The 56621-nt window shown below is 64.5% G+C and carries 54 protein-coding genes, 1 tRNA gene and 1 pseudogene (1 of these 56 running past the window's edge); 12 read left to right on the top strand and 44 right to left on the bottom strand.

Annotated elements, in window-relative coordinates:
• The 3 genes from RBB42_RS11650 to RBB42_RS11640 all read right to left on the bottom strand — a co-directional run.
• Window positions 1–1316: the 5' portion of a polysaccharide biosynthesis/export family protein gene (locus RBB42_RS11650; protein WP_305967625.1), read on the bottom strand. It extends 43 nt beyond the left edge of the window; the window shows 1316 of its 1359 coding nt (coding positions 1–1316); its start codon is at window positions 1314–1316; its stop codon lies beyond the left edge, outside the window.
• A gap of 327 nt (window positions 1317–1643) precedes the next feature.
• Complete coding sequence (locus RBB42_RS11645; RefSeq protein ID WP_306043688.1) at window positions 1644–2366, bottom strand: sugar transferase; 723 nt, start codon at window positions 2364–2366, stop codon at window positions 1644–1646.
• 342 nt (window positions 2367–2708) lie between these two features.
• Entirely contained in the window at window positions 2709–3467 is a 759-nt protein-coding gene (locus RBB42_RS11640; protein WP_305967624.1) for a metallophosphoesterase, read from the bottom strand.
• Between the two features lie 268 nt (window positions 3468–3735).
• Between RBB42_RS11640 and RBB42_RS11635 the strand changes: the two genes are divergently transcribed.
• The 3 genes from RBB42_RS11635 (at window position 3736) to RBB42_RS11625 (ending at window position 10014) form a co-directional block, all read left to right on the top strand.
• Window positions 3736–4764, top strand: coding sequence for a calcium-binding protein (locus RBB42_RS11635; protein WP_305967623.1), 1029 nt, complete (start codon window positions 3736–3738; stop codon window positions 4762–4764).
• 180 nt (window positions 4765–4944) lie between these two features.
• Entirely contained in the window at window positions 4945–8259 is a 3315-nt protein-coding gene (locus RBB42_RS11630; RefSeq protein ID WP_305967622.1) for a DUF4214 domain-containing protein, read from the top strand.
• A gap of 117 nt (window positions 8260–8376) precedes the next feature.
• Window positions 8377–10014 (top strand): ABC transporter permease, encoded by a 1638-nt coding sequence (locus RBB42_RS11625; RefSeq protein ID WP_305967621.1) that lies wholly within the window; start codon window positions 8377–8379, stop codon window positions 10012–10014.
• A gap of 211 nt (window positions 10015–10225) precedes the next feature.
• Here the strand turns inward: RBB42_RS11625 and RBB42_RS11620 are convergent, their stop codons facing one another.
• The 3 genes from RBB42_RS11620 to RBB42_RS11610 all read right to left on the bottom strand — a co-directional run bounded on the left by RBB42_RS11620 (window position 10226) and on the right by RBB42_RS11610 (window position 17006).
• On the bottom strand, window positions 10226–11251 hold the full coding sequence (locus RBB42_RS11620; protein WP_305967620.1) for a Fe(3+) ABC transporter substrate-binding protein: 1026 nt from the start codon (window positions 11249–11251) through the stop codon (window positions 10226–10228).
• A 207-nt stretch (window positions 11252–11458) separates the two neighbouring features.
• Window positions 11459–13495, bottom strand: a complete 2037-nt coding sequence (locus tag RBB42_RS11615) for an FAD-dependent oxidoreductase (RefSeq protein WP_305967619.1) — start codon at window positions 13493–13495, stop codon at window positions 11459–11461.
• Window positions 13496–13574: 79 nt separating this feature from the next.
• On the bottom strand, window positions 13575–17006 hold the full coding sequence (locus RBB42_RS11610; protein ID WP_305967618.1) for an indolepyruvate ferredoxin oxidoreductase family protein: 3432 nt from the start codon (window positions 17004–17006) through the stop codon (window positions 13575–13577).
• Window positions 17007–17130: 124 nt separating this feature from the next.
• Here RBB42_RS11610 and RBB42_RS11605 point away from each other — a divergent pair, with 124 nt between their 5' ends.
• Entirely contained in the window at window positions 17131–17598 is a 468-nt protein-coding gene (locus RBB42_RS11605) for an Lrp/AsnC family transcriptional regulator (protein WP_305967617.1), read from the top strand.
• Between the two features lie 107 nt (window positions 17599–17705).
• Here RBB42_RS11605 and ppsA read toward each other — a convergent pair whose 3' ends face one another.
• On the bottom strand, window positions 17706–20102 hold the full coding sequence (gene ppsA / locus RBB42_RS11600; protein WP_305967616.1) for a phosphoenolpyruvate synthase: 2397 nt from the start codon (window positions 20100–20102) through the stop codon (window positions 17706–17708).
• Window positions 20103–20167: 65 nt separating this feature from the next.
• On the bottom strand, window positions 20168–22771 hold the full coding sequence (locus RBB42_RS11595; RefSeq protein ID WP_306043687.1) for a cation-translocating P-type ATPase: 2604 nt from the start codon (window positions 22769–22771) through the stop codon (window positions 20168–20170).
• A gap of 214 nt (window positions 22772–22985) precedes the next feature.
• On the opposite strand from RBB42_RS11595, the gene RBB42_RS11590 reads away from it, so the two are divergent.
• Window positions 22986–24695 carry a PHA/PHB synthase family protein gene (locus tag RBB42_RS11590; protein WP_305967614.1) on the top strand — a complete coding sequence of 570 codons (1710 nt, stop codon included), beginning with the start codon at window positions 22986–22988 and terminating at the stop codon, window positions 24693–24695.
• Between the two features lie 176 nt (window positions 24696–24871).
• Here RBB42_RS11590 and RBB42_RS11585 read toward each other — a convergent pair whose 3' ends face one another.
• Together RBB42_RS11585 and RBB42_RS11580 are read right to left on the bottom strand one after the other, a co-directional pair.
• Window positions 24872–26407: a bifunctional aminoglycoside phosphotransferase/ATP-binding protein gene (locus tag RBB42_RS11585; RefSeq protein ID WP_305967613.1), complete on the bottom strand. Its 1536-nt coding sequence runs from the start codon at window positions 26405–26407 to the stop codon at window positions 24872–24874.
• A 243-nt stretch (window positions 26408–26650) separates the two neighbouring features.
• A tRNA-Lys gene (locus RBB42_RS11580) sits at window positions 26651–26726 on the bottom strand.
• A 128-nt stretch (window positions 26727–26854) separates the two neighbouring features.
• Between RBB42_RS11580 and dapF the strand changes: the two genes are divergently transcribed.
• The 3 genes from dapF to RBB42_RS11565 are packed head-to-tail and all read left to right on the top strand — an operon-like array spanning window position 26855 to window position 29562.
• Window positions 26855–27685 (top strand): diaminopimelate epimerase, encoded by an 831-nt coding sequence (dapF, locus tag RBB42_RS11575; protein ID WP_305967612.1) that lies wholly within the window; start codon window positions 26855–26857, stop codon window positions 27683–27685.
• A complete protein-coding gene (gene mtaB, locus RBB42_RS11570; RefSeq protein ID WP_305967611.1) occupies window positions 27682–28935 on the top strand; it encodes a tRNA (N(6)-L-threonylcarbamoyladenosine(37)-C(2))-methylthiotransferase MtaB in 1254 nt (417 codons plus the stop codon). Before dapF ends, mtaB begins: the two co-directional genes overlap by 4 nt.
• 3 nt (window positions 28936–28938) lie before the next feature.
• Entirely contained in the window at window positions 28939–29562 is a 624-nt protein-coding gene (locus RBB42_RS11565) for an FMN-binding negative transcriptional regulator (RefSeq protein ID WP_305967610.1), read from the top strand.
• A gap of 202 nt (window positions 29563–29764) precedes the next feature.
• On the opposite strand, the gene rplQ is transcribed toward RBB42_RS11565, so the two are convergent.
• The 8 genes from rplQ to rplO form a co-directional block, all read right to left on the bottom strand.
• The gene (gene rplQ / locus RBB42_RS11560; RefSeq protein WP_069210859.1) at window positions 29765–30184 is read right to left on the bottom strand and encodes a 50S ribosomal protein L17; all 420 of its coding nucleotides are present in this window, start codon (window positions 30182–30184) and stop codon (window positions 29765–29767) included.
• A 126-nt stretch (window positions 30185–30310) separates the two neighbouring features.
• The gene (locus RBB42_RS11555; protein WP_305967609.1) at window positions 30311–31327 is read right to left on the bottom strand and encodes a DNA-directed RNA polymerase subunit alpha; all 1017 of its coding nucleotides are present in this window, start codon (window positions 31325–31327) and stop codon (window positions 30311–30313) included.
• Window positions 31328–31445: 118 nt separating this feature from the next.
• The gene (gene rpsK / locus RBB42_RS11550) at window positions 31446–31841 is read right to left on the bottom strand and encodes a 30S ribosomal protein S11 (RefSeq protein ID WP_043137338.1); all 396 of its coding nucleotides are present in this window, start codon (window positions 31839–31841) and stop codon (window positions 31446–31448) included.
• Window positions 31842–31856: 15 nt separating this feature from the next.
• Complete coding sequence (rpsM, locus tag RBB42_RS11545) at window positions 31857–32225, bottom strand: 30S ribosomal protein S13 (protein WP_305967608.1); 369 nt, start codon at window positions 32223–32225, stop codon at window positions 31857–31859.
• Window positions 32226–32422: 197 nt separating this feature from the next.
• Entirely contained in the window at window positions 32423–32794 is a 372-nt protein-coding gene (locus RBB42_RS11540; RefSeq protein ID WP_305967607.1) for a hypothetical protein, read from the bottom strand.
• A complete protein-coding gene (locus RBB42_RS11535) occupies window positions 32791–33435 on the bottom strand; it encodes an adenylate kinase (RefSeq protein WP_305967606.1) in 645 nt (214 codons plus the stop codon). Before RBB42_RS11535 ends, RBB42_RS11540 begins: the two co-directional genes overlap by 4 nt.
• The gene (secY, locus tag RBB42_RS11530) at window positions 33432–34799 is read right to left on the bottom strand and encodes a preprotein translocase subunit SecY (RefSeq protein ID WP_088714214.1); all 1368 of its coding nucleotides are present in this window, start codon (window positions 34797–34799) and stop codon (window positions 33432–33434) included. Before secY ends, RBB42_RS11535 begins: the two co-directional genes overlap by 4 nt.
• Window positions 34800–34907: 108 nt before the next feature.
• On the bottom strand, window positions 34908–35378 hold the full coding sequence (gene rplO, locus RBB42_RS11525; RefSeq protein WP_043137351.1) for a 50S ribosomal protein L15: 471 nt from the start codon (window positions 35376–35378) through the stop codon (window positions 34908–34910).
• 280 nt (window positions 35379–35658) lie between these two features.
• Between rplO and RBB42_RS11520 the strand changes: the two genes are divergently transcribed.
• Together RBB42_RS11520 and RBB42_RS11515 are read left to right on the top strand one after the other, a co-directional pair.
• Window positions 35659–36318: a hypothetical protein gene (locus RBB42_RS11520; RefSeq protein ID WP_305967605.1), complete on the top strand. Its 660-nt coding sequence runs from the start codon at window positions 35659–35661 to the stop codon at window positions 36316–36318.
• Window positions 36319–36579: 261 nt separating this feature from the next.
• Window positions 36580–37827 carry a DEAD/DEAH box helicase gene (locus RBB42_RS11515; protein WP_305967604.1) on the top strand — a complete coding sequence of 416 codons (1248 nt, stop codon included), beginning with the start codon at window positions 36580–36582 and terminating at the stop codon, window positions 37825–37827.
• 14 nt (window positions 37828–37841) lie between these two features.
• Here RBB42_RS11515 and RBB42_RS11510 read toward each other — a convergent pair whose 3' ends face one another.
• The 14 genes and pseudogenes from RBB42_RS11510 to rpmC form a co-directional block, all read right to left on the bottom strand.
• Window positions 37842–39002 (bottom strand): cytochrome P450, encoded by a 1161-nt coding sequence (locus tag RBB42_RS11510; protein ID WP_305967603.1) that lies wholly within the window; start codon window positions 39000–39002, stop codon window positions 37842–37844.
• Window positions 38999–39955: a cytochrome P450 gene (locus RBB42_RS11505; RefSeq protein ID WP_371932219.1), complete on the bottom strand. Its 957-nt coding sequence runs from the start codon at window positions 39953–39955 to the stop codon at window positions 38999–39001. The genes RBB42_RS11510 and RBB42_RS11505 overlap by 4 nt, the downstream gene beginning before the upstream one ends.
• The gene (locus RBB42_RS28120; protein ID WP_371932218.1) at window positions 39846–41039 is read right to left on the bottom strand and encodes an MBL fold metallo-hydrolase; all 1194 of its coding nucleotides are present in this window, start codon (window positions 41037–41039) and stop codon (window positions 39846–39848) included. The genes RBB42_RS11505 and RBB42_RS28120 overlap by 110 nt, the downstream gene beginning before the upstream one ends.
• A 146-nt stretch (window positions 41040–41185) precedes the next feature.
• The gene (gene rpmD, locus RBB42_RS11495; protein ID WP_043137362.1) at window positions 41186–41374 is read right to left on the bottom strand and encodes a 50S ribosomal protein L30; all 189 of its coding nucleotides are present in this window, start codon (window positions 41372–41374) and stop codon (window positions 41186–41188) included.
• Between the two features lie 2 nt (window positions 41375–41376).
• Complete coding sequence (rpsE, locus tag RBB42_RS11490; RefSeq protein WP_043137365.1) at window positions 41377–41958, bottom strand: 30S ribosomal protein S5; 582 nt, start codon at window positions 41956–41958, stop codon at window positions 41377–41379.
• A 157-nt stretch (window positions 41959–42115) separates the two neighbouring features.
• Window positions 42116–42475, bottom strand: coding sequence for a 50S ribosomal protein L18 (gene rplR / locus RBB42_RS11485; RefSeq protein ID WP_305967600.1), 360 nt, complete (start codon window positions 42473–42475; stop codon window positions 42116–42118).
• 12 nt (window positions 42476–42487) lie between these two features.
• Window positions 42488–43021 carry a 50S ribosomal protein L6 gene (gene rplF / locus RBB42_RS11480; RefSeq protein ID WP_305967599.1) on the bottom strand — a complete coding sequence of 178 codons (534 nt, stop codon included), beginning with the start codon at window positions 43019–43021 and terminating at the stop codon, window positions 42488–42490.
• A gap of 14 nt (window positions 43022–43035) precedes the next feature.
• Window positions 43036–43428 carry a 30S ribosomal protein S8 gene (gene rpsH / locus RBB42_RS11475; RefSeq protein ID WP_305967598.1) on the bottom strand — a complete coding sequence of 131 codons (393 nt, stop codon included), beginning with the start codon at window positions 43426–43428 and terminating at the stop codon, window positions 43036–43038.
• 12 nt (window positions 43429–43440) lie between these two features.
• On the bottom strand, window positions 43441–43746 hold the full coding sequence (gene rpsN / locus RBB42_RS11470) for a 30S ribosomal protein S14 (protein WP_305967597.1): 306 nt from the start codon (window positions 43744–43746) through the stop codon (window positions 43441–43443).
• Between the two features lie 13 nt (window positions 43747–43759).
• Window positions 43760–44341 (bottom strand): 50S ribosomal protein L5, encoded by a 582-nt coding sequence (rplE, locus tag RBB42_RS11465; protein ID WP_305967596.1) that lies wholly within the window; start codon window positions 44339–44341, stop codon window positions 43760–43762.
• Window positions 44334–44645 carry a 50S ribosomal protein L24 gene (gene rplX, locus RBB42_RS11460; RefSeq protein WP_305967595.1) on the bottom strand — a complete coding sequence of 104 codons (312 nt, stop codon included), beginning with the start codon at window positions 44643–44645 and terminating at the stop codon, window positions 44334–44336. The genes rplE and rplX overlap by 8 nt, the downstream gene beginning before the upstream one ends.
• 1 nt (window position 44646) lies before the next feature.
• Window positions 44647–45015: a 50S ribosomal protein L14 gene (gene rplN / locus RBB42_RS11455; RefSeq protein WP_023851005.1), complete on the bottom strand. Its 369-nt coding sequence runs from the start codon at window positions 45013–45015 to the stop codon at window positions 44647–44649.
• A gap of 205 nt (window positions 45016–45220) precedes the next feature.
• Window positions 45221–45442 (bottom strand): annotated as a pseudogene (gene rpsQ, locus RBB42_RS11450) (30S ribosomal protein S17); the annotation flags it as partial.
• 3 nt (window positions 45443–45445) lie between these two features.
• Complete coding sequence (gene rpmC, locus RBB42_RS11445; protein ID WP_043137381.1) at window positions 45446–45658, bottom strand: 50S ribosomal protein L29; 213 nt, start codon at window positions 45656–45658, stop codon at window positions 45446–45448.
• Window positions 45659–46246: 588 nt separating this feature from the next.
• Here rpmC and RBB42_RS11440 point away from each other — a divergent pair.
• Window positions 46247–47839 (top strand): PAS domain-containing hybrid sensor histidine kinase/response regulator family protein, encoded by a 1593-nt coding sequence (locus RBB42_RS11440; RefSeq protein ID WP_305967593.1) that lies wholly within the window; start codon window positions 46247–46249, stop codon window positions 47837–47839.
• A gap of 66 nt (window positions 47840–47905) precedes the next feature.
• Here RBB42_RS11440 and RBB42_RS11435 read toward each other — a convergent pair whose 3' ends face one another.
• Window positions 47906–48523, bottom strand: a complete 618-nt coding sequence (locus tag RBB42_RS11435; protein WP_305967592.1) for a 2OG-Fe(II) oxygenase family protein — start codon at window positions 48521–48523, stop codon at window positions 47906–47908.
• A 361-nt stretch (window positions 48524–48884) separates the two neighbouring features.
• Here RBB42_RS11435 and RBB42_RS11430 point away from each other — a divergent pair, with 361 nt between their 5' ends.
• Window positions 48885–49346, top strand: a complete 462-nt coding sequence (locus RBB42_RS11430; protein WP_305967591.1) for a lysozyme family protein — start codon at window positions 48885–48887, stop codon at window positions 49344–49346.
• Window positions 49347–49361: 15 nt separating this feature from the next.
• Here the strand turns inward: RBB42_RS11430 and RBB42_RS11425 are convergent, their stop codons facing one another.
• From RBB42_RS11425 to rpsJ, 11 genes are all read right to left on the bottom strand, one after another.
• Entirely contained in the window at window positions 49362–50120 is a 759-nt protein-coding gene (locus RBB42_RS11425) for a hypothetical protein (protein WP_306043367.1), read from the bottom strand.
• A 171-nt stretch (window positions 50121–50291) separates the two neighbouring features.
• Window positions 50292–50705 (bottom strand): 50S ribosomal protein L16, encoded by a 414-nt coding sequence (gene rplP / locus RBB42_RS11420; protein WP_043137391.1) that lies wholly within the window; start codon window positions 50703–50705, stop codon window positions 50292–50294.
• Between the two features lie 2 nt (window positions 50706–50707).
• Entirely contained in the window at window positions 50708–51442 is a 735-nt protein-coding gene (rpsC, locus tag RBB42_RS11415) for a 30S ribosomal protein S3 (protein ID WP_219517659.1), read from the bottom strand.
• A complete protein-coding gene (gene rplV, locus RBB42_RS11410) occupies window positions 51442–51822 on the bottom strand; it encodes a 50S ribosomal protein L22 (protein ID WP_043137394.1) in 381 nt (126 codons plus the stop codon). Before rplV ends, rpsC begins: the two co-directional genes overlap by 1 nt.
• 3 nt (window positions 51823–51825) lie before the next feature.
• Window positions 51826–52104 carry a 30S ribosomal protein S19 gene (rpsS, locus tag RBB42_RS11405; RefSeq protein WP_043137396.1) on the bottom strand — a complete coding sequence of 93 codons (279 nt, stop codon included), beginning with the start codon at window positions 52102–52104 and terminating at the stop codon, window positions 51826–51828.
• Window positions 52105–52107: 3 nt separating this feature from the next.
• A complete protein-coding gene (gene rplB, locus RBB42_RS11400) occupies window positions 52108–52950 on the bottom strand; it encodes a 50S ribosomal protein L2 (RefSeq protein WP_305967589.1) in 843 nt (280 codons plus the stop codon).
• Between the two features lie 264 nt (window positions 52951–53214).
• Window positions 53215–54243, bottom strand: a complete 1029-nt coding sequence (locus RBB42_RS11395) for a glycosyltransferase family 4 protein (RefSeq protein WP_305967588.1) — start codon at window positions 54241–54243, stop codon at window positions 53215–53217.
• A 225-nt stretch (window positions 54244–54468) separates the two neighbouring features.
• Complete coding sequence (locus RBB42_RS11390) at window positions 54469–54765, bottom strand: 50S ribosomal protein L23 (RefSeq protein ID WP_305967587.1); 297 nt, start codon at window positions 54763–54765, stop codon at window positions 54469–54471.
• The gene (gene rplD, locus RBB42_RS11385) at window positions 54762–55379 is read right to left on the bottom strand and encodes a 50S ribosomal protein L4 (RefSeq protein ID WP_305967586.1); all 618 of its coding nucleotides are present in this window, start codon (window positions 55377–55379) and stop codon (window positions 54762–54764) included. The genes RBB42_RS11390 and rplD overlap by 4 nt, the downstream gene beginning before the upstream one ends.
• Entirely contained in the window at window positions 55376–56215 is an 840-nt protein-coding gene (rplC, locus tag RBB42_RS11380) for a 50S ribosomal protein L3 (protein ID WP_305967827.1), read from the bottom strand. The genes rplD and rplC overlap by 4 nt, the downstream gene beginning before the upstream one ends.
• A gap of 15 nt (window positions 56216–56230) precedes the next feature.
• The gene (gene rpsJ / locus RBB42_RS11375; protein ID WP_023849092.1) at window positions 56231–56536 is read right to left on the bottom strand and encodes a 30S ribosomal protein S10; all 306 of its coding nucleotides are present in this window, start codon (window positions 56534–56536) and stop codon (window positions 56231–56233) included.
• Window positions 56537–56621 lie beyond the last annotated feature (85 nt).

Here is a 56621-nt window from a genome sequence, read left to right as displayed (position 1 = left end):
GCCTGTTGCAGGGCGCGGCCCCACTTGGTGATCGGCTGCTCCTCGATGAAGATGACATCGTTGGGGCGCATCTGGAACTTGGTGGCCATGATCATGTTGGCCGCATTGCCCGCATCCAGGTGATAGGCCACGATCTCGCCGACCTTCGCGGGGTCGCTGCTGCCGCGAAGGACATAGATCTCGGTCGGGTCGCCGGTGGTGTTGTCGAACCCGCCTTCATTGTACAGCACGTCGGCCAGCGTCGCCTGGCGGCCATAGGGTAGCGCAAAGCGGTTCTGCTTGGTGACTTCGCCGCTGAGGTAGACGTAGTCGCGCCCTTCGGCGTCCAGCGCGGTGCGGGATTCGAAGATGCGGCGGCGTTCGTCCAGCGCACCGCGGCGGATCGCGATCTCGGCGCTCAGCGCCTGCAGCGCCTGGCTGCGTGCCGAGGACCGAAGGGTCACAGCGTCGATCTTGGTCTTGTAGAATTCGAAGGCCCGGTCGAGGTCATAGGTCGTATCGACAAAGACCGCGTCACCCGCCTGCAGGAGCTTGTCCTTGATCGCGGGCTGCGCGCGGAAGGTTTCGACCGGGATCTGGTACAATGTGCCGTCGCGGTAGATCCGGATCGAGGCGAATTCCTCGTCGCGCACGGAAAGACCACCCGCGGTGATCAGCGCCTGCCCCAGGGTCAGGTTGTTCGGTGTGATCGGCACCAGCTTGGCGGTGCGGACGGCGCCGCCTACGGCCACCTGCTGCGAGTTGAACTCGGCCACTTCGAGGCTGAAGGACGGGTCGATCTGGTTCGACACCAGCGCCTGGAACAGCTGGTCCTCGGCCTGCTGCAGGGTCAGGCCCGCCAGTTGCACGGCGCCGATGTCCGGAATGGCGATGGTGCCGTCATCGCGCACCGTATAGCCCTGTCTCTGGCTCTGCGCGGCCAGGAGGCCCGAGAGTTGTTCGACCGTCGAGGCGGCGCCACGGGTCGCCAGCAAGAGCACATCCCCCACGCCGATGCGGTAGGGCTGCGGATTGATGTCGGGCAGCGGGCGATATTCGAGGCGCTGACGCGATGCATCAGGCAGATATGGGGCAGCGGGCAGCGCCCCGGCCCCGGTCGCACCACCATAGGATCCTGCATAGGCGTAGAACACATCCGGCAGCGCACGCGGCGTGTAGTCCGAGGCATTGGCGTAGGCAATGGCCCGGGGCGTCATTTCCACGACAGAAACGGGCAGCTCGCCCTGTCGTTCGATCACCTTCGGACTGTGATAGGTGACACCGCACCCGGACAGGACGGCCAAGCCGCCCATCGCCAGCACGGCCAAACGGGCCAAGCCAGCGACTCTATTGTACTCTTTCAAACCTGCAGCCAAGTTCGCCCCCTTTGTGCGTCGTCCCGGCACCATGTCGTTCTCAACACGCGGCATCTGTGGCAGAAAGCAGATACCCAAACCGGAAAAATCCCCATGTGATGTACCCCGGCGCTGCCCTGAATGCGACCTGACCCATTCGCTGACATGTGCTATCGAAACCGAAAGCGGCAAATCTGCAACAAGTTCGAAAAAACACGAGAGCCTGTGGAAAAGTTTGACAGGGCGCAGGCTTACCCGGTGAAAAGTCAAACCTTTTCAAGAATTCAGCCCAACTGATCGGAACGCCTGTCAGGCGCCGCCGCGCCGCGCGACGACGCTGAGCGTGCGCCAGAATATCCACATCTCCAGCGCAAAACTCATGTGAGAGATATAGTAGAGATCGGCCTTCACCTTGCGGCGCGTGGCGTCCATGCCCTCGACATACCCCAGTTCCGTCTGCGCCAGGCCGCTTATGCCGGGGCGCACCGCATGACGTTCACGATACCCCGGGATCTTTTCCAGGTATTCGACGGCATGATCGAAATAATCCGGGCGCGGTCCGATCAGGCTCATCTGGCCAAGCAGGACATTGAGGATCTGAGGCAGTTCATCGATGCGCGACTTGCGCAGGAAACGGCCCAGCGTTGTGATGCGGTCGGTTTCAAGTGGGCTGTCCGCACCGCGGGTCACTTGGGTCTCCGCGCGCATGGTACGGAACTTGATCGCATTGAACGGCTTGCAGTCACGGCCCATGCGTGGCTGCACAAAGAACAGCCCGCCGCGGTTGTAGAACGGGTTAAGGCCGAGAATGACCAGAGCAACCACTGCCAGCGCCGGCAAAAGAAGGATGCTCATGCAAATGTCGAAGACCCGTTTGGCGCCCCTGAAAGCCATCGCATGGGCCAAGTTGCTCTCGTGAAAGGGGGTTCCGGCGGTAATTGCCGTCTCATCCAGTGCTCGAACGTCAAACATGTCGCCCCCAAGAGCAAAAAAACAAATGCTGCACCTGCAAACACGCAGCTCTTTGGGCATCATTTAGGTTAGCGCCATGTGCCATGTCAATTAACAAAACTATAACACTCCCGGCATGAGGCTGAAATGGCATAGCCTTGCCCGGAAAAGTTGCAAAACGCGGAACCTGTCATTGTTTCAAAGGCTTGAGGCGCTGTTCGGTTGTCGCGTTTCCGATCAGGCGATCCGGGAACATGTGATGGCCGCATTCAATCTATGGACGCAAATTTCGCACCAAGAGCGATTTCGCGGTTGCAGAAAACCGCCCGGTCCGGAACTCGGGCACAGTCGCAAGTTGACCTGCACGCTGCCCCAAGGCCAGACGCCACCCCGCGTCGGAAAACAGGCCTGCGGCCCAGTTTCTCAAGCGCTAACATAGGTTACGCCCTCCTCCTCGACCAGCGCGGCGGACAGCACGCCGGTGGCGTAGGCCCCGGTGTCGGTCGGGATTCGCCCCTGGTCGACCTTCGGCGTCTCCGTGATCGTATGGCCATGCACAACCCAAAGCCCGTCGGCCCGGGGAGTGCGGCGGAAATCGGGATGCCCCCACAAGAAGTTTCCACGCTCTTGGTCGGCAATCGGCAACGCCGGGTCCGCACCAGCATGGACGACGACCACATTGCCCGTCTGCCAGGTCAGCGGCAGGCCGCGAAGCCAGTCGATTGTGGCATCGCCCAGCGCCTCGGCCAGCCGGTCGCGCATCTCGAGCCACTCGGCCTCTGGACGCTGGCCAAGAACCGGGGGCACACGATAGCTGGCCAAGGTCTGCAGCCCGCCGTGGCGCAGCCAGCGCGGCCCATTGGCAACCGGATCATCCAGCGTGTCCAGCAGCATCTTCTCGTGATTGCCCATGATGCAATGCATAAGGTCACCCGCCCCCTCGCTCAGCACCCTGATGCGGCGAAGGACGCGGGACGTTTCCTCTCCGCGGTCGACGTAGTCGCCGACCATGACCAGCAGCGCCTCGGGGTGGCGCATCTTGTCCAGCCGGTTCAGCAGGCGATCCAGCAGGCGGTCGCAACCGTGCACGTCGCCGACGGCGAAAAACGGGGTTTCGGGACGAAGCGGCTCTTGGGAAAGGTCCCGTTCACGGGACTGCTGTTTGCGGTTGCGGAGAATCATAGATCAAGTTGTAGGTGTTTCCCTCCAAACGGCAAACTGGGAAGCGCACCAAGGTAAACGCCGTCGGCGGCCATTTGGAGGCGCTTGGCCGGCGTTGCCCGGGATCGCTCCCGGAATGCGGGCTTCCCGGCAGGGCTGTTCGCCGTATGGTCGTTGCAACGGCCGCTTCCAAAGCTGGTGTTAACTGCCCGGAACAAGAACATTTGCCTTGCACGCACCGGATCGCGACACTCCGTCCGCAAACCGACAAGAGCAACGAGGCAGAGCCATGATCTTTCTGACCGGCCTACTGGGCATGATGGCCATCGGATCGCTGGCCTTTCTCGGCAACGGATCGGGCGATGAGACCGACGATGAAGACGATTTCGCCAAGCCCTCCGAAGAAGACGCAGGCGGGAATGGCCCGGTCGACACATTGAACGACATGGGCCTGCCAGACACGTCGCCGCCCGCAACGGGCCTCGCGACCGAAGGGCCTGCATCAGCCGGCACTGATGCCGTGGACCCGGCACCGGATGGCTCCGGCGACTGGCACGCGTTCGAGGGAGCCGATGACTTCGACCTGCGCCTGGGCACCGAGGACGACGATTTCTTGCGCGGCGACGACGACAGCGAAAGGCTGGATGGCGGCGCAGGCGACGACAACCTGCAAGCCAATGGCGGGCCTGATGACCTGTACGGCGGCGACGGTGAGGATCTGCTGTCCGGCGGCAATGGCGAAGACACGCTGAATGGCGGCGAGGGCGCCGACGATCTGCGAGGCGGCGCGCACGACGACGCGTTGCACGGCCGCGACGGGGACGACAGGCTGACGGGGGACGCCGGGCAGGACACGCTATTCGGCGGCGCGGGGAATGACCTGCTGTCCGGCATCCATCTGAACAAGACCGGCGAGGACGACGACGAGGGCGATTTCCTCAACGGCGGCAGCGGTGATGACACGGTCGTCGCGGGCGAAGGGGACGTGGTCTCGCTGGGTGCTGGGGCGGATGTGCTGGTGCTTGGCGAATGGATGACCGAAGACGGCGCCGACATCCTCGACTACGATGACGAGGAAGACCAGTTGATGGTTGTCTACAACGACAGCCTGCACGGCGATGAACCGGACCTGGACATACGCACCCAGACCGAGAACCCGTCGCTGACCGAAATCCTGCTGGGCGACGAGGTTCTGGCCACCCTGCCCACCGAGGATGCGCCCGACCTTGCCCAGATCGTCCTGATCGCGGAAAGCGCCCTGACCGATCTCGCGCTGGACATGGGACCCGACATTGCCCAGTTGCGACAGGCTGGCTGACGGCCCGCCCACTTGTGCCGATCCAGGTCCGCGCAGCCCGTGCGGACCTCTTTCGTCCGACCGCGCAATCCAAGCAATAAAACAATCTAAAATATAACCCTAAGTCCCATTTTTCGCCACATACCGGCCCCGGACAGGACCCGCCCCAGATCGAGTCTGCCCCGCAAAGAGGGGTGAGTCATGGCGGCATTCAGCATGTCCCTGGCATCGGCGACAGCCACTGGGACATTTGTTCAGGACTATCATTTCGGCACAAACGCACTGCACGAAATCAACATCGCCACCGATGGGGACATGCGGCCCCACGACGGGTTCGCCGCAGCCGTCGACGCGCTGGACCTGACGCAGCTGCGCTACCCGGGCGGCCATGCCGAGAACACGATCGACATTACGCGCCTCGAGGACGGCCAGCTGCGGGCCGAGGTGCGCGCTTTCATGGACTGGGTGGTCGCCAACAGCACGCCCGGCCACATGATCCAGGTCACCGTCGTGCTGCCGACCAAGGTGGACATCCCGGCAGCCCGGATCGAGGCCTTTGTCTACCTTTTGCTTCAGGAATACGGGGACCATGTCGCCGGGCTGGAGATCGGCAACGAATATTCCATCGGAAAGCGCGTTGACGGTTTTGACCGCAGCACCCACCCCGAAGACAACCCCGACAGCGACTTCGTCTCTTCCATGAACGAAACGGAATACGGGATCGCGGCGAACCGGGTCATCAATGCCGCGCAGGATGCCATCGACCGGCTGCAACGGGATCATCCGGACCCGGGTCACGACCCGGCGATCCTGATCCAGCTTGGCGACATCAGCGGCGCGGGCAGCGCCTACAAGGGCAACGGCAACTGGGACGAGGCGAACGAGGCGATCCTGTCCTGGCTGGACCAGCGCGCGCTGGATTCAATCGACGGCGCCGTCGCGCATTACTACTACAACATCCAGCACAGCGACTCCGTGGTCTTTGAGGACAGCAATCAGACGGGCCGCAGCATCGACCTGCGCATAGACAGCTTCAACATGCACCTCGGCCGCGAGGTGCCCGTCTACATCACCGAGTGGAACGTCCTGAATTCCAACGCGAACCAGCAGGGCATGGCCGCCGCCTCGACCCTGGTCGAGATGTTCGAGTTCATCGTTCAGGCCGAAACCGCGGATGCCTTCATCTGGCCGCTTCAGCACCGCACATCGAACACCATCGCCGGCAACCGCAACGCCGACGACATGGACCTGTCCGCCGGCGGCGGCGCCTTCCGGATGATGGCCGACAGACTGCGCCCGGAAACCAGCGCGGAAACGGGCCATGTCGAACGCTTCGAAAGCTTTGAGACCGAGTGGACCGGCAGCAACGGCGAGGTCGAGATCAACTACTACGCCAGCCCTTACCACGACGTGATCCATGTCTCTCTGCGCGATCTCGACCCGGGGACGATCACACTGGACCTTGCGCCCTTCCTCGACGAGGCCACGGGCGTAACGGTAACGCGGCTGACAATGGATCCCGCAAGTTCGGACGGGCTGAGCGACCTGGCCGACGAGAACGGGCTGAACCGGATCGGGCGGCGCGACATCGACGCCGAGGAACTGGCGGCCCTGTCGCAACTGGCCTTCTTCGACGAGACCAACAAGAACCACCTTCAGGACCTCGGCGGCGGCCAGTACCGCACCTACCTGCCGACCGCGACCGGCATCGTGGCACTGGTCGCCAATCCGCAGGACATCTCGGATTATTACTTTGCCACCGAGGTCGACGTGGAGCCGATGCTGGTGGAGGTTGCCGGCGATCACCTGAACAGCGGCAGTGTCGGGCTATCCATGTTGCCCTACGACGTGGCCGAAATCGTGATTGAAAAGAAGTGGGTGCAGAAAGGCAGCGCCTCGGACGAACGGCTGACCGGCGGCATTGGCCAGGATGTCATCCTGGGACGCCAGGGCAACGACACGATCGCGACCGGCGAGGGGGACGACACGCTCAAGGGTGGCTTCGGGGACGATCATCTCGATGCCGGATCGGGGGAGGACTACATCGTCGCGGGCAGCGGCAATGACACCGTGCTCGCCGGCGCGGGGGACGACCTGATCGTCGCCGGGACCGGCGACAAGACCATCCAGGGCGGCACGGGCAGGGACACGGTGCGGCTTGACGGGGCCAGCGACAGCTATCAGGCCAGTTTCAGCAACGGGGTCCTGCGGCTGGCCAGCGCCGATTCCGATATCCGTCTCCAAGCGGTCGAAGTGCTGGATTTCGACAACCGCACAGTTTCCGTCACCGACTACCTCGACGAGATCGGCACCGCCCCGACCGGGGTCTACGGCACGGCGAACGACGACCTCCTGACTGGCACATCCGACAGTGAGATCATCCGCGGTGGCGATGGCCGCGACATTCTGCAGGGCCACAGCGGACAGGACACGCTGATTGGCGGGGCGGGCGATGATCTGCTGATCGCCGAGGGGCGGGGGCTATACGGGACCGACATATCGGAACAGGTCTATCGCATCTACAACGCGGTCTTCGGCCGTGAACCGGACGTGAACGGACACCAGTACTGGGTGCAACAGCTTGCCTCTTCGGCCATGAGCCACGCCGAGGTGTCGGCGCATTTCATGTCCTCACCCGAATTCCAGCGGACCTATGGCACCACCACGGACGCCGAGTTCGTCACGCTGCTGTACCAGAACGTATTGTCCCGCGCGCCGGATGCCGCCGGGATGGCTGCATGGCTGGACCATCTCGACGGCGGCATGTCGCGCCAGATGGTGGTCCGGCATTTCGCCGAAAGCCCCGAGAACCGGACCGGCACCCAGGATGCCCAGGCCGCGTTCGATGGGCGATGGGACGCGGCCAACTGGTCGGATGACCTGTTCCGGCTCTTCCATGCCATGCTGGGCGCGGCCCCCGAGCCCGCCACTTTCCGGGACTGGATGCAGGCGCTGACCGAGGGCGCGACGATGCAGGACGCGGCGACCGCCCTCATGGCCCTGCCCGCCTACCAGTCAGGCCTTGGGCCTTTGGACGATGCCCAATTCGTCACCCGACTGTACCGCAACCTGCTGGATCGCAGTCCCAATAGCGCCGAACTGGCCAGTTGGACGGCCGCGCTGGACGGCGGGCTCGCCCGGTCGGCGGTGATCCTCGACCTTGTCGGCAGCCCCGCGGCCATCGCGGCCAACGGCGCGGCAGTGACCGCCTACATGCATGGCCTCGGCCTTGATGATGTTCTGGAGGCCGGAACCGGCGACGATATCCTGTCTGGCGGGCTTTACTGCGATACCTTCGTCTTCGACCGTGGCGACAGCGGCACCCATCTTGTCACCGACCTGGAACCCTGGGACCGGGTGGACCTGTCGGATTTCGGCTATGCCGATGCGGATGCCGCCCTTGCGCGGATGCAACAGCAGGGCGATGACGTCATCTTTCAGGACCAGGGCGTGACCGTGATCTTCAACGATCAGCAGCTTGCCCAGATCACCAGTGACATGATCCTTTACGCCTGATCGACCACCGGCCCCTGCCTCGCCCCGTGTCGGGACGCTTGACTCTCCGTCCGATCCTCGCCAATCCCGATCAAAACGCTCGGCCGGGTGAAAAATCCGCGCCCAGAGGAGGCAGCCATGCAGAAACGGCACCGCACAGTGACCGAGCGGCTTCTTTATGCCGTCGCCCTCCTGATTGCGGCGTTCTGCGCCCTGCCCCATCTTGGTGTCCTGCTGGCCGCCCTTTCTGCCGAAAGCGATACGCTGTCCCATCTCGCCGAAACGGTGCTGGGCCGCTACACCGCCACCACGCTGATCCTGCTGACGCTGGTGTCCGTCGGGACGTTGCTGATCGGCACCGGTGCGGCCTGGCTGGTGGTCATGACCGAGTTCACGGGGCGCCGCATCCTCGAGGTGGCGCTGGTGCTGCCGCTCGCCTTTCCGGCCTATGTCATCGCCTATGCCTACACGCATCTGCTGGACCATCCCGGCATCGTGCAGGCCACCCTGCGCGACATCACCGGCTGGGGCCCGCGCGACTACTGGTTCCCGGAAATCCGGTCGACCGGCGGCGCGGCGGCCATGCTGATGCTGGTGCTCTATCCCTATGTCTACCTTCTGGCCCGTGCCGCCTTCATCAGCCAGAGCGCAACCACGGTCTTTGCCGCCCGTTCGCTGGGCCGGACACCGCTGGGGGCCTTCTTTTCGGTGACCTTGCCGATGGCGCGCCCCGCCATCGCAGCGGGCGTCCTGCTGGCCGCGATGGAAACCATCGCGGATTACGGCACCGTGTCCTATTTCGGGGTCCAGACCTTTGCCACCGGGATCTACACCAGCTGGTTTTCCCTGGCCGACCGGGCCGGCGCGGCACAGCTGGCGCTGGGGCTGCTGGGCTTTGCCCTGCTGCTGGCAGTGCTGGAACGCAAGAGCCGGGGACAGGCGCGCTATCACTCGGGCCGACGCCGAGAGCCCGTGCCCCGTACGCCTCTCAAAGGCGGGTTAAACGCCGCCGCGCTGGTGGCTTGCAGCCTGCCGGTGCTGCTGGGTGCCTTGATCCCGGCACTGGCGCTGTTGACCATGGCTGCCGGGTCGGAACAGGACATCCTCAGCCGCCGCTACATCCGTTTCATCGAGAATTCGCTGACCCTGGCCACCGTGGCCGCGATCGTCACCGTCGGGGCCGCCGTGATCCTGGGCAGCATCAGCCGCATCCTGCCCGGCCGGCTGACCGGAACGGCGCTATACGTCGGGCGGCTGGGCTATGCCGTGCCCGGCGGGGTGATCGCCGTTGGCCTTCTGGTGCCTTTCGCCGCCTTCGACAACGCGCTGGACAGCTGGATGCGGGACACCTTCGATATCTCCACCGGGCTTCTGTTCACCGGTTCGATCTGGGTTCTGGTGGGCGCCTACATGATCCGTTTCCTGGCCGCTGCCATCGGCGCCTATGAGGGTGGGATATCCACCGTCAGCCCCAACATGGATGCCGCCGCCCGCGTGCTGGGCCAGAACGCCGTCGGCACGGTGCGCCGCATCCACATGCCGCTGCTGCGGCCCAGCCTGCTGACCGCCGGGCTGATCGTCTTTGTCGACGTGATGAAGGAACTGCCCGCGACGCTGATCATGCGCCCGTTCAACTATGACACGCTGGCGGTACAGGCGCATCGGCTGGCCGCGGACGAACGGCTGGAAGGTGCCGCCGTGCCCAGCCTCGTGATCGCCGTGCTGGGCCTGTTGCCGGTGATCCTGCTGATCCACCGGATGCGCAAAGAGGACTGAGCCTCGGGCATCACCGCCTGTTGCAGGACCTCCAGCAAGCGATCCGCAATACCGCGTTCGCCCCTAGGCACACGCGCCATGACGGCGGGTGCCTCCTTGGTCCTGTCCAGCCAGATCGGCCAGATCTTCACCGCCCTCGGGCGACAGCTGAGCGGACCAACAAAAAAGGCGGGGTCGCCCCCGCCTTTTCCACTTGGAACACTGGCCGGAATTACTTCCAGCCGACCTCGTTAAAGAGTTTCTGGGCGGTGGGGATCTGCTTGGCCACGGCCGAGAGATCCACGTCATCGGGCTTGAAGAAGCCCAGCTCGGCCACGGAGGGGCTCAGGCCCACGCCCGGCACGGCCGGGTATTCGTCGTTGCCCGCCGAGAAGTACTTCTGCGCTTGATCGCTGGCCAGGTACTCGAGGAACTTGATCGCGTTTTCCTTGTTGGGCGCATGTGCGGCCACGCCGCCACCCGACAGGTTCATGTGCGCGCCGGTGCCATCCTGGTTCGGGAAGACCCAGCCGATCATGTCGCGGCTGTCGCTGAGGCCGTCGACCTCGGTCCGGATCGAACGTGCAAAATAGTAGGTGTTCGACAGGACCACGTCGCATTCACCCGAGACGATGCCGCGCAGCTGGTCGGTGTCGCCACCCTGCGGATCACGCGCGAAATTCGCCACGACACCGGCAGCCCAGTCACGCGCGGCCTCTTCGCCCATGTGCTCGACCAGCGCGGCCAGCAGCGTCTGCATGTAGGCGTTGGTGCCCGAACGGATGCAGACCTGGCCCTTGTACTTGGGGTCGGCCAGGTCCTGGTAGGTGGCCGGCGGCTCGGTCACGTCGTTCTTGTCGTAGAAGATGATGCGCGAACGCTGCGAAAAGCCGAACCATTCGTTTTCCGCATCTTGCAGGTAACCCGGCACGCGCGCCTCCAGCACGGCGCTCTCGATCGGCTGCAGGACGCCGGCGTCCTTGGCGCGTTCCAGCCGCGAGGTGTCGACGGTCAGCAGGATGTCGGCGGGCGAGTTGCGCCCCTCGGCCTGCATCCGCGCGATCAGCTCGTCGGCATTGCCCTCGATGCGGTTGATCGTGATGCCGGTTGCATCCTCGAAGTCCGAATACAGGCGCTCGTCGGTGTCGTAGTGGCGCGACGAATAGAGGTTCACCTCACCCTGCGCGCTGGCCAGGCCCGGAACCAGTCCGGTCACGGCGATCAGGGCGGCGGCGCCAAGTCCAGTCTTGAGAGTCATGCATCTCTCCCTTTGCATGTAATTCCTTACTGTTTTGGTCAATTACAGGAATCAGCCTTTGATGCAAGCACCGAGGCGAGAAAATCTTGCCTCGGGCCGTGCTGTCGTGCGGGCTCGGCTCCGGCGCACTCGGGCAACAGGATGCCGAACCGGCGGCCGAAGCCGCCGGGCAATCCATTGAAATAAAGTGTTTTTGTCAGACTGGCGTCAGGCGCCCGTGACCCGCTGGCTCATCACCCAGCTGCCCGGGCTTTCCTCGGCCAGCCGCCGCATGGTGTCGCCGACCTCGTTCCAGCCGCGCTCTTCCGCCGCCCGCATCGGCCCCCCGCGCCAGCGCGGAAAGGCGTAGCCATGGATCTGCACCATATCGACGGCGGCATCGCTTTCGGCGATGCCCTCTTCGACGATTCGCGCACCTTCGTTGGCCAGAACCGCCAGAATTCGCGCCACGATCTCTTCGCGGGCAAAACTGCGGCGGGTGATCCCCTGCGCCCTTGCATAGTCCAGGATCACCTGTTCGACCTCGGCCGAGGGGCGCGGTTTACGGTCACCCGCGACGTAGTCGTACCAGCCCTTTCCGCTGCGCTGACCCAGCCGGTCCATCTCGCACAGCTGGTCGGATATGGCGACATAGCGCTGCGCCGGATCGCGCGTCGCAGCCTGCCGCTTGCGGTTGGCCCAGGCGATCTGCAGGCCCGTCAGATCCTGCAGTTCGAAGGGCCCCATCGGAAAGCCGATCTCTCGCGCGGCGGCATCCACCTCTTGCGGCAGGGCGCCATCGGCCAGCATGTATTCCGCTGCGCGCCGGTATTCCGCCAGCATCCGGTTGCCGATGAACCCGTCGCAGATCCCCGCCAGCACCGAAACCTTGCGCAGCCGCTTGCCAAAGGCAAAGCCCGTCGCCAGCACTTCGGCAGAGGTTTCAGGCAGGGCCACGATCTCCAGCAGTTTCATCACATGCGCGGGCGAAAAGAAGTGCAGCCCGATACAGCGTGCCGGGTTCGAGATGCCGTCAAAGATCTCGCGCGGGTCGATGTATGAGGTGTTGGTGCCCAGGATCGCCTCCGGCGAGACCACCTCGGCCAGTTGCCGGAATACCGCGCGCTTGACCTCCAGATCCTCGAATACCGCCTCGACCGCCAGGTCGACACCCGCCGCATCGGCGTAGTCCGCCGTCGCGGTGAACCGGGCCTTCTGATCAGCCGCCTTTGCCTCGCTCAGCTTGCCGCGTTTTACGGCCCCGTCGATCAGCCCGGCAACACGCGCCTCGGCGCCGGCCGCCGCCTCGGCGTCACGCTCGATCAGCACGACCTCCAGCCCGCCGCCAAGGCTTGCCGTGGCGATGCCCGCGCCCATCAATCCGCCGCCGACCACGGCAATGCGCTGCAGCTCGCGCGGCTTGGCGCCCTCTGCCGCCTTGGGGCGCGCCACCGCGCGTTCGGCAAAAAAGGCATGGCGCAGGGCGCGGCTCTCGGGGCTCTGGCGCAGCTCCAGGTGCAGGGCGCGTTCCTTGGGCTGGCCTTCGGAGAAGGGCAGATAGGCCCATTGCAGCGCGTCGATGTTCAACAGCGGCGACATCTGCCCGCGTGCGCGTTTCATTACCGCCTCGCGCTTGACCTCCAGCGCGTCGGCCGCCAGCGGCTCTGCCACCCGCTCCGACACTTTCGAGGGCCGCTCCGGCAGGTCCGCCACGAAGTCGCGCGCCGCCGCCCGCATGTCCCCCTCGAACACCAGGTCCAGCCCACCCAGCGCCTTGAGCGTCGCTGCATCCAGCATCTGCCCCGAGGCCGCCATGTCGATAGAGGCTTCCATCCCGATCAGACGCGGCGCGCGTTGCGAACCACCCGCGCCAGGCACAAGCCCCACGTTGACCTCGGGCAGGCCGAACCGTGTGCCCGCTTGCGCAAGCCGCCAGGCACAAGCCATCGCGATCTCGAACCCGCCGCCCAGCACCGTGCCATGCATGACCGCGACGAATGGCGTCTCGCTGTCCTCGATCATCTGCACCATGTCGGGTAGGTGCGGCTCGACCGGGGGGGCGTCGAATTCCGACATGTCCCCGCCGGCGACAAAGGTCCGCCCGGCGCCGGTCAGGATCGCGACGCGCGCGCCCTGCACCTGCCGGACCGCCTCTGCCATCCCCGCGCGTACCGCCGTGCTGGTGGCATTGACGGGCGGATTGTCGATGGTCACCCAGGCCAGGTCGCCTTCGCGGGTGACGGTAACGGGGCTGTCGGTTGTCATGGTCAAGGCTCCTCTCCTCGCCCCTGCCGCGGGCGTCCTGCAAGGGGGATAACCCAAACGCGCGGTCGGTTAAAGGATTTTAGGCAGCATACTGCTTAACTGCCTCGGCGATCGCCTTGCGGGTCTTGTCGGCGGCCTCTTCCTTGACCGGGCCAAAGCCGCGGATTTCCATGACCATCGCTGCGATCCGCGCCGCCTCGTCACGGTTGTCCGCCGTCAGCCCGTCGACCAGCCGTCCCAACAGCTCCCGGTACTCTTCGATCAGCGCCCGCTCCATCCGCCGTTCTTCGGTGCGGCCAAAGGGATCGAACGGCGTACCGCGCAGCCGCTTCATCCGCGCCAACTGGCGAAAGGCCACCTGCACCCAGGGGCCAAAGCTGCGTTTCAGCGGCCGCCCGCGCGCATCCTTGCCAGAGGACAGGATCGGCGGCGCAAGGTGGTGGCGCACCGTGAATTCGCCCTCGAAACGGTCCTTGAGACCATCAATGAACCCGGTCTTTGCGTGCAGCCGCGCGACCTCGTATTCGTCCTTGTAGGACATCAGCTTGAACAGACCCCTCGCCGCTGCCTCAGACAGGGCGCCCGGCGCGCCCGCGACACGGGTTTCGGCCTCGATTACCTTTTGCAGATCGTCGCGATAGCGCCGCGCCCAGCGCGCGCTTTGGTAATCGGCCAGGAAATCCGCCCGGCGGTCGATGATCTGCTCCAGCGTCTGCACGGGACGCGCCTCGATCCCGGCGATCCGCTCGACCCCCTCGGGATCGGTCACTGCGACCCGCCCCCAGGCAAAGGCCTGCTTGTTCAGCTCCGGCTTGACCCCGTTCAGCTCGATCGCCCGCATCAGCGCCGCCTCAGACAGGGGCACCAGACCCGCCTGCCAGGCCGCGCCCAGCATCAGGACATTGGCAAAGACCGTATCGCCCAGCAGAGCCTCGGACAGCGCGTTGGCATCCAGCGATTGCAACGCCTTGCCATCCACCGCCCCGGAAATCCGCGCCAGCCGGTCTCCGGCCTTCAGGTCCGCGTCGCGGTTGCGGGTGAAATCCCCGGTCGGCATCAAGGCCGTGTTCACCACCGCCTTCGTATGCCCCGCCCGGTAGGTCATCGAAGCCTTGGGCGAGGAACTCACCACCAGGTCACAGCCGATCAGCGCATCCGCCGAGGAGGGCTCGATCCGCGCCTGGTTGACCTCTTCGGGGCGCGCCGACATCCGCAGATAGCTGAGCACCGGCCCGAATTTCTGCGCAAAGCCCATGAAGTCCAGCACGCTGGCGCCCCGCCCCTCGAGGTTCGCCGCCATCGCGATCAGCTGGCCCACGGTCACGACGCCCGTGCCGCCGACGCCAGTCACCAGGATATCCCAGGGCGCATCCAGCGACGGCAGAACGGGCGCCGGCAACCCTGCCACCATCTCGTCCAATTGCGCCTCGGACACGCCTCGCCCCTTTTTCAAGGTCGCGCCCTCGACGGTCACGAAACTGGGGCAGAACCCGTTCAGGCAGGTGAAATCCTTGTTGCAGGAGTTCAGGTTGATCTGCCGCTTGCGGCCGAACTCCGTTTCCAGCGGCTCGACGCTGAGACAGTTCGATTCCACCCCGCAATCGCCGCAGCCCTCGCAGACCAGCGGGTTGATGACGGCGAACCGCTTGGGGTCCTCCATCTTGCCGCGTTTCCGCAGGCGGCGTTTCTCGGTCGCGCAGGTCTGCTGGTAGATCAGCACCGTCGTCCCGGGGATCTCGCGCAACTCGCGCTGCACCCGATCCATCTCGCGCCGGTGCTCGATCTCGACCCCAGCCGGGAAATCGCCCTTGCGGAACTGCTCGGGATGATCGGACACGACGACCACCCGTTTCGCTCCCTCGGCCAGAACCGTCTGCGCAATCGCCTGCACGGAAATCGGCCCATCCACCACCTGCCCGCCGGTCATGGCCACCGCGTCGTTGAACAGGATCTTGAAGGTGATGTTCGTCCCGGCCGCAATCGCCTGCCGCACCGCCAGCGACCCCGAGTGGTAATAGGTCCCCTCGCCCAGGTTCTGAAAGACATGGGCATTGCCGTTGAACTTCGACCGCGCGACCCAGTTGACGCCCTCGCCCCCCATCTGGATCAGCGAGGTCGTGTTGCGGTCCATCCAGCTGGCCATGAAATGACATCCGATCCCGGCCAGAGCCTGACTGCCCTCGGGCACCTTCGTGGACGTATTATGCGGGCAGCCAGAGCAGAAATAGGGCGTGCGGGCCGCCCCCGACACCTCGATCAGGTTCGGGGGCGGCACCAGCGCCTCGGCACGTTCCGTGAGTGATGTGCCAAGATTCAGGTCCAGTCGTTTCGCGATGATCCGCGCCAGCATCACGGCGCCCAGTTCATGCGTCCAGGGGATCAGCCGCTCGCCGTGCTCATCGCGCTTGCCGACCATGCGTTCGGGCTTTTGCCCGGGGAAATCGTAGAAATACTCTTTCAGCTGGCTCTCGATGATGCCGCGCTTTTCCTCGATGACCAGCAGCTCCTGCTTTTCATGGGCAAAGCCCAGCGCGCCGCGGTCCTCCAACGGCCAGACCATGCCCACCTTGTACAGGTCGATGCCCAACTCGCGCGCCGCGCCCTCGTCGATACCCAGGAGGCGCAGCGCCTCCAGCGTGTCCAGATGCGCCTTGCCGGTGGTCACGATGCCGAACCGCGCCGGGTGCCCCCATTCCGCCCGGTCGATGGGATTGGCGCGGGCAAAGGCCAGCACGGCGGCCTTCTTGGCCTCCATCCGCTCTTCGATCTGCATCCCCGGCAGGTCGGGCCACCGGTAATGCAGCCCGGTTTCGGGTGGCGTGAAATCCGGCGCGACAAAGGCCCGGTCGGCGGGCAACTCCACCGACATGCCCGATTCCACCGTCTCGGAAATCGCCTTGAACCCGACCCACATGCCGGAAAACCGCGACAGCGCGTAGCCCCATTCGCCAAAGGGCAGGAACTCGGCCACGTTGGCCGGGTTCAGCGTCGGCATGAAGAAATTCATGAAGGCCACGTCCGACTGGTGCGGCATGGACGAGGACACGCAGCCATGATCGTCCCCGGCCACCACCAGAACGCCCCCGTGCGGCGACGACCCATAGGCATTGCCGTGTTTCAGCGCATCCGCCGCCCGGTCCACGCCCGGACCCTTGCCGTACCACAGGCCAAAGACCCCCTCGCAGGTCCGGTCCGGGTCGGTTTCCACCTGTTGCGTGCCGATCATCTGGGTCGCGCCCAGTTCCTCGTTGATCGCGGGCAGAAAGGTGATCCCCGCCTCCTCGACCAGCTTTGCATGACCCGAAACCTCCAGGTCGACCCCGCCCACGGGCGAGCCGCGATACCCCGAGATATAGCCGCGTGTATCCAGCCCCCGCGCCCGGTCCCGCCGCGCCTGGTCCAGCGCGATCCGCAGGATCGCCTGTGTCCCGGTCAGGAACACGCGGCCCTCGGTGCGGGTATAGCGGTCTTCCAATGCGTAATCGGTCAGAATCGGCGTCTGGTCCGTCATGACATCCTCCCTGTCGCGGATCGGAGGATTTTCACCTCTTTTGCTGAAAAATGCCTTCCAATCTCTCAAGTTTGGGTCACAACTTGCAATGAAACGTTCATCGAAAGGCCAACAAACGAACCATATGCCTCAACTCTCGGATCTCGACCGCCGCATCCTTGCCGTCCTGCAAAAGGACGCCTCGGGCAGCATGCAGGAACTCGCACAGGCGGTGAACAGCTCACCCGCCACCTGCTGGCGCCGCCTGCGCGCGCTCGAGGATCGCGGCGTGATCGGCCCGCCGGTGCGCCACGTCGATCCCGTCGCCGTGGGCCGTGGCATGGATGCCTTCGTGCAGGTGCGCATGAAATCGCAGGACTCCGCCGCCCGCGCCGAGTTTCAGCGCGCGATGGAGGCAGAAGCGGCCATCACCGAGGTCTACTCGATCTCCGGCGAATGGGATTACCTGCTGCACCTCGTGGTACGCGACATCGCCGACCTGGAATCGATCCTGATGCGCCGCGTGCTGGAACATGAAAACGTCGCCGGCACCGCCACGATGTTCGTCCTGCGCCGTATCAAGCAGGGCACGGAGGTTCCCCTCTCTCCCTGACACCCGGCTCCCCCGGTTAGGCAAACCGCGCCGCAAGGCGCGATCTGCGGGACGGTGGGCGGGGCGACGTCGCGGCGCAGCCGCGGCAAGCGCCGTTTACCGGCCCCTCAGCCCGCCTCCGCCTCTGCCACGTTCCGCTTCACCGCCAAAAAACTGTCCGGCGTCACCGAGATCGAGTCGATTCCCGCCTGCACCAGCAACCGCGCGAACCCCGGATCGTTCGAAGGCGCCTGCCCGCACAGCCCGATCTTGCGCCCCGCCGCGCGCGCCTTGGCAATGACCGTCTCGATCATCCACAAGACCGCCGGGTCGCGTTCGGAGAACAGCTCGGCCAGCGCCTCGGAATCCCGGTCGATCCCCAGCGTCAGCTGCGTCAGGTCGTTCGATCCGATGGAAAACCCGTCGAACCGCTCGGCAAAGCGTTCGGCCTCGATCACGTTCGAGGGGACTTCGCACATGACATAGACCTCCAGCCCGGCCTTGCCGCGCTCCAGCCCCTGCGCCGCCATGACCTCCAGCACCCGGTCGGCCTCATCCACCGTCCGGCAGAACGGGATCATGACCACAACGTTGCCGAACCCCATTCCCTCGCGCAGGTGCCGGATCGCCCGGCATTCCAGCTCGAACCCGTCGCGATAGCCGTCCGAGTAATAGCGCGAGGCGCCCCGGAAGCCGATCATCGGGTTTTCCTCCTCCGGCTCAAAGGCCCGCCCGCCCAGCAGGTCGGCATATTCGTTGGTCTTGAAATCGCTCATCCGCACGATGACCGGGCGCGGATGCCAGACAGCCGCGATCCGCGCCAGCCCCCGCGCCAGGGTCTCGACGAAATAGGCGGTGCGGTCCTCGTAGCCCCGCGTCAGCGCGTCGATCGCCGCCCGCTCGTCCTCGGACACCACCTGCTCGTACCGGGTCAGCGCCAGCGGATGCACCCGGACCTCGTTCGAAACGACGAACTCCATCCGCGCCAGTCCGACACCATCCGCCGGAAGCCGCCACCAACGCGCCGCGGTCGCGGGGTTGGCAAGGTTCAGCATCACCTGCGTGCGGGTCTCGGGGACATGGGCCAGGTCCAGTTCCGTCACCGTCACCTCGGCCCGTCCGGCATAGATCGCCCCCTCCTCGCCCTCGGCGCAGGAGACCGTCACCTGCTGCTGGTCGTGCAGGACGTGGGTCGCGTTCCCGGTGCCGACGACCGCCGGAACCCCCAGTTCCCGGCTGACGATGGCCGCATGAGAGGTACGCCCGCCATGATCGGTGACGATGGCAGCGGCGCGTTTCATCACCGGCACCCAGTCCGGGTCCGTGGTCGAGGTCACCAGCACCGCGCCGTCCACGAACCGGTCGATGTCCGCCGCGCTCTCGATGATGATGACCTCGCCGCTGGCCACCGCCCCACCGACGCTGAGCCCGGTCAACAGCTTCTCGCCATGCGTGCCCAGCGTGTAGGTCTTCATCGCGCCCGCACCGCGCCGCGATTGCACCGTCTCGGGCCGCGCCTGCACGATATACAACTGTCCGTCGATCCCGTCGCGGGCCCATTCCATGTCCATCGGACAGCCATAATGCGCCTCGATCTCGGCCGCCGCCCGGGCCAGTTCCAGGATCTCGCCATCCGACAGCACGAAACTCTCGCGCTCTGCCTTCGAGGTCGGCACGTTGCGCGTCGCCGCGCCCTCGCCCGTGCCGTAAATCATCTTGATCTCCTTCGCCCCCAGCGCCTTGTGCGTGATCGGCACAAGGTCCGGCCGGTCGAGGAAAGGCTTGTAGACCTGGTATTCGTCCGGGCTGACCGCGCCTTGCACGACGTTCTCGCCCAGCCCCCAGGCGGCGTTGATCAGCACCGTCTTGTCGAACCCGCTTTCGGTGTCGATGGAAAACATCACCCCCGACCCGGCGATGTCCGACCGCACCATTAACTGCACGCCGATGGACAGTGCCACCTCCAGGTGGTCGAAGCCGTTGATCTCTCGGTAGGTGATCGCCCGGTCGGTGAACAAAGAGGCATAGCAGCGGCGACAGGCCATCAGTAGCGCGCGCTCGCCCTCGACGTTCAGAAAGGTCTCTTGCTGGCCCGCGAAACTGGCGTCCGGCAGGTCCTCGGCCGTGGCCGAGGACCGCACGGCGACAGAGGGATTTTCCCGCCCCGTGCGGCGGCCAAGCTCGCGGTAGGCCTTTAGGATGTCGGCCTCGACCTGCGGCGGAAAGGCCCCGGTGGCCAGGGTCTCTCGGATCGCCCGGCCTGCCTGTGCCAAGGTCTTGCGCCCCGCGCCCAACGCCGCCAGTTCGTCCCGCAGCACATCCCCGAACCCGTTGGCCGCGATGAAGGCGCGATAGCTGGCCGAGGTGGTGGCAAAGCCGGGTGGCACGCGGATGCGGCTGGCATCCAGCGATTGCACCATCTCGCCCAGCGAGGCGTTCTTGCCTCCCACCAGCGCCACGTCCCCGCGCCCCAGTTGCTCGAACCAGATCAGGGTGCGTGTGTCCTCCGCGTCCGTGTCAGCCATCGGGCCCTCCTCCCCTCGGATTGTCCGAAGGGTAGAGGATGCGCGCCCGGCTTCGTTGATTCAGGTCAACGCGCTTCCGCCGGCAGGTCCCGCGCCCGCGACCGGCGGGCAAATTTCACCAGTTCCGGCACCACCAGCAGCGGCAGCGCCAAAGCCCCCAGCAGGCCCAGCTGCTCCCAGGTCAGCGGCACGGTGTGCAGCAGGTGTTGCAGCGGTGGCCAGTAGATCGCCGCGACCTGCATCGCCATCGTCACCGAAAAGGCCAGCAACAGGGGGCGATTCGAAAGATAGCCGATCCCCGACATCGGCAGGCGGAACGACCGGAAGGCAAAGACGCTGGCCTTTTCAAAGATCACGATCCCCGCGAATGCCATCGTCCGGGCCAGGTCCTCTCCCTGCCCAAGGTGGCCATAGAACAGCCAGAGGCTGACACCCCCGGTGTACAGCCCGAAACAGGCGATGATCGCCAGCCCCGGCAGATCGAGGATCGGGTGATCCGCGGGGACCGGCGGCTGGTCCATCTGGTCGGGCGCCGGTTTTTCCATGCCCAGCGCCACCGCCGTCACACCATCGGTCACAAGGTTCATCCACAGGATCTGCGTCGCCAAAAAGATCAACGGCCCTCCCAGGAACAGGTTGACCACGATGGCAATCACCTCGCCCGCGTTCGAGGACAGCAGGTAGCGCACGAAACGCTGGATATTGGAGAACTGGCGACGCCCTTCTTCGACCGCGCCGACGATGGTGGCGAAATTGTCGTCCAGCAGCACGAGGTCGCTGGCATCCTTGGCCACGTCCGTGCCCCGTTGGCCCATGGCGATGCCGATATCCGCCTGTCGCAGGGCGGGCGCGTCGTTGACCCCGTCGCCGGTCATCGCGACCAGGTTGCCGCTTTGTTGCAAGGCCCCGACCAGCCGCATCTTGTGCACCGGCGCGGTGCGGGCGAAATGCACATCGCCCTTCAGCAACGCGTGCAGGTCCGCCTCGGACAGCCGGTCAAGATCCGCGCCGGTCAACATGCGGTCCACCCGCAACCCGATCTCGCGCGCGATGGCGGCCCCTGTCGGGGCCGCGTCCCCGGTAATCATGACAACGCGGATGCCCGCGCGGCGACACAGGCTCACCGCCTGTTTCACCTCGGCGCGCGGCGGGTCGATCATGCCCACCAGCCCGAGGAAGATCAGCCCTTCTTCGCCGGCCAGCGGGTCCGCGACAGGGCGCATCGCCAACCCCAGCAGGCGCCGCCCGTTCGAGGCCATCTCTGCCGCGACCGCCTCGATCCCGGCCCGGCGTTCGGCGGTCAGAGGTTCGGGATCGCCCCCGGCCGCCTGCACCTGCGTGCAGACATCCAGAACGGATTCCGGCGCGCCCTTGACCATCTGCACCAGTCCCGCACCGCGCCGCATCACTACGCTCATGCGCTTGCGCTCGGCGTCAAAGGGGATCTCGGCCAGCCGGTCTGCCGGGGTCGGCAGGTCGGCCCAGCCCTTGTAGCCCAGCGTGACCAGCGCGCCCTCGGTCGGGTCGCCGACCATGTGCCAATCTCCATCGCGGTGACTCAACTCGGCATGGTTGCAGGACAGCCCCACGTCGATCAGTTCCGCCAGCCGGGGATCGTCCGCCGCGCGCACACGGGCACCATCCGCCGCGATATGGCCCGCCGGGTCATAGCCCGTGCCCGTGACCTCGTAGCTGCGCCCGGGCGTCCAGATCCGCGTCACCGTCATGGCGTTTTCCGTCAGCGTGCCGGTCTTGTCGGTGCAGATCACCGTCGCGGCGCCCAATGTCTCGACCGCCTGCAACCGCCGCACCAGCGACTGCCGCCGCAGCATCGCCGAAGCGCCCAGCGCCAGCGTGATCGTGACCACCGCCGGCAGCCCCTCGGGCACCATGGCCACGGCCAGGGCAATCGCGGTCAGGAACATCTCGTGCAGATCGCGCCCCGCCAACAGACCGGCGACCAGCACCAGCCCCGCCAGCCCCAGCGCCATGCCCCCCAGCAAGCGCGCCAACCGGCCCAGTTGCTCTTGCAGGTGCGTCTCGCCCAGGTCGATCGAGGCGGTCAACGCGGCGATGTTTCCGAATTCCGTATGCGATCCCGTGGCCCGCACCACGCCCTCTGCACGGCCCGCGACCACGTTCGACCCCATGAACAGAGGCACGTCCTCGCCGCCCATGTGCTTGTCCACGGGCACGGATTCCCCGGTCAGGATGCTTTCGTCCACCTTCAGCCGCATGCCAGAGGTCAGCAGCAGGTCGGCGGGCACCTTGTCGCCGCTGTCCAGGATCACCAGGTCGCCCGGCACGATCTGGCGCGTGTCGATCATCACCTGCACACCATCGCGCACCACCCGCGCCTCTGTCGCCAGCATGTTCCGCAGCGCCGCCAGCGCCGTTTCCGTGCGCCATTCCTGCACGAAGCCCAGCACCCCGTTCAGCAGCACGACCAGCACGATGGCCACCGCGTCCACCCGCTCGCCCAGCACGGCGGCGATCCCGGCGGCGACGATCAGCATCAAGATCAGCGGGCTGGTGAACTGCCGCGCCAGGATCATCCAGCGCGAGACGCGTTTCCCTTCGGCCAGTTGGTTCGGCCCGACCACGGCCAGCCGTTCTGCCGCCTGCGTGGAGGTCAGGCCAAGGACCGCCCCGCCAGTGTCCGCTGCCATGCCGCACCTCATCCGTCGTGTTCAGGGTTTCAGGATCGCGCGCGTCCCGTTCCCGCACAGCCTAGGGCATGGTGGATCCGCATGACTTGACGCACGTCAATCCACCGCGCACGGCGCCGTGCCGAAACCTTGATCCACGTCATCCGGAATTTGCAGCGCGTCGCCTAGGGTGCCCGCGACTCACCTTTCCGGCAAGCGACCGCAGGACCCAGCCATGACCGACACCGACAGCAACACGCTGGACCGCGCATTGCGCGCCACCCGCGCCCGGGCCACCGGGGGCCTTTCGCCGCATTCCGCCGCCTCGGCCTGGATGGACTGGCTGTCCCACCTGGCCGCGGCCCCCGGACGGATGACCGCGCTGACCCAGCAAGCCTCCCGCATCGCGGGCGAAACCGCGCTGGCCCTTGCCGGACGAGCAGAGGGACCGCAGCCCGCGCCCGGCGATCATCGCTTCGATCACCCGGGCTGGGCCCTGCCCCCTTTCCGCGCGATGAAGACCGCCTTCCTGGCGCAAGAGGCCTGGTGGACGGAGGCCACCGCCGAAATTCGCGGCATGCGCAAGATCAGCGCCGACAGGGTGAATTTCATGGTCCGGCAGGGGCTCGACATGGTCTCGCCCTCGAACTTTCCCCTGACCAACCCCGAGGTGGTCGAGGCCGCGCTGAAGACCGGCGGCCGCAATTTCGTCGAGGGCGCAAGGCACCTGGCCGAAGACAGCGCCCGGATGATCGCGCAACAGCCCGCCCCGCGCCCCGAGGGCTTCGACGTGGGCAAGGACCTCGCCATCACGCCCGGACAGGTGGTTTATCGCAACGACCTGTTCGAACTGATCCAGTACGCCCCGCAGACGGAAACCGTCCACGCCAAGCCGCTGCTGATCGTCCCGGCATGGATCATGAAATACTACATCCTCGACCTCAGCCCGCCGAAATCGCTCATCGCACGGCTGGTGGCGCAGGGGTTTACCGTTTTCGCCATCTCCTGGTGCAACCCCACCGCCGCGCAAAGCGACCTGTCACTGGAAGATTACCGCCGCCGTGGCGTGATGGAGGCGCTGGAGGCGGTGCAGATCATCACCCGGGCGCCCCGCGTGCACGCCTGCGGCTATTGCCTGGGCGGCACCATCCTGGCCATCGCGGCGGCGGCCATGGCGCGCGACGGCGATGACCGGCTGGCCTCGATCACGCTGCTGGCCGGGCAGACCGATTTCTCCGAGGCGGGCGAACTGATGCTCTTCGTCGACGAAAGCCAGATCGCCTTCCTCGAGGACATGATGTGGGACAAGGGCTATCTGGATGCGCCGCAGATGGCCGGCGCCTTCCAGATCCTGCGCGCCCGCGACCTGGTCTGGAGCCGCCTGTTGCGCCGCTACCTGCTGGGGGAAGAGGACGCCATGTTCGATCTGGCGGCCTGGAACATGGACGCCACGCGGATGCCCTACCGGATGCACTCGGAATACCTGCGCGGGCTGTTCCTTGAAAACCGCCTGACCGCCGGACGCTTTTCGGTCGAGGGACGGGTGATCGCGCTCAAGGATGTTTCCGCCCCCTTCTTCGTGCTGGGCACGGAAAAGGACCACATCGCGCCATGGCGTTCGGTCTACAAGACGGCGCTGTTCACCGATGGCGACCTGACCTTTGTCCTGACCTCGGGCGGGCACAACGGCGGTGTGCTCAGCGTGCCGGGGCAGCCCCATCGACATTTCCGTCGCGGCCACCGTCCGCCCGGCCGCAAGTACATGGATCCGGACACCTGGCTGACCCGCCATGACCCCGAGGACGGTTCGTGGTGGCCGGTCTGGTTCGACTGGCTGCGGACAAAAAGCGGCGGCGACAGGGGCGCCCCGCCGCCGATGGGTCGGGCAGAGGCCGGGTTGCCGCCGCTGATGGCCGCGCCGGGCAGCTACGTCTTGCAGACATGAGGGCATCGTCGCATCGTCAAGGCACCGAACCGGAGGGTTTGCCATGAACGTCATGCTGGGGCACAGGTCACGGCCGGCGCCGTGATGCTCACCCCTGGCGTGGCGCAGGCCGTCCACCCGCAGCCGCAGGCGCCCGCCCGGGCTTTCGTGCTGGATCCGGATGCCGCCGGGCCGGTTCATGCACCCCGATCCCCGAGCACACTCCGGCAAGCTGCCAGCACCGTTTCCGCCCCGGCCGAGGCATCCACCCGCGTCCAGTCGATACGGCCTGCGTCCCTGTCCATCTGTGCGCGGACAACCCCGGCATCCGCGTCCGAGGCATCGCCCCGGCGGTCCGACACGCGGGCAACCAGCCTGCCGGCCTCCGCCTCCAGCCAAAGCCCGGTAAAGCCCACGCCCAGGTCACCGGCGATGCGCGCCATCGCCGCGCGTTCGTCCGGGTTCAGAAAGACCGCATCCGCGATCACCGTCTGTCCCGCCTGCAGAACCTCGCGCGCCAGCGCCCTTATCCGGTCATAGACCGCCGCGCTGACCTCCGGCCTATAGCCGCGTGCATCCAGCGGCGTCAGGGGATCGACCCCGCTCAGCGCCTTGCGGATCATGTCGCTGCGCAGGTGGACCGCGCCCGGAGCCGCCCCCAGGTCCGGTGCCAGCCCGCGCGTCACCGTGGTCTTGCCCGTGCCGGACAGCCCACCCAAGGCCACCAGCCTCGGCGCCACCGGCTCCAGCACGGCGATGGCATCGTCAAGGTAGCGCCGAGCCTCCTGCAGCAGGGGCGCACCGTCACCCCGGGCCCGCGCGGTCTGGACCGCCACCATCGCGCTGATGCCCGCGCGCACCGCCTGGAACAACGGCAGCGCGGCCAGCCCGCGATAGTGATCATTGGTCTCCGCCGCGAAAAGATAGCGGTTCAGCACCGCGTTCGCGGCCCATGCAAGCCCCCGGTGGCGCAGGTCCATCAGCAGGAAGGCCAGATCGTACAGCACGTCGCAGGTGCCCAGGTCCTCGCTGAATTCCAGCGCGTCGAAGGGCACTGGCCGGCCCTCGATCAGGACGATGTTGCGCAGGTGCAGGTCGCCGTGGCAGCGTCGGACGTGGCCCGCCTCGGCCCGGCTGTCCAACACCGCCCCCTGCCGCACCAGCCTCGCCCTTGCCCGGTCCAGAAAGCGCGCGGTCCGCTCGGCTGGCAACGCGTCAGCCATGCCCGCGAATTCGCGCCCCAGCTCATCCAGGATGTCCCCGATCCGCCGCGCACCATCCGGCGCGGCCCTTGCCGGGGCCTCTGCGTGATACTGCGCGATGCAGGCGCCCAGGGTCTCGGCCAGCGGCCGGTCCAGCGCACCGCGCCCTGCCACCTTGTCCAGCTGGTCCGCGTCCGGAAACCGCCACATCCGCAGCGCCCATTCCACCACCTCGCCCTCGCCATCCAGCGCCAGCGCACCGTCCGCCCCTCGCGTCACCGCCACCATGTCGCGATAGATCATCGGCGCCGCGGGCGCGTTCAGTTCCAGCTCTCGCCGCAAAGCCGCCGCGCGCAGTTCCGACGTCGAGTAATCGAGGTAGTCGTAGCGCACCGCCCGCTTGATCTTGAGCGCCGTGTCGCCGCCGAGAAAGACATAGGCCCCATGCGTCCTAACCACGTCCACCTCCACGGCCCCGGCGTAAAGCGCGGGGCGCTGCAGAAAGGCCACGACCTCTTCCTGATCCGCCATTCCGTCCGACGCTCCTGTCCCAGGGCCTGATCCCTGCCCCGTCATCCCACGTCCGGCAATCTGGCCCCTTGATCGGCATCAAGGACCGCGCGGCGCCTGCCCGATCGCATGGGAAATGGACGCCCTCCGCCGCGGATATGTGCAACCCGGCAGAACCCGGCGATCAAGGTCGGGAAGAAGGCGGACAGCAGGCCCCCAAAACGAACAAGGGCTTGGCCATCTCTGGCCAAGCCCTTGATTCAGTGGTGAGCCGTGTAGGATTCGAACCTACGACCCACTGATTAAAAGTCAGTTGCTCTACCAACTGAGCTAACGGCCCACTGTGGCGGCCTAACTATGAATATGCCCGGTCGGGGTCAAGCCAAAAAATCAGGAATCTTGCAGGCTTTTTCTCATCGCTCGCCGCGACACTGGAAACCGCCCTGCGACAGGCGTATATCGCGCGCCATGACACAGGACGCGCGCGCACTGCCCTTCATGAAAATGCACGGGCTTGGCAATGACTTCGTGGTGATCGACTCGCGGCAGCGTGAGGCGACGCTGACCGCTGCGCGAATCGCGGCCATCGCCGACCGCCACAGGGGCGTGGGATTCGACCAGCTGGCCGTCATCACGCAGAACGGCAACCAGCCGCACCTGACCTTCTACAACTCCGACGGCTCTACCTCGGCGGCCTGCGGCAATGCCACCCGCTGCATCGCCCGTCACCTGATGGACCAGACCGGAGAGACCCGCCTGAACCTCACCACCGATCGCGGCACGCTCGAGGCCGTGGATGCAGGCAACGGGCTGACCTCTGTCAACATGGGAGCGCCGCAGCTGGACTGGGCCGAGATCCCGCTGGCCGAGGAAATGGACACGCTGGAGCTGCCGATCGAGGGCGGACCGACCGCCACCGGCATGGGCAACCCGCATTGCACCTTCTTCGTCGAGGACGCCGAGGCCGTCGCGCTGGACACCTTCGGCCCACGCTACGAACACCACCCGCTGTACCCGCAGCGCACCAACGTGCAGGTGGCCAGCCTGCTGGGCGAAAACCACCTGCGGATGCGGGTCTGGGAACGCGGCGTGGGCGTGACCCTGGCCTCCGGTTCGTCCTCCTGCGCCACGGCCGTGGCCGCCGCGCGGCGCGGCCTGACCGGGCGCAGCGTGCGAATCGATCTCGACGGCGGCACGCTTCAGGTCGACTGGCGCGACGACGGCGTCTGGATGACCGGCGGCACCGCCCATGTCTTTGACGGGCAGTTCACCGCCCAATGGCTGGACGCGAACCCATGAGTGCCCCCAAGTTCACCACCCTCGGCTGCCGCCTGAACGCCTACGAGACCGAGGCGATGAAGGATCTCGCCGAGGCGGCCGGCGTCGATGACGCCGTGGTGGTCAACACCTGCGCCGTCACCCAGGAGGCCGTGCGCAAGGCGCGTCAGGAAATCCGGCGCCTGCGCCGCGAGAACCCGGACGCCCGCGTCATCGTCACCGGCTGCGCCGCCCAGATCGACCCCGACAGCTTTGCCGCCATGGAAGAGGTCGATGCCGTCATCGGCAACACCGAGAAGATGGCCCCCGATACATGGAAGGGCCTCGCCGGGGATTTCATCGGCGAGACGGAAAAGGTGCAGGTCAACGACATCATGTCGGTGACCGAAACCGCCGGCCACCTGATCGACGGTTTCGGCACGCGTAGCCGCGCCTATATCCAGGTGCAGAACGGCTGCGATCACCGCTGTACCTTCTGCATCATCCCCTATGGCCGGGGGAACTCGCGCTCTGTCCCCGCCGGTGTCGTGGTGGATCAGATCAAGCGCCTCGTGGATCAGGGTTATAACGAGGTGGTGCTGACCGGGGTCGACCTGACCTCCTGGGGGGCCGACCTGCCCGGGGAACCGCGCCTGGGCGATCTGGTCATGCGCATCCTGCGGCTGACCGATGTGCCGCGCCTGCGTATCTCCTCGATCGATTCGATCGAGGCGGATGACAACCTGATGCTGGCGATCGCCTCCGAGCCAAGGCTGATGCCGCACCTGCACCTGTCCCTGCAACACGGCGACGATCTGATCCTCAAGCGGATGAAACGCCGCCACCTGCGCGACGATGCCATCCGTTTCTGCGAAGAGGCGCGCCGCCTCCGCCCCGAGATGACCTTTGGCGCCGACATCATCGCCGGTTTCCCGACCGAGACCGAGGCTCATTTCGAGAACTCGCTCAGGCTGGTCTCCGACTGCGACCTGACCTGGCTGCACGTCTTCCCCTACTCGGCCCGCCCCGGCACCCCCGCCGCACGCATTCCGCAGCAGATCAACGGCAGTGTCATCAAAAGGCGCGCCGCACGCCTGCGCGCCGCCGGAGAGGCACAGGTGCAGACGCACCTCGCGGCCCAGACCGGGCGCGACCACGCGGTTCTGATGGAGGCGCCGGACATGGGCCGCACCGAACAGTTCACCGAGGTGCGTTTTGCCGCCCCGCAGCCCGTCGGCCAGATCGTTCAGGCGCGGATCACCGGCGTAGATGGCCAGCAACTGACGGCCTGACCCATGCACCCCAATCCGACCTTCCGGCAGTCCGACCGCGCCACCGCGTTGGCGCTGGTGCGCGCCCGGTCCTTCGGGGTGCTCACGCTCTCGACCGAGGCCGCGCCGCTGCTGTCGCATGTGCCCTTCCTGCTGTCTGAGAGCGGCACAGAGGCCGACCTGCACCTGGTGCGGTCCAACCCCATCGCGCGGGCCTGTGCGGCACCACGGCCCGTCACGCTGGCCGTGAGCGGCCCGGATGGATATGTCTCGCCCGACTGGTACGGGATCGAGGACCAGGTGCCGACCTGGAACTACACCGCCGTCCACCTGATCGGGACCCTGCACCCGCGCCCGGTCTCGGAACTGGAGCCGCTCTTGGCGGCACAGAGCGCCGCCTTCGAAGCGCGCATTGGCGACAAGCAACCCTGGACGATGGACAAGATGACCGCCGAGACAAAGGCCCGTTTTCTGCGGATGATCCTGCCGTTCCGGCTGGAGATCAAAGAGGTCCAGAGCACCTTCAAGCTGGGTCAGAACAAACCGGAAGAGGTCCGGCGTGCCGCCGCCGACAAGCTGACCGATGGCTTCGGAAACGAGTTGCAGGCCTTGGCCCGTGACATGCGGACCCCGCCCGCGGCAAAGTGATCCCCCGGTCGCTCGGTCCTCATGGATTTGAGAAATCGAAATCGGTTAACTGCGGTAAACCGGATCTTGCCCGTTTGTACAAAATGCTGGAATCGACGTACGTTTCGTACGTTTTGTACAAAACTCCCGGGCGCCCTTCCGGCATGAAAAAGGCCCCGCCGTCACCGACAGGGCCTTCGCTATTCTCGGGTCGAAGAGAGGATTACTCTTCGTCGGCCTCGGCCATTGCCACGCGCGCCTTGTCGGCTGCGCCCTTGGCGTCCACGTCGCGGTCAACCAGCTCGATGATGGCCATCGGGGCCATGTCACCGTAACGGAAACCTGCTTTCAGAACACGGGTATAGCCGCCGTTGCGCTCGGCGTAGCGCGGGCCGAGGATTTCGAACAGCTTGGCGACGTCCTTGTCTTCCTTCAGCTGCGCGCGGGCCTGGCGACGGGCGTGCAGGTCACCACGCTTGCCCAGGGTGATCAGCTTGTCCATGACGCGCTTGAGTTCCTTGGCCTTGGGCAGGGTGGTCTTGATCTGCTCATGCTCGATGAGCGAGCCGGCCATGTTCGCCCACAGCGCCTTGCGGTGCTCGTGGGTGCGGTTCAGGCGGCGGTAACCTTTTGCGTGACGCATTGTTTTTACTCCGATTTTTGCCCTCTACGGGCGGTTTTGCTTTGTCCGGCCGGCGATGCGTGTCACCGGCTCTCCTTGGGGCGGATGCCCGGCAGGATGGGTGCTGCCACCCATCCTACGATTGGTTCAGAACGAGTCTTCCAGCTTCTTGGCCAGGTCCTCGATGTTGTCCGGCGGCCAGTCCTCGACGTCCATGCCCAGGTGCAGACCCATGCCCGACAGCACTTCCTTGATTTCGTTCAAGGACTTGCGGCCAAAGTTCGGGGTGCGCAGCATCTCGGCTTCGGTCTTCTGGATCAGGTCGCCGATGTAGACGATGTTGTCGTTCTTCAGGCAGTTCGCCGACCGCACCGACAGTTCCAGCTCGTCGACCTTCTTGAGAAGCAGCGGGTTGAATTCCAGCCCGTCGTCCTCGTCCTGGCGACCCGCCGACTCCGGCTCCTCGAAGTTGACGAAGATCGACAGCTGGTCCTGCAGGATGCGCGCGGCAAAGGCCACCGCGTCCTCGGGAGTGATCGAGCCGTCGGTTTCGATCTTCATCGTCAGCTTGTCATAGTCCAGCACCTGGCCCTCACGGGTGGGCTGCACGTCATAGGCGACCTTCTTGACCGGCGAATAGATCGCGTCGATCGGGATCAGGCCGATGGGTGCGTCCTCGGGCTTGTTCTTGTCCGCGCTGACGTAGCCCTTGCCGGTGTTCACGGTAAACTCCATGTACACCTCGGCGCCTTCATCGACGTGGCAGATCACGTGCTCGCGATTCAGGATCTCGATGCCCGCGCTTTCGGCGATATCGCCGGCGGTCACGACGCCCGGGCCCTTGCCGGTCACGGACAGGCGCTTGGGGCCTTCGACTTCCATGCGCAGCGACACACCCTTGAGGTTCAGGATGATGTCGGTGACGTCTTCACGCACACCGGCCACGCTGGAGAATTCGTGCAGCACGTTATCGATCTGCACGCTGGTGATTGCGGCGCCCTGAAGCGACGACAGCAGTACACGGCGCAGGGCGTTGCCCAGCGTAAGACCAAATCCGCGCTCCAGCGGTTCGGCCACGACGGTGGCCATGCGCGACGGATCGGCGCCCGGCTTGATCTCAAGCTGCGTCGGCTTGATCAGTTCAGCCCAGTTCTTGTGGATCATGCAGTTCCCTCCATACCTGCCAGCGCCCCATGTCCGAAGGCACCGACGCCCGAGGTTTCAAAACGACGGCGCGAGGCCGGGCAAAAAGGCCCGGCCCCGCGAAAAACTGTCCGATGGATCAGACGCGGCGGCGCTTCGGCGGGCGGCAACCGTTGTGGGCGATCGGCGTCACGTCGCGGATCGACGTGATGTTGAAGCCGACGGCAGCCAGTGCGCGCAGCGCGGATTCGCGACCCGAACCGGGGCCCTGCACTTCGACTTCCAGCGTCTTGACGCCATGTTCCTGCGCCTTCTTGCCGGCGTCTTCCGCGGCAAGCTGAGCGGCGTAGGGGGTCGACTTGCGCGAACCCTTGAAGCCCATGGTGCCGGCCGACGACCAGGAGATCGCGTTGCCTTGCACGTCCGAGATCAGAATCTTGGTGTTGTTGAAGGACGAGTTCACATGCGCCACACCGGCTGCAATGTTCTTCGAGACCTTCTTCTTGCCGCCACCGCGGCGAGTATCGCGTGCCATGGTTCCGTTCTCCCCTTACTTCTTCTTGCCAGCGATGGGCTTTGCGGGGCCCTTGCGCGTGCGTGCGTTGGTGTGGGTCCGCTGACCGCGGACGGGGAGGTTGCGGCGATGGCGCAGGCCGCGGTAGCAGCCGAGGTCCATCAGGCGCTTGACGTTCATCTGAACTTCGCGGCGCAGGTCGCCTTCGACGGTCAGGTTGGCGTCGATGAATTCACGGACGGCCAGGACTTCTGCGTCGCTCAGCTCATTGACGCGGCGCGCCGCATCGATGTTGGTGGCTGCGCAGATTTCCTTGGCGGTCGACGGACCGATACCGTGGATGTAGGTCAGCGCGATCGGGACGCGCTTGTGGGTCGGGATGTTGACGCCGGCAATACGTGCCAAGTCTCTGTTCCTTTCGTTGCGAGCCCGTAGCTCCAGGCCCTTTTTTCACAACGGAAGCCCGGGCCATGCGGCTGCCGGGCGTCTGTCATAACTCAGGTGATCGTCCCGAATCCTGGATCCACGATTCGGGCAATGGCTCCCTTGCGGGATGGGGCTAACTATTGGGCAGGGCCCAGAAGGTCAACCCCCTGTCAAGGCTATTTTCGCGACCATTGCGAACAGGGGAAATAGATCTCTGGCAGGGGGAAGATTCCGTCGGGCACGACCCGCACGAAACCGCCCTTTGTCTCACTGATCCAGAGGTGGGTCCGCCACTGGCTTGCGCCGTCGTCACAGGTCGCACTGACCGACAGGGACTCACCCGGAACGAAACGCACGTCGGACCAAGAACAGCGCGCGCCGTGGCTTTCGATGCCGGTGGGCGTCAGCGTCACGATCCCGGCCATTTCGCGATCCTCGTAGGGCAGATCGCAATAGCCCGGGTTGTCGAGGATCTCTTCGGCAAAGGCCGGGGCGACGGCTGGCAGCCCGCTGATCAGCAGGGCCGCCACCGTCCGTCCGCTCCTCATGCGTCGAGCAATCCGGCAATCGCAGACTGGATATCGGCGATCTCTCCAAGCCCGTCGACGCTGTTGTGCTTGTCCAGCGCGTAGTAATAGCCGATCAGCGGCGAGGTCTGCTTGTAATAGGCCATCAGGCGCGTACGCAGGCTGTCCTCGTTGTCGTCGGCGCGGCGCTTGAACTCTGTCCCGCCGCATTTCACGCATTTGCCGTCCTCGGGGATCGGCTTGGTGAGATCGTTGTAGACCTCACCACAGCTGCCGCAGGTCGACCGCGCCGTGATGCGCTGCACCAGGACATCGTCGTCGACGCGCAGTTCGATCACCTTGTCCAGCGTCTGACCTTCATCGGCCAGCAGTTTGCCCAGTGCGTCCGCCTGCGCCAGCGTCCGCGGAAAGCCGTCAAAGATGAACCCGTTGGCCGAGACCGTTTCCAGCTTTTCGCGGATCAGGCCGATCACGATCTCGTCGGTGACAAGGTCACCGCGGGCCATCACGTCAGCGACGATCTTGCCCATCTCGGTGCCGCTGTCCTTGGCCTCGCGCAGCATGTCACCGGTCGAAAGCTGGACCATGCCACGGTTCTCTTCGAGAATGCGTGCCTGTGTGCCCTTGCCCGCCCCCGGCGGTCCCAAAAGAATGATGTTCATCGACGCGCTGGTGCCCCCCGTTTCTTGCGGCCCTTACCCTTGCCGCGCAGTTGCGACTTTTGAATAAGACCTTCGTACTGATGTGCCAAGAGATGGCTCTGGACCTGTTGAATGGTGTCCATGGTCACGCTGACCACGATCAGAACCGAAGTACCGCCAAAGTAGAACGGGATGGCGTATTGGGTGCGCAGGATCTCGGGCAGAAGGCAAACAGCCGTCAGGTAGATGGAGCCCAGGACCAGCACGCGGTTCACGACGTATTCCAGGTATTCCGCGGTTTTCTTTCCCGGGCGAATGCCCGGAACGAAACCGTTCTGGTTCTTGAGGTTGTCCGCAACGTCATCGGGTTTGAATGAAACGTTGAAGGTGTAGAAATAGGCGAAGAAGACGATCATGGCGCCGAAGAACAGCAGATAGAGCGGCTGTCCGGGGCCAAAATAGGCAAGGATCGTCGACATGATCGGCCCGGTGTCCGACCCGCCAGAGAAGGTCGAGATCGTCACCGGCAGCAACAGCAGCGAGCTGGCGAAGATCGCCGGGATGACGCCCGCCGGGTTCACCTTGACCGGCAGGTGCGACTGCTGCGCCTCGGTCATCTTCATGCCGACCTGGCGGCGCGGATACTGGATCGTGATCTTGCGCAGCGCGCGTTCCATGAAGACCACGAAGGTGATGACGCCCACCACCATCAGGATCACGCCCACGATCACGGCCGGGCTGATCGCGCCCGATTGCCCCTGGCTGAAGAACTGCGCCAGCGCGGCGGGAACCTCGGCGATGATGCCGACGAAGATGATCAGCGAGATACCGTTGCCGATGCCGCGCGCGGTGATCTGTTCACCCAGCCACATCAGGAACATGGTACCGCCAACCAGCGTGATCATGCAGGCAGCGCGGAAGAACCAGCCCGGATCGGTCACGAGATCCCCGGCTTCCAGGCTGACCGCAAGGCCATAAGACTGGATCACGGCCAGCGCCACGGTGCCGTAACGGGTGTACTGGTTGATCTTCTTGCGACCCTGCTCACCCTCTTTCTTGAGCTGCTCCAGCGCCGGCACCATCGCCGTCAGAAGCTGCACCATGATCGAGGCCGAGATGTAGGGCATGATGCCCAGCGCAAAGATCCCCATGCGTCCCAGCGCACCGCCGGTGAACATCGACACCATGCCCGCAACGCCCTGCCCCGCCTGCTCGACAAACTCTTGCAGCGCGGCGCCGTCGATCCCCGGAACGGGAATGTAGGTGCCAAGGCGGTAGACGATCAGAAGGGCGAGGGTGAAGAAGATGCGATTGCGCAGGTCGGTTGCTTTGCCAAGCGCCGCCCAGCTGGTGTTGGCGGCCATTTGCTCTGCTGCGGATACCATGCGGATCTCTCTTTTCAGTCAAACGCCGCCACGACGGGTTTTCCGTCGGGCGGCGCGCAATGGAAAACTGTTGGACATGTAAGCGGCGGATGCGCCGCTCACAAGTCGTTATTCCGCCGCTGCCGCGGTGGTGACGGTCAGCGAACCGCCCTTGCCCTCGACCGCTGCAACCGCCGACTTCGACGCGCCGGTGACGTTGATGGTCAGAGCACCGGTCACTTCGCCCTTGGCGAGGACGCGGATGCCGTCCAGCGAACGGCGGACGAGACCCGAGGAGACCAGCGTTTCTTCGGTGATGTTGCCGGCGTCCAGCTTGCCCGCGTCAACGAATTTCTGGATCAGGCCGAGGTTGACGACAGCATATGCCTTGCGGTTCGGCTTGTTGAAGCCACGCTTGGGCAGACGCTGGTACAGCGGCATCTGGCCGCCTTCGTAGCCGTTGATGGCCACACCCGAACGCGATTTCTGGCCCTTGATACCACGGCCACCCATTTTACCACGGCCCGAACCGGGACCACGGCCGATACGCTGCTTGCGCTTGGTTGCGCCGGGGTTGTCCCGGAGTTCATTGAGTTTCATGTCGCTTCTCCTATGCCGGATGCTGCCCGCGAAGCGATGATGGACAGACCACGGCGTTTCTTGGTTGTGAATCGGATCCGTTCGGACCACCGGGGGCGTATAGCGAAGCGCCCCGGCCAAGACAAGCCTTCCCTGCACGCCCCCTCCGTCAGCCCGCCGCTTGCAAAGGTCCGGTTTACCATACGGTAGGGAATCTCCGAATGGCATGGCCCGCCCGGCCCGGGCAGACTGACCTCAGACGCGCAAATTTCCTGGCGCGATCAACCCCGGAGCCGCGATCATGACCCTTGCCGACAACTGGCTAATGACCTTCGGAATCGCCTCCATCGTGGTCAGCAACCTCGCCTGCCTGCCCTACATCCGCGACATGCTATGCGGCAGCACCCGCCCAGTTCGATCGACATGGCTGATTTGGTCGGTGCTTTCGGGGATCTGCCTGGTGTCCAACGTCGACAAGGGTGCCGATGCCTCCTTGTTCTTTGTCGGCGTCGAAACGGCGGAAACGGTGCTGATCTTCGTTCTTTCAATCCGCTTCGGCATGGGCAGCATCCTGCAAGCGCGCGATCTGGCGATCTACACGGTATCTGGCGTCGGGCTGGCTCTGTGGTGGGTCACGGACGACGCGGTCTTTGCCCTGGCCATCGCCATCGCGATCAGCGCCCTCGGCGGCATACCGACCATCCTCAAGGCCTATGCCGAACCGCGCACCGAGACCGCAGCCTGTTGGGGACTCTCGGCGGTGGCCGCGCTGCTGGGCCTGCTGTCGGTCGGCGCCCTTTCACCGGTCCTCTTGGCCTACCCAGCCTACCTGCTGGTGCTTTACTGCGCGATCCTGGGAGCGATGGGTCTTGGCTACCGTCGTGAACGGCTGGAACGCGAGGCGATGGCCCTGCGCCTGGCACCGCTTCGCCCGCGGGCAATGCAAGGCATTCCGGCCTGAGCCCTTGACTTCTGCACCGCAGCACCGCATGTACACGCCAGTTGCCGCACCCGCCGCGTGAGCGGGGCTGACGGGCGATAGCGCCCTCTCGGCACATCTTCCCAACATGGTTCCCATTTCACGCGGGGGTCCAGAACCGCAACAGGCGCGACGGCACGATGCCCCGCGCCCGGGTTTGCGGTCTCACCCGTGCGCGCCGCGATGCCTCGTGGCGGGATACGCATGATTTCGCGGGTATCGCCCGCACTAAAGGACGTACACTTGGATTTCGACATGCTGGGGCTGCCGCCCCGCCTTCTGGCCAACCTGGCCGAACAGAACATCACCGAACCCACCCCGATCCAGACGCAGGCCATCCCGCACGCCATGAACGGCCGCGATGTCATGGGCCTGGCGCAGACAGGCACCGGCAAGACCGCCGCCTTTGGCCTGCCGCTGATCTCGACCCTGATGCGCAAGCAGTCGCGCCCTGCCGCCAAGTGCGTGCACGGCCTGATCCTCGCGCCTACGCGCGAACTGGCCAAGCAGATCGTCGACAACCTGCGCATCTACGCCGCCGGAACCCCGGTCAAGATCGGTATCGTCACCGGCGGCACCTCGTTGAACGCCCAGGCCCAGCGGCTGGCCAAGGGCACCGACCTTCTGGTCGCCACCCCCGGCCGTCTGATCGACCTGATGGAACGCAAGTCCGTGCGGCTGGACGGGACCGAGTTCCTGGTGCTGGACGAAGCCGACCAGATGCTGGACCTCGGCTTTATCCACGCGCTGCGCCAGATCGCCAAGCATCTGCCCGCGGAACGCCAGACCATGCTGTTCTCGGCCACCATGCCCAAGCAGATGGCCGAAATCGCCGCCGCCTACCTGAGCGATCCGGCTCGGATCGAGGTCACGCCTCCGGGCAAGCCCGTGGACCGCATCGATCAAAGCGTGCACTTCGTCGAGCAGTCGCAGAAGGCATCCTTGCTGGTCAGCCATCTGGACGGGCACCGGACAGAGGCCGCGCTGGTCTTTTCGCGCACCAAGCACGGCGCCGAAAAACTGAAAAAGCATCTCGAGGCCAAGGGCTTTGCCGCCGGGTCGATCCACGGCAACAAAAGCCAGGGCCAGCGCGACCGCGCGCTCAAGGCGTTCCGTGATGGCGACCTGAAAGTTCTGGTGGCGACGGATGTGGCCGCGCGCGGGATCGACATTCCCGCCGTCCGCTATGTCTACAACTTCGATCTGCCGAACGTGGCCGACAACTATGTCCACCGCATCGGCCGTACCGCCCGCGCCGGGCGCGACGGCACCGCCATCGCCTATTGCGCGCCGACCGAGATGGGCGAGTTCCAGGCCATTGTGAAAGTCATGGGCCGCGAAATCGACGTGGCGGGGGGCGAGCCATGGGAACCGGTCAAGAAACCCGGTCGTGGCGGCGGTGGCAATCGCCGCTCGGGCAACCGCCCCGGCAATGGCGCCAAGCCCGGACGCCCGCGCCGCAGCCGCAATCGCCGCGCCAAGGCGGCCTGACCTGTCCGGGGGCGCTACCCGGCGCCCCCGAGCCTCACCGGAACTGATTTCGGCCCTCGAAAGGCCCAGCCGGCGAATGCCACCGGCCCTGCCAGTTCCATATCCGGGAACCTCTCGAACAGCATGGGCAAAGCAACCTCGGCGATCAGTGATCGCGAGGCCGCAGCGCCCGCGCAGAAATGCGGACCGGCGCCGAACGCGAGGCTGAGCCGCGTATCGCGCATCACGTCAAAGACATCTGGCCGGTCGAAGACCTCCGGATCCCGGTTGCCGATCCCATACATCAGGAACACCCGGTCGCCGGGGTCAAAGCGCACGCCCTCTACGACATCCTCCCGCGCCACCTCACGCGGGCTCATGCCGATGGGGGCGATCCAGCGGGCAAATTCCGCGAATGCGTTCTGCCAGCTTGCCGTCCCTGCACGCACCTTGGCCAACTGCCTTGGGTGGGACAAGAGCGCCCAGGCACATCCGGCAATCGCATCACGCGATTCGTTCTGGCCGCCGGATATCGCCAGCTTGATGTTGGCCCGCACGCTGTCCATGGGCAACCCCGCGCGTAGCTGCACGTCCAACAGGGAATTCGCCGGCGGATCGTCCGTCTGCGCGTCGATCACCGCATCGATCCGCGCCGTCGCCGCGTGGCAGCGCGCCTCGATGTCCGGATCGCCGGTGTAATTGGCGATCCCGTCGATCATCTCCTGGCTGACGGCATCCATGTCCTGCCATGTCAGGCCATGCAGACCAGTGATCGCCCGCAGCGCCTCACCCGACAAGCGCATGGCATAATCGCTCACCAGATCACACTGCCCCTGCCGCCCCATATCCTCCAGCGCAGCGAGTGCCGCGGCACGAAAGGCATTGGACCAGCGATCCCGCACGGTGCGCGGCGAATAGGCCGGAAAGCAGGCGCGCCGTTCCGCCTCATGCGCCTCGCCGTCCTTGCGCATCATGTTCTCGCCCATCAGGCGGGTCATCAGCCCCTGCGGCTGGCGCGAGGAAAACACCTCGATCCGCTTTTCCTGTTCAAAGATCACGTTCCGCCGGGTGATCAGCGTCGCGCCCAGTTGCGGGACATGGGCGATGGGGGTTTCTGCCTGCAGGCGGGCCAGTGCCGGATAGGGATCGGCGACCAATTCCGCAGGGTTCAGATCGACGACGGGCGCGTCGCTCATCGCACCCGAACCGGCAGAGTTGCATACCCCCGGAACCGGGCCAGCGGAACCCGCGTGCGCGGACCATTCGCCGCCAGCTTGGGAAAGCGCCGCACGAATTTCCCAAGAGCGATCTTGCCCTCGATCCGCGCCAAAGAGGCGCCAAGGCAGACATGTATCCCCGTGATGAAGGCGATATGCCGGTTCGGTCGCCGCGTGATGTCCACCCGGTCCGGATCTTCAAAGACCGCCGGATCGCGGTTCGCCCCGGCGATGGAGGTATGGATATAGGTTCCCTTGGGCAACACGCCGGTCGACAACTCGATATCCTCCCCCGCCAGCCGGTTGCCAATCTGAAGCGGGCTTTCGACACGCAGGAACTCCTCGACCGCAGGGCCGATCAGGTCCGGGTCGTCCAGCAGCATCCGGTGCTGGTCGGGGTTGTCCATGAGCAAACCGATGGAGTTCCCAACAAAACTGGTCGTCGTCTCATGTCCCGCGTTCAGCAGGAAGATACAGTTCTGGATCAGCTCTTCCTGCGTCAGCCGCCTCCCTTCATGTTCGCCAAAGATCAAAGACTCCAGCACCTCGCCTTCATGGGCCCCCTCTCGGTTGCGGCGGCGATGGTCGATAAGGTCGCCAAGGATCTCGCCGAACTCCTTGACCGCGCGGTTGCCTTCGGCCAGCCGCTCCGCCGGCACCACCGGGTCCAGGGCACCGAGAATCGCCAGGGAGTAACCGCGCAGCCGCGCGCGGTATTCCTCGGGGATGCCCAGCATGAAGCTGATGATCTCGGTCGGCAGGACCTTGGCGAAATCCTCGATCAGGTCCAGTTCTCCCAGGTCCTCGACCCGGTCCAGCAGGCTATCCACGATCCCGTCGATCAGCGGCTCGAACTCGGCCAGCTTGCGCGGCGTGAACGCGCCAGAGATCAGCTTGCGCACCACCGTGTGATAAGGCGGATCGTTGAAGATCAGGCTGGTCGTGTGGTGCTTTTGCAGCGGGCATTGGCCAAATTTCTCGCCAAAGGCCTTTGTCTTGTCGGACAGCATATCGCGGCTTCGGTAGACGCTCATGCAATCGTCGAAACGGGTCAGGATGACAGAACCATCCACGTTGCGGTGAACCGGGCTTTGCTGCCGAAGCCGATGCAGGACGGGGTGCGGATTTTCGATGAAGTCCGGACCGATCGCGTTGAGATCGAAAGTCGTAACATCCAATGCCATGAAAAAGCCTCCCGCAAGGACTTTGCGGGAGGCTATTCACTTCGGCAAGGGCCGCCGTCAGCCCAGCGTACCAGTCACCCATCTTCACCGTGGCCGCGTCGCCGACCATCTCGGCGAACATCGCCGGATCCTGCGTACCGCCGTCCCGGCCGCGATAGTGGTAAGGATAGACATAGGTCGGGGCAAACTCCCGCACTGCGTCCGCGGCTGCCTCTGCCGTCATGGTGAACGGCAGGTTCATGCAGACAAAGGCCAGGTCGATGCTTTCCAGCGCCCGCATGTCCGGGATGTCCTCGGTGTCGCCCGAGACGTAGATGCGGAAATCGCCCATCGTCAGGACATAGCCATTGTCGCGACCTTTGGGGTGAAAATTCTCCCGGCCTTCGGTCATGTTGTAGGCCGGGATTGCGTCGACCTGCAGGCCGGTCAGGCTGGCGCTGGCGCCATTGGCAAGCAAGGTGGTGTTCACCTTCAACTCTTCCGAGAGCATGTCGAAAACCGCCGGATTGGTCAGCATTTGCGTGTTCTCGCCCTTTATCGCGGTCAACACGTCTGCATTGTAATGATCACCGTGCTCGTGCGTGATCAGGATCAGGTCAGGCTCGGGGAAGTTCTCGTACTCCGAGACTTCGCCAACCGGGTCGACATAGATCGTGCCCACCGGTGTCTCCAACACGATGGAGGCATGGTGCACGGGATGGACGACGACGGTCCCTTCGGATGTCTTGAACTCGTTGGGCAGGTGGCCGCCGGCACGACCTGCGAAGGGCAGAACCGTGATACTGCCAGCGGCGGTAGCGGTATGAATAAAATTTCGACGGGTGAGGGTCATGGATTGCGCTCCCTTTGGTCTGTTCCCGCGAAAGGGTAGCGCGCGCCCCGGCTGCGACCAATTGAACTTTGCGAGATGACCCCCACAAGGCGAAAACGCCCCCCGGAAGGACCGGAGGGCGCTTCTGTTCACATCGGAAAAGAGGCTCAGTCGCGCTCTTCGACGATTTCCACCAGGTGCGGGATCTTGCGGATCATGCCGCGAACCGCAGGCGTGTCTTCCAGTTCGCGTACGCGGTGCATCTTGTTCAGGCCCAGGCCGACCAGGGTCTGACGCTGGATGGCGGGGCGGCGGATCGGCGAACCGACCTGTTTGACGACAATGGTCTTTGCCATGATCAGGCCTCCTCGGTCTCGGCTGCGGGCGCGTCATCACGCTTGGGCAGGATGTCGGCGACCTTCTTGCCACGACGCTGCGCGACGTTGCGCGGCGACTGCTGGTTGCGCAGGGCGTCCAGCGTGGCGTGGATCATCGCGTAGGGGTTCTGAGAGCCGGTCGACTTGGCGACGACGTCCTGAACGCCCAGCATTTCAAAGACTGCACGCATCGGACCACCGGCGATGATACCTGTACCCTGAGGGGCGGTCCGCATGGTGATCTTGCCGGCGCCGTGATGGCCCTTGGCGTCGTGGTGCAGGGTCCGACCCTCTTTAAGCGGCACGCGGATCATCTTGCGCTTGGCTTGCTCGGTAGCCTTGCGGATGGCCTCGGGGACCTCCTTGGCCTTGCCCTTGCCAAAGCCGACGCGGCCTTTCTGGTCGCCCACGACGACGAGTGCGGCAAAGCCGAAGCGCTTACCACCCTTGACGGTCTTGGACACACGGTTGATCGCCACAAGGCGATCGGCGAATTCGGGCGCCTGCTCCTCGCGGTCACGACGACCGCGGCCGCCGCCACGCTTGTTCTCACGTTCTGCCATAAGGCATTCCTTTTCTCGTGGTGCCCAAGAGCACCGGTTTGTTCAATCGCAGTGGGCCGGATGGCCCCTCGATCATCGAGGCGTTTCCGCCTGCAAAAGAAGCTGCGCCCGGCGGGCGCAGCTTGCGAACGGTGCGCAAGGACTGCGCACCGAATCCTCAGATCTTCAGACCGCCTTCACGCGCGGCCTCGGCCAAGGCCTTCACCTTACCGTGGAAGAGAAAGCCACCACGGTCGAAGTATGCTTCTTCGACACCGGCCGCCTTGGCGCGCTCGGCGATTGCCGCGCCCACCTTGGCTGCTGCTTCGACGTTGTTCTTGCCGACAACACCCAGCGACGGCTCCAGCGAGGAAGCTGCTGCCAGGGTCTTGCCTGCCACATCGTCGATGAGCTGGACCGAGATGTTCTTGTTCGAACGGTGGACCGAAAGGCGAACGCGACCCGCGTTGACCTTCCGAAGCTTGTTCCGGACGCGCAAGCGGCGCTTCTGGAACAGTACACGTTTGCTGTTTGCCATTGCCTTGCGTCCTTACTTCTTCTTGCCTTCCTTCTGGAAGATGTACTCGCCCTTGTAGCGGATACCCTTCCCCTTGTACGGCTCCGGCCGGCGCCAGTCGCGGATATTGGCCGCAACCTGGCCCACCTGCTGAATGTCATGCCCCTCGATAACGATCTCGGTGGGCTTGGGGCAGGTGATGGTGATGCCGTCGGGAACCTCGAAATCCACGTCGTGCGACAGGCCGAGGTTCAGCTTAAGGACCTTGCCTGCCAGCTGAGCGCGGTAGCCGACGCCCTGGATTTCCAGTTCCTTCTTGAAGGTGTTCTGGACGCCGTGGACGAGGTTCGCAACAACAGTGCGGGACATGCCCCACTGCTGGCGGGCGCGCTTGGACTTGCCGCGCGGTTCCACCGAAATTGCGTTATCCTCGACCTTGAGGGTCACGTCATCCGTGGCCGTAAAGCTCTGGGTGCCTTTCGGGCCCTTCACTTCGATGGTCTGGCCGGAGACGCTGGCCGAGACGCCCGAGGGCAGTTCGACCGGCTTCTTACCAATACGAGACATGTGTTCAGGCCTCCTTAGAATACGGTGCAGAGCACTTCGCCGCCGACATTGGCCGCGCGTGCGTTTGCGTCCGACATCACACCCTTGGGGGTGGAGACAATCGACACACCCAGGCCCTGACGGACCTGCGGGATGTCCTTGACGCTCATGTAGACGCGACGGCCGGGTTTCGAGACCCGCTTGACCTCACGAATGACAGGAGTGCCATCGAAGTATTTCAGGCTGATTTCCAGCGTCGGGTGGCCGTTGACGTCGGTCCCGCTTTCATAGCCGCGGATGTAGCCTTCGTCCGCCAGCACGTCCAGAACCCAGGCGCGCAGCTTGGAGGCCGGCGTGGACACGGTGGACTTGCCGCGCATTTGCGCGTTGCGGATACGGGTGAGCATATCGCCGATAGGATCGTTCATCTCATCCCCTCCTTACCAGCTCGACTTCACGACGCCGGGCAGCTTGCCGTTCGAACCGAGGTCGCGCAGGGCGATACGGCTGATCTTGAGCTTGCGGTAGTAGGCGTGCGGACGGCCCGTCAGCTGGCAGCGGTTGTGCAGCCGGGTGGGCGAGGAATTGCGCGGCAGCTTGGCCAGCTTGAGGCGGGCCTTGAAGCGCTCTTCCATCGGCTTCGATTCGTCGTTTGCGATTTCTTTCAGTTCAGCGCGCTTGGCGGCATACCGGGCCACCAGGCGCTCGCGCTTCTTCTCGCGCTCGATCATTGCTTTTTTAGCCATGATATCGCTCCTATTACGCCTTGGTGAACGGCATGTTGAAGTGGGTGAACAGCGCCTTGGCCTGTTCGTCGGCCGAATGCTCGCCGAAGTCCTTGGCATTGGTCGTCATGATGATGTCCATGCCCCAGACCTCGTCGACCTTGTCGAAGTTGATCTCGGGGAACACGATGTGTTCCTTCAGACCCATCGCAAAGTTGCCACGGCCGTCGAACGCTGCCTTCACGCCGCGGAAGTCGCGGATGCGCGGCATTGCGACGGTCACCAGCCGGTCGAGGAATTCGTACATGCGCACGTCACGCAGGGTGACCTTGGCGCCGACGATCATGCCCTCGCGCAGACGGAACGGCGCGTGCGATTTCTTGGCCTTCGTACCGACGGCCTGCTGACCGGCGATCAGCGACAGTTCCTCGATGGCCGACTTGGCCTTCTTGCTGTCGCGAACGGCTTCTGCGCCGCAGCCGATGTTCAGCACGATCTTCTGCAGGCTCGGGATCTGCATGTCGTTCTTGTAGCCGAACTGCTCTTTCATCGCGGCCTTGATGGTGTCGCGATACTGGGCCTTCAGGCGCGGGGTGTAGCTTTCCATATCAAGCATCGATCACGTCCCCCGTGGTCTTGGCGTAGCGGACCTTCTTGTCGCCTTCCATGCGGAAACCGACGCGGGTCGGTTTGCCGTTGGCGTCGACGTAGGCCAGGTTCGACAGGTCCATCGGCAGCGCCTTGGGCATGCGGCCGCCCTGGCTGGTCTGGGTCTGGCGAGTGTGGCGGATGGCGATGTTCAGCCCGTCGACGACGGCCTTGCCGGCCTTGGGGTCAACGCTGACGATCTCACCGGTCTTGCCCTTGTCCTTGCCGGTCAAGACGATGACGGTGTCACCTTTTTTCAGTTTCGCGGCCATCTTACAGCACCTCCGGGGCGAGCGAGATGATCTTCATGAAGTTCTTGGCGCGCAGTTCACGCACGACCGGACCGAAGATACGCGTGCCGACCGGCTCACCTGCGTTGTTCAGGATCACGGCGGCGTTGCGGTCAAAGCGGATCGAGGTGCCGTCTTCGCGGCGAACTTCCTTGGCGGTGCGCACGACGACGGCCTTGCGGACGTCACCCTTTTTCACGCGACCACGCGGAATGGCCTCTTTCACCGACACCACGATGATGTCGCCGACCGAGGCATAGCGGCGGTGGGAACCGCCCAGAACCTTGATGCACTGAACTTTCCGGGCTCCGGAATTGTCAGCGACATCCAGATTGGTCTGCATCTGGATCATAAGTTTTCTCCCGACGTCCCGGGCCGCTCGTCAAGGAGACATTGACCCGGGGGTTTCGTATGCAACCGAGCCCCGCAAAGGGGGCTCGGCTCTGCCCTTACTGGGCGGTTTCTGCCTCTGCGGCTTTCTGGGCCTCGAAGCGGGCACGTTCGGCTGCGGCCGCTTCGGCGCGCGCCTTGTTGTGCTCTTCAAGCATGGCGTCGGTCATCACTTCCCAACGCTTGGTCTTGGACTTCGGCGCGCATTCGCGGATCGAGACCGCGTCGCCGACGTTGAAGGCACCTGCCTCGTCATGGGCGCGGTACTTCTTGGATTTCTTGATCGTCTTCTGCAGCACGGGGTGCTTGAAGCGACGGACGACCTGAACGGTCACGGTCTGGGCATTGGCGGTCGAGGTGACGGTGCCTTGCAGGATACGCTTGGGCATTCGTTACGCCTCCGCAGTCGAGGCCGCAGCAGCGGCTTTTTCGTTCAGGACGGTGTTGATGCGCGCGACGTCGCGGCGCACCTGGCGCATGCGCGCCGTGTTTTCCAGCTGGCTCGTGGCCGCCTGGAAGCGGAGGTTGAAAGCCTCCTTTTTCAGCTGGACAAGCTGGTCCCGGAGTTCGTCCGGGGACTTGTCACGGAGTTCCTGGGCGTTCATGCGCCTCTCCTTTGTTGCAACATCACCGGTAGGCCCCTGCCTGCGAGCATGCAGGGTCACCCTGATTCCGGTGGAGTCCGTGGATGAGCGGCCCCATTAGGCCAGAATCCCTGCCCATGCAAGGACAATCTGCGACAGCGGCCGCCTGCGCGCGCAACGTGCCCGGCAATCGCCAATGACTTGGTCGAAGTTGTCGGCCTGGGCGGTTCCCGTACAGCACGCATTTAGCGCGATCCGCGAAAGGCCGTCAATTCGAAGACAAGGGTCTCAACGGTCATCCCGTGGTTGCGATGATGGAGCTTTCCGATCCCCCGGTGCGGCTTGAATGCTTATGTGGAACCCCTGAAGGCATTTCGGCCCCAGAGAGCAGGGACAGGTAAACGACCAATCTATCGACCGGCGCCAAATGTCGGGGGCAAGCTACGGGGGCTTGTGGAAATTAACCTTTTCTCAACCCTCTCCTTGGAAATATGACGAAACCGAAGGGAGAGCGCACCTGCGGCCTCTTCCCGCGCCCCTTTATGCCCGCTTGCAGGGGTATTCTTGGCCTCGGTATACTTGCGCCGGACGAGCAAGAGGATGCAGCGCATGTCAGGATGGTCGACCTCTGGCGACGATGCGCTCTATAGCCGGATCGGGATCGACGGACAGTCCCATGCCCTTATGCTGGAACAGGCCGCGCGCATCGCTCAGCTGGGCTATTTCGTCTTCAACGTGCGGCAATCGATCGTCGAGGTCTGCTCGGTCCGCCACGCAGCCATTTTCGGGCAGACCCCGCAAGAGTTCATCGCCTCTGTCAGCGGCCTGAAAGGCGAGATGAAGATGATCCACCCCGAGGATCGCAACCTGCTGCGCGAGGCGTACCAGCGTCTCCTGCAGGGGGAGACGATCGAGATGGAATATCGTTTTTTCCGTCCCGATCGCAGTATGGGCTACATCCGGGAGATCGTCGCGCCCGAAGTCGGGGATAACGGCGAGATCGTGCGCGGGCTCGGCAGCAGCCTGGACGTCACCGATGCGCGCCTGGCCGAGGAACGCCGGGCGCAAGCCAACCGTCTGGCCGCTCTCGGCGAACTAACCGCCGGCGTGGCACATGACGTCAACAACATCCTGGCCGTGGTCATGGGCAACGCCGAATTGCTGCAGCACGAGGCCCGCGGCGAGCTGACAAACCAGTTGCTGGCGGAAATCGTCGACGCTTCCAAGCGTGGGGGCACATTGACTCGCAGCCTGCTGAATTTTGCCCAGAAGGCGACGATCCGACCGGTCGCCCTGGATCTTGGCGAAGAGACCGCCCGCGCCGTCGGCATGTTCGAGAGGACATCTTTCAAGAAGCCCAGCATCGTCGTCGACCGCGCCAAGGGAACCATTCCCATTTTTGCGGACCGCGACAACCTGCAATCGGTGATCCTGAACATCCTCATCAATGCATTGGACGCCATCCACGAAGGCGGGGCGATCCGGGTCAGGACCGAAACCGCAGCGGCCACCCCGATGGTCCCGGCGGGAGAATATGCCTGCCTCTCGATCCGCGACAACGGCAAGGGCATCGCCGCCCAGCACCTGGCCCGTGTGACCGAACCCTTCTTCACGACCAAGCCGCGCTCCAAAGGGTCTGGCCTGGGCCTGTCGATGGCAGCCGGTTTCATGCGGCAATTGGGCGGCGAACTCGCCATCGAGTCAGAGCCGGATGTCGGGACCTGCGTCCGACTGTTCTTTCCCCTGCACAAGGGCAAATGCACGGCTGAAGTCCCGGCTCCTGCCAGCGACCAGGCACAATTCGACAAGCTGCACGTACTGTTGCTGGAGGATGAGACTTCGATCCGCAAGGTTTTGCTGCGCAACCTGAAAAGCTGGGGCTTCTCGGTCACGGCCACCACTTCTGCCGAAGAGGCGCTGTCGGCCATTAAAGGCACTACATTCGACCTTGCCTTGCTGGACAACCACGTGCCCGGCGCCTGCACGGGTGCCGAGATCGCCGCCCATATCAAGGAGCGGCACCCTGCAACACCGACAATCCTGCTGACGGGCCTCGCCAAGCCCGGAACAGGCGGCCAGGGATCGGGGATCGACCAAGTGCTGGCAAAACCCGTCCCTGCCCCGGAACTGCGCGCGGCAATCACCACGTTGCTGGAGAAAGCCAAGCCGGTTTCCCCAAGACCCGTCAACCCAGGGGTTTGACCGCTTTCGCCCTTGCGGGACACCAGTCTTCCATCGCAGACCTTGCCGGCCGTACCGAAGGGCGCCTCACTCCCACTTGTAGTTGAAGCTTACGGAGACGCGGTTTTCCTCGGCCATGTTGAGCGGCACCTCGTGGCGCAACCAGCTTTCCCACAGCAAGACATCGCCCACTTGGGGCGCGACATAGACAAAGGAACGCAATTCCTCGCGGCAGCCCTTCTTGCGCGTCGGGGCCGCCATCATCATCGCCAGCCGCGGGTCCTCCAGCTTCAGCGCCGAGGCACCTTCCGGCATGGCCACATAGGTCGTCCCCGAAATCACCGAATGCGGATGGATGTGGCTCGAATGGGTGCCGCCCTCCGGCAGGATGTTGATCCAGATATCCTCAAGCACCAGGCTCTTGTCGCCCAGGTCGAATTCCAGGTCCTCTGCAAAGGCTGCTACATGCTTGTCGAGCACCTTCACCAAATCGGAAAAGACCGGGAATCGCCAGGGCAGATCCGTCAGCGAGGCATAGGAGGTATAGCCGGGATACCCCTGCTCCTCGCACCAGTCCTGCCCTGCCTCGTCATCCTCGGCGATGGAATAGCACGAACCTTCCAGTTCATCGGTGTCGATGGCGCCATGCTCGGACAGCGGCGCCTGGTAGAGGCGGGTGGCGAAAAGAGAACGGATCTGGGTCATGTCCGCGCTTTAGCCCAAGCCGGACATCGGGGGAAATGAAATCTCAACTTCTCGGCGGCATGGTCGCGGCCAATCAAGAGGTCCGAACAGAATGTTCCCAATCCGTTGCCTGATGCTAATGACGCTGCTCGCCTGTGGCGGCGGCGCGTCGGCGCAATCCGCCTCGCTCTTTCCCCGCGGCGACTCTGGCGCAGGATCTCCGCTGATTGCCCTGCGCACGACGGCTCGACCCGGACCGACACAGCCCGCCAGCCTGTTCGCCGACGCGGAGCGACTTGGTTTCTTCGCGTCGATGCCAAAAGCGCGCCCTGCCCCGGACCCCTCAGCCGGACCTCTCTCCGGCAGCTCCGCGGTAGCACGTTTGCGCAGCCTGATCGCCGAGGCCGAGGCAGGACCGGAGGGCTATGACGCGATCATTCACGGCGCCCGTGTCAAACCCCCGAAACGCCCAACAGAACTGACCATTGAGGAGATCCTGAACTGGATCGCCGCCACGCCCGGGCAGCCCCATGCCATCGGGCGTTACCAGTTCATCCCAGACACGCTGCGCTTTTTGGTTGCCGACCTGAACATCGACACGCAAACGCGATTTACCCACGAGTTGCAGGATCGTCTGGCCGATGAATTGCTGGCCGACGCCGGTTTCCTAGCCTTCCAACGCGGAGAAATCACGCGCCGCAGCTTCATGTACCGGCTGGCCAAGGTCTGGGCCGGCCTGCCCCTCCCCTCGGGAGAAAGCTATTACGAGGACTATGCCGGCAACAAGGCGACCATGACCTGGGCGCGGTTCGACGGGGCAATGGCCAACATCTTTCCGGACTGACCGCCCGCACGCCAATCAGGTCAGGGACGGCTGTCGGCGCAGGCGGGCAACGTGCCCGTTGCGCAGCGCGTCAATGTGGATCGCACCGATCTGGACCGGGATTTCCCGCAGTTCCAGCAGTCGAGCAATCGCGAACCTGTGCCCCCCGCCACCCGAGCGCAACAAGACACCATCGCGGGCAAGGTGAACAAGGATGCCACCGTGCTCCCGCCGGAAACAGGCAGGCAGTTCCTCGCGCAAGAGCAAGCGGCCGCGGTCCCGCGTCTCCTCGTAGACGCGGTCAAGCGCCGCGTAACGCGCCCGCAGATCATCCAGATCGCCGCAGCCGTCGGGCTGCCGCCCTCTCTCCAGTTCCCCTGCCATGCGGATCCAGCAGGGCGTCTCCTCCCAGTCCGCGCCTTGCTGGAATCGCATACGACAGCTGATGAGGCGGCTGTCTTCACCCAACTCTTTGCGCGCAAGATCCCAGTTGCCCGCGATGACCCGGGCACTGTCGCGACGCCGCAACTCGAACCGACCCCGAGGCTTGTCATAAATGTGCGCGACATCCGCTAGGTCAACAAAGATCGCGGCATCGCTTGGCGGAACCACAGCGCCAAAGCGAACCCGGTTGATCCAGTCGCGGACGACCTTTTGCGGGACCTGGTTTTCGATCGACTTTCGCCAGCGCGCCGGATGCCAATAGAAAGACCGCGCCCTGTGATAGACAGCCTCGGGCGTGAACGCCCCCTGGAGGGACTTCGGACTGGACAGATCTACCACAGGCGAGCGCATCGGACAAAACTCCAGGAAATCTTCTTGCTTTTTGCCCGGATCCATTGGTCGGACAAAAAGGCCCCCACCGCTTTCGCGCCGGGGGCCTTCATTATCCACATTGTGCGGGCCTTGCCAATCCCGAGATCGGCGAGGCGGCACATTCGTCACCCTGCGACGCAGGGTGTTGCGTTACCAGTCCTCGCGAACCACGACGCGGGTCTTGATCGGCAGCTTCATCGCGGCAAGACGCAGGGCCTCGCGGGCGATTTCCTCGTTCACGCCGTCGATCTCGAACATCACGCGGCCGGGCTTGACCTTGCAGGTCCAGCGGTCGACCGAGCCCTTACCCTTACCCATACGAACTTCGATGGGCTTTGCGGTCACGGGCGTGTCCGGGAAGATACGGATCCAGACGCGGCCCTGACGCTTCATGTGACGCGTCATGGCACGACGGGCTGCTTCGATCTGGCGTGCGGTGACGCGTTCGGGCTCGAGAGCCTTCAGACCGTAACCGCCGAAGTTCAGATCGGAACCGCCCTTGGCCTGGCCCTTGATCCGGCCCTTCTGAACCTTGCGGAATTTAGTACGCTTTGGCTGAAGCATGGTTACCTCCGATCATCCCGGCGGCCGCCACCGGCACCACGGGGGGCCGGACCGTCCTGGAGTTCCTGGTTCTTGCGGTCGCGGGCCTGCGGATCATGTTCCATGATCTCGCCCTTGAAGATCCAGACCTTGATACCGATGATGCCGTAAGGCGTGGTCGCCTCAACGTTGGCATAATCGATGTCGGCGCGCAGCGTGTGCAGCGGCACGCGGCCTTCGCGATACCATTCGGTACGCGCGATTTCCGCACCACCCAGACGACCAGCGACGTTCACCCGGATACCCTGGGCGCCCATGCGCATGGCGTTCTGCACGGCCCGCTTCATCGCGCGGCGGAAGGAGACACGGCGCTCAAGCTGCTGGGCGATCGACTCGCCGACCAGTTGTGCGTCCAGCTCGGGCTTGCGGACCTCGACGATGTTGAGGTGCAGTTCCGAGTCGGTCATCGACGAGAGCTTCTTGCGCAGCACCTCGATGTCCGCGCCCTTCTTGCCGATGATGACGCCGGGGCGCGCGGTATGCACCGTCACGCGGCACTTCTTGTGCGGGCGTTCGATGATCACGCGGCTGATGCCGGCCTGCTTCGGCGGGTTGCGATACTCATTGAAAATGAACTCGCGGATCTTGAGATCCTCGAGAAGCAGATCACCATAGTCCTTGGTGTCGGCGTACCAGCGGCTGTCCCAGGTGCGGTTGACCTGCAGGCGCATGCCGATCGGATTGGTCTTGTTACCCATTAGGCTTGCTCCTCAACCTGGCGCACCTTGATGGTGAGTTCCGAGAACGGCTTGTTGATCCGGCCAAAGCGACCACGGGCCCGGGGGCGTCCGCGCTTCATGACCAGGTTCTTGCCCACGTAGGCCTCGGCGACGACCAGTTCGTCGACGTCCAGACCGTGGTTGTTCTCGGCATTGGCGATAGCCGACTGCAGGCACTTCTTCACGTCAACCGCGATCCGCTTCTTCGAGAAGGTCAGGTCCGTGAGAGCCTTGTCCACCTTCTTGCCGCGGATCAGTTGTGCGACGAGGTTCAGTTTCTGCGGGCTGGTGCGCAGCATGCGCAGCTTTGCCATCGCTTCGTTGTCCGCCACGCGGCGGGGATTCTTATCCTTGCCCATGGCTTACTTCCTCTTCGCTTTCTTGTCGGCTGCGTGACCGTAGTAGGTACGGGTCGGTGCATATTCGCCGAACTTCTGGCCGATCATGTCCTCGGTCACGTTGACCGGGATATGCTTCTGACCGTTGTAGACGCCAAACGTCAGGCCCACGAACTGGGGCAGGATCGTCGAGCGGCGCGACCAGATCTTGATGACTTCGTTCTTGCCCGACTCGCGCGACTTCTCGGCCTTCTTCAGGACGTAGGAATCGACGAACGGACCTTTCCAGACGGAACGCGACATGGATTACCGCCCCTTCTTCTTGGCGTGGCGCGAGCGGATGATCAGCTTCTGCGACGCCTTGTTGGTGTTGCGGGTGCGCTTGCCCTTGGTCGGCTTGCCCCAGGGCGTCACCGGGTGACGACCACCCGAAGTGCGGCCTTCACCACCGCCGTGCGGGTGGTCGATCGGGTTCATGACGACACCGCGGACGGAGGGGCGCTTGCCCATGTGGCGGACGCGGCCGGCCTTGCCGAGGTTCTGGTTCGAGTTGTCGGGGTTCGAGACCGCGCCAACCGTTGCCAGGCACTCCTGGCGGACCATGCGCAGCTCACCGGAGCTGAGACGGATCTGGGCATAGCCACCGTCACGACCGACGAATTGGGCGTAGGTGCCCGCGGCGCGTGCGATCTGGCCACCCTTGCCGGGCTTGAGCTCGATGTTGTGGACGATCGTGCCGATCGGCATGCCGCTGAAGGGCATGGTGTTGCCGGGCTTGATGTCCGCTTTCTGCGAGGAAACGACCTTGTCGCCCACACCCAGGCGCTGGGGGGCGAGGATATAGGCCTGTTCGCCGTCGTCATACTGGACGAGCGCGATAAAGGCGGTGCGGTTGGGGTCGTATTCGATGCGCACGACGATGCCGTTGACATCGAACTTGTTGCGCTTGAAATCGACGATCCGGTAGAGGCGTTTTGCGCCACCGCCGCGGCGGCGAGCGGTGATCCGTCCGGTGTTGTTCCGGCCGCCGTTCTTCGTCAGACCCTCGGTGAGGGCCTTGACGGGGCGTCCTTTGTACAGCTCCGAACGGTCGATCAGCACCAGCCCGCGCTGGCCCGGCGTCGTCGGCTTGTACGACTTGAGTGCCATGCTTTCTGTCTTCCGTTGCTTACGGCCGGGTCGTGACCCAGCCTATGTTATCAGCCCCCCGAAGGTGGCCAGTGGTATAGGCCCCCGAAGGTGCCCGATTCGCGTCTTCCGCAAAGAAAAGCAAAGCCCCGGACGAATCCGGGGCTCCCTGCGGATGCGGTCGTTTAGGCGAGGACGGGCGTCACGTCAAGTGGTCGCAGGACCATTCCGCCAACTCGGCACTCCCGCTGTTGCGGCAGTTCGGCAGCGCCGGGACATGCGCCGTCACGCAACCCCGAAGTCATCCAGCAACGTGCGGATATTGCGGGAAAACGCCTCTTCACTCAGGTCGCGTTTCCATTTGGCAAGGGCACTCTGTTTCATCCGATCCAGTTCCTCGCGGTTGGAGTCCAGCTTCAACAACCATTCAACCGCCTGCTCCATGTGGAGCGGGTCGAAAACAACACCGTCATCGCCATGCGTCAGATCCCCCGCCGATCCGCATTGATCCGAGATCATCGGAACCGCGCCGTAGGCCATTGCTTCCAGCGGAGAAGATCCGCGCAACTCAGCGAAGCTGGGCAAAATGCACAGGTCATGTGAGGCATAGAGCGTTCCCATCTCAAGGAATGGCACAGATCCCGCCAGCTTGATCCACGGGCGACGCGACAGGTCCTGGATTGTCGCGAAATGCGAATTGTCCGGCCTCGGCATTGTTCCGGCCAGGGTCAGACTGATCCGGTCCTGCGCGCCCATTTCCTCTATCTTCTGGATCAGCAGGTGCTGGTTCTTGCGTTCGGCTCCCAGCTTGCCGACCAAAAGGACCTTCAACCGGTCGTCCTCACGCGGCAAGACCTCATGTGGCAGCACGTCCACGGGCAGCGGCAGAAAGCGCGCGTAGGGATCCTTGGGCTTGCGGCGATCCAGCCCGCGCACCGGGGTAAAGCGTTCGATCGGCAACCCCTTGTAGCGCAGCAGCAACCGCCGCGCGAAGCCCGTCGGAACATCGTCCGGCACCTGGTTGTACAGGATGCGTGGGATTCCCTTTCGCCTCGCCGCCCGAGAGGCGCGACGGCTGATGGCCCAAGCATTGCGAATGATCACGAGGTCGGGCCGGAATTCCTGAACTTCCTTTTCAACCTCCTCGTAGGATGGCGTCTTTCCCATGACGACCGGGTCGAGCATCGAGTGATCCTCTCCGCCGGAGGCAACACAGACCAACAGGCGGACCTCGTGCCCATCTGCCAGTAGGCGTCGGACCGCAAACCACATGTTGGTGTGAAACCGCGGCAAAGTGAAAAGCAGTCGCGCCATGGCACCCCTGAACCTTCTGAAACGCATGTTCGGCGCTGATCCAAATACCAGACCGCCAACGGCGCGCAAATCCCCGGACCGATTGAACGGCAGGTCGTTCGGACGGATCAGAGCCAGCCAAACAGCCCCGGCGCCAGCGCCCCCGCCCATCAAGGGAAAAGGCCCCCGCATCCCTGCGAGGGCCTTTCCGATTTCGGTAGCGCGGGGATCACCCCGCCGCCCAGATCACAACCCGGTCGACACGTCGATCGTGTTGCCCTCTTCGAGGGTGACATAGGCCTTCTTGACGTCCTTGCGGCGCCCCATGGTGCCGCGGAAACGCTTCTGCTTGCCCTTGGTGATGGTGGTGTTGACCGCCTTCACCTTGACACCGAACAACGCCTCGACCGCTTCCTTGATCTGCGGCTTGGCCGCGTCGATCGCCACTTCGAAGACCACGGCGCCATTCTCGGATGCCATCGTGGATTTCTCGGTGATGATCGGCTTGCGGATCACGTCGTAATGTTCTGCCTTCGCGCTCATTTCAGACGAGCCTCCAGTGCTTCGACACCCGCCTTGGTCAGAACCAGCGTGTCACGCTTGAGGATGTCATAGACATTTGCGCCCTGGCTCGGCAGCACATCGAGACCCTCGATGTTGGCTGCTGCACGGGCGAAGTTTTCGTTGACCTCGGCGCCGTCGATGATCAGCGCGCGCTTCCAGCCCAGGTTCGCGACCTGCTTGGCAAGGGTCTTGCTCTTGCCATCGCAATCCGCGGCTTCGATTACCACCAGCGAGCCGTCCTTCACCTTGGACGAAAGCGCGTGCATCAGGCCCAGCTTGCGGACCTTCTTGGGCAGTTCGTGGCCATGCGAACGCGGGGTCGGGCCCTTGTAGATGCCACCCTTGCGGAAGATCGGTGCGTTCCGGGAGCCGTGGCGTGCGCCGCCGGTGCCCTTCTGGCGATAGATCTTCTTCTTGGAGTAGGACACTTCCGAGCGGGTCTTGACCTTGTGCGTACCGGCCTGCGCCTTGTTGCGCTGCCAGCGGACGACGCGGTGGAGAATGTCGGCGCGCGGCTCCAGCCCGAACAGGGCCTCGTCCAGCTCGACTTCGCCAGCGGAACCGCCGTCGAGGTTGATCACGTCGAGTTTCATTCGTCGCTTTCCTTCTTCTCGGCCTCGATTTCAGCCTCGGCGTCTTTCAAAGCGGCTTCCTGCTGGGCGGCCTCTTCCGCAAGGCGGGCCTCCTCGGCAGCTTTCGCTTCTTCCTCGGCCTGGCGGGCGGCTTCCTCGGCGGCTTTCATCGCTTCCCGCTTGGCGCTCATCAGCGCGGCCGGCAGGATGACGTTGTCCGGGGTCGGTTTCTTGACGGCGTCCTTGACGGTCACCCAGGATCCCTTGGGGCCGGGAACGGCGCCCTTGATCATGATGATGCCACGGTCGCTGTCAGTGCGGACGACCTGCAGGTTCTGCGTGGTCACGCGGACAGAGCCCATGTGGCCGGCCATCTTCTTGCCCTTGAACACCTTGCCGGGGTTCTGGCACTGGCCGGTCGAACCGTGCGAACGGTGCGAGATCGACACGCCGTGCGTGGCACGCAGACCGCCGAAGTTGTGGCGCTTCATGCCGCCGGCAAAACCCTTACCGATGGTGATGCCGCTGACGTCCACGAACTGACCTTCGAAGTAATGGTCGGCGATGATTTCCTCACCCACTTCGATCAGGTTCTCGGGGTCGACGCGGAATTCCACGACCTTCCGCTTGGGTTCGACCTTGGCAACGGCGAAATGCCCACGCATCGCCTGGCTGACGCGCTTGGCCTTTGCGGTACCTGCGCCCAGCTGGACGGCGGTGTAGCCGTGCTGGTCATTGGTGCGCTGCGCGACAACCTGCAGGCTGTCGAGTTGCAGCACGGTGACGGGGATCTGCTTGCCGTCTTCCATGAAGAGACGGGTCATGCCGATCTTCTTTGCGATCACTCCAGAGCGCATGTTCATCGGCCTCCCTTAAACCTTGATCTCGACGTCCACGCCGGCGGCGAGGTCGAGCTTCATCAGGGCGTCCACGGTCTGCGGGGTCGGATCGACGATGTCCAGCAGGCGCTTGTGCGTGCGGATCTCGAACTGGTCGCGCGACTTCTTGTTGACGTGCGGACCGCGCAGAACGGTATATTTCTCGATCTTGTTCGGCAGCGGGATAGGACCGCGGACCGTTGCGCCGGTGCGTTTGGCGGTGTTGACGATTTCCTGGGTGCTGGCGTCCAGCACGCGGTAATCGAACGCCTTGAGCCGGATACGGATGTTCTGGTTCATTGAACAGCCTTGTTCACGATGTTGGGGTTGAGAGGAAGATCTGCGACCACCGCAAACCTTCGTCGAACCCGGAAGTGTCAGGGCG

It is taken from the genome of Mameliella sp. MMSF_3455, from assembly GCF_030733205.1.
Taxonomy (GTDB): Bacteria; Pseudomonadota; Alphaproteobacteria; order Rhodobacterales; family Rhodobacteraceae; genus Antarctobacter.
The sequence above is the reverse complement of the archived record's forward strand: the minus strand, read 5'-3'. Positions and strand labels throughout refer to the sequence as shown.

Coding starts and splice junctions, on each gene's coding strand:
- RBB42_RS11540 (WP_305967607.1), bottom strand. CDS start 32,794: ATGAGGAGCGGACGGACGGTGGCGGCCCTGCTGATCAGCGGGCTGCCA.
- RBB42_RS11640 (WP_305967624.1), bottom strand. CDS start 3,467: ATGATTCTCCGCAACCGCAAACAGCAGTCCCGTGAACGGGACCTTTCC.
- secY (WP_088714214.1), bottom strand. CDS start 34,799: ATGGTATCCGCAGCAGAGCAAATGGCCGCCAACACCAGCTGGGCGGCG.
- RBB42_RS11585 (WP_305967613.1), bottom strand. CDS start 26,407: ATGGCGGATCAGGAAGAGGTCGTGGCCTTTCTGCAGCGCCCCGCGCTT.
- RBB42_RS11425 (WP_306043367.1), bottom strand. CDS start 50,120: ATGCGCTCGCCTGTGGTAGATCTGTCCAGTCCGAAGTCCCTCCAGGGG.
- rpsS (WP_043137396.1), bottom strand. CDS start 52,104: ATGTCGCGTTCCGTCTGGAAAGGTCCGTTCGTCGATTCCTACGTCCTG.
- RBB42_RS11630 (WP_305967622.1), top strand. CDS start 4,945: ATGGCGGCATTCAGCATGTCCCTGGCATCGGCGACAGCCACTGGGACA.
- rplO (WP_043137351.1), bottom strand. CDS start 35,378: ATGAAACTCAATGAACTCCGGGACAACCCCGGCGCAACCAAGCGCAAG.
- RBB42_RS11620 (WP_305967620.1), bottom strand. CDS start 11,251: ATGACTCTCAAGACTGGACTTGGCGCCGCCGCCCTGATCGCCGTGACC.
- rpsN (WP_305967597.1), bottom strand. CDS start 43,746: ATGGCTAAAAAAGCAATGATCGAGCGCGAGAAGAAGCGCGAGCGCCTG.
- rplX (WP_305967595.1), bottom strand. CDS start 44,645: ATGGCCGCGAAACTGAAAAAAGGTGACACCGTCATCGTCTTGACCGGC.
- RBB42_RS11395 (WP_305967588.1), bottom strand. CDS start 54,243: ATGGCGCGACTGCTTTTCACTTTGCCGCGGTTTCACACCAACATGTGG.
- RBB42_RS11565 (WP_305967610.1), top strand. CDS start 28,939: ATGCACCCCAATCCGACCTTCCGGCAGTCCGACCGCGCCACCGCGTTG.
- rplC (WP_305967827.1), bottom strand. CDS start 56,215: ATGCGCTCTGGAGTGATCGCAAAGAAGATCGGCATGACCCGTCTCTTC.
- rpsC (WP_219517659.1), bottom strand. CDS start 51,442: ATGGGTAACAAGACCAATCCGATCGGCATGCGCCTGCAGGTCAACCGC.
- RBB42_RS11610 (WP_305967618.1), bottom strand. CDS start 17,006: ATGACGGACCAGACGCCGATTCTGACCGATTACGCATTGGAAGACCGC.
- rpsH (WP_305967598.1), bottom strand. CDS start 43,428: ATGAACGATCCTATCGGCGATATGCTCACCCGTATCCGCAACGCGCAA.
- RBB42_RS11520 (WP_305967605.1), top strand. CDS start 35,659: ATGACCCTTGCCGACAACTGGCTAATGACCTTCGGAATCGCCTCCATC.
- RBB42_RS11510 (WP_305967603.1), bottom strand. CDS start 39,002: ATGAGCGACGCGCCCGTCGTCGATCTGAACCCTGCGGAATTGGTCGCC.
- RBB42_RS11590 (WP_305967614.1), top strand. CDS start 22,986: ATGACCGACACCGACAGCAACACGCTGGACCGCGCATTGCGCGCCACC.
- rplD (WP_305967586.1), bottom strand. CDS start 55,379: ATGAAACTCGACGTGATCAACCTCGACGGCGGTTCCGCTGGCGAAGTC.
- RBB42_RS11390 (WP_305967587.1), bottom strand. CDS start 54,765: ATGAGCGCGAAGGCAGAACATTACGACGTGATCCGCAAGCCGATCATC.
- RBB42_RS11605 (WP_305967617.1), top strand. CDS start 17,131: ATGCCTCAACTCTCGGATCTCGACCGCCGCATCCTTGCCGTCCTGCAA.
- RBB42_RS11535 (WP_305967606.1), bottom strand. CDS start 33,435: ATGAACATCATTCTTTTGGGACCGCCGGGGGCGGGCAAGGGCACACAG.
- RBB42_RS11555 (WP_305967609.1), bottom strand. CDS start 31,327: ATGATCCACAAGAACTGGGCTGAACTGATCAAGCCGACGCAGCTTGAG.
- rplQ (WP_069210859.1), bottom strand. CDS start 30,184: ATGCGTCACGCAAAAGGTTACCGCCGCCTGAACCGCACCCACGAGCAC.
- mtaB (WP_305967611.1), top strand. CDS start 27,682: ATGAGTGCCCCCAAGTTCACCACCCTCGGCTGCCGCCTGAACGCCTAC.
- rpsK (WP_043137338.1), bottom strand. CDS start 31,841: ATGGCACGCGATACTCGCCGCGGTGGCGGCAAGAAGAAGGTCTCGAAG.
- RBB42_RS11625 (WP_305967621.1), top strand. CDS start 8,377: ATGCAGAAACGGCACCGCACAGTGACCGAGCGGCTTCTTTATGCCGTC.
- RBB42_RS28120 (WP_371932218.1), bottom strand. CDS start 41,039: ATGACCCTCACCCGTCGAAATTTTATTCATACCGCTACCGCCGCTGGC.
- rplV (WP_043137394.1), bottom strand. CDS start 51,822: ATGGGCAAGGATAAGAATCCCCGCCGCGTGGCGGACAACGAAGCGATG.
- rplN (WP_023851005.1), bottom strand. CDS start 45,015: ATGATCCAGATGCAGACCAATCTGGATGTCGCTGACAATTCCGGAGCC.
- RBB42_RS11635 (WP_305967623.1), top strand. CDS start 3,736: ATGATCTTTCTGACCGGCCTACTGGGCATGATGGCCATCGGATCGCTG.
- rplE (WP_305967596.1), bottom strand. CDS start 44,341: ATGCTTGATATGGAAAGCTACACCCCGCGCCTGAAGGCCCAGTATCGC.
- rplP (WP_043137391.1), bottom strand. CDS start 50,705: ATGCTTCAGCCAAAGCGTACTAAATTCCGCAAGGTTCAGAAGGGCCGG.
- ppsA (WP_305967616.1), bottom strand. CDS start 20,102: ATGGCTGACACGGACGCGGAGGACACACGCACCCTGATCTGGTTCGAG.
- rplF (WP_305967599.1), bottom strand. CDS start 43,021: ATGTCTCGTATTGGTAAGAAGCCGGTCGAACTGCCCTCGGGCGTCTCG.
- RBB42_RS11595 (WP_306043687.1), bottom strand. CDS start 22,771: ATGGCAGCGGACACTGGCGGGGCGGTCCTTGGCCTGACCTCCACGCAG.
- RBB42_RS11645 (WP_306043688.1), bottom strand. CDS start 2,366: ATGCCCAAAGAGCTGCGTGTTTGCAGGTGCAGCATTTGTTTTTTTGCT.
- rpsE (WP_043137365.1), bottom strand. CDS start 41,958: ATGGCAGAACGTGAGAACAAGCGTGGCGGCGGCCGCGGTCGTCGTGAC.
- rpmC (WP_043137381.1), bottom strand. CDS start 45,658: ATGAACGCCCAGGAACTCCGTGACAAGTCCCCGGACGAACTCCGGGAC.
- RBB42_RS11440 (WP_305967593.1), top strand. CDS start 46,247: ATGTCAGGATGGTCGACCTCTGGCGACGATGCGCTCTATAGCCGGATC.
- RBB42_RS11435 (WP_305967592.1), bottom strand. CDS start 48,523: ATGACCCAGATCCGTTCTCTTTTCGCCACCCGCCTCTACCAGGCGCCG.
- RBB42_RS11615 (WP_305967619.1), bottom strand. CDS start 13,495: ATGACAACCGACAGCCCCGTTACCGTCACCCGCGAAGGCGACCTGGCC.
- rplB (WP_305967589.1), bottom strand. CDS start 52,950: ATGGCACTCAAGTCGTACAAGCCGACGACGCCGGGCCAGCGCGGGCTG.
- rpmD (WP_043137362.1), bottom strand. CDS start 41,374: ATGGCAAAGACCATTGTCGTCAAACAGGTCGGTTCGCCGATCCGCCGC.
- rplR (WP_305967600.1), bottom strand. CDS start 42,475: ATGGCAAACAGCAAACGTGTACTGTTCCAGAAGCGCCGCTTGCGCGTC.
- rpsJ (WP_023849092.1), bottom strand. CDS start 56,536: ATGAACCAGAACATCCGTATCCGGCTCAAGGCGTTCGATTACCGCGTG.
- dapF (WP_305967612.1), top strand. CDS start 26,855: ATGACACAGGACGCGCGCGCACTGCCCTTCATGAAAATGCACGGGCTT.